The organism is Ruegeria sp. TM1040 (assembly GCF_000014065.1).
Classification (GTDB): domain Bacteria; phylum Pseudomonadota; class Alphaproteobacteria; order Rhodobacterales; family Rhodobacteraceae; genus Epibacterium.
Genome location: NC_008044.1, coordinates 2,695,994 through 2,749,078 on the forward strand (window position 1 = coordinate 2,695,994; position 53,085 = coordinate 2,749,078).

Sequence of the window (53,085 nt, forward strand, 5' to 3'; positions counted from 1 at the left end):
GACAGGTCGATTTCCTCGATCACATAGGGACCAGAGCCCGGAGGCCCCTCGATCCAGTTCTCGTTGAGCTTCTGTCCCGTTTCATCGAACCACTTCTTCGACCAGGCCGGTACGCCGCCCACCTGCTCGATCAGGCTCCGGCGTGAGACGCCATCAGCAAAATAGAACTTGATGGTGTGATCGTCGATCACCTCAACTTTTGGGATCAGCCGGCGAATGAAGTCTGCGTAGGACTTCAAACCTTGATCCAGCAGCAGGTTGTGGCTGAAGGCGATGTCATGTGCGGTGACCGGTGTGCCGTCGGAGAACCGCGCCTCGGGACGCATGCGAAAGATCACCCAGCTCTTGTCTTCGGGATATTCCACGGTTTCGCAGAGCAGGCAGTAGGACTGACCATATTTATCCGCAGGTGCCGCATCCGAGAGGAGGCTCTCGTAAGGGTAGACAGAAAACGCATGCGCCCGACCCTTGCCAGAATAGGGGTTCATGCTGTCGAGAGTCCCGATGAAGGGAATCGCAAGCTCCCCTCCCTTCGGCGCGTCCGGGTTTACATAGTCGAAGTGTTCAAAATCAGCCGGATAATCCAGATCGCCGTAAAACGAATAGCCATGGCTGACGGTGATCGCCTCGCTCTCTGTGCTCTTTACCGCAAGCGCCGAGGTCATCAGGGCCGCGGTGGACATGAGGACCGCCCCCGCGAAAGGTTTTAACCACGATCGAGTGCGGGCTTTTGCAGTTCCTGTTGCGGTCGCTGTCGCACGTCTGATCGTCATCTGCCTAACCCTTCTTATGTGGCGCCATTGCCCGATCGCACCGGTGCTGGCGTTTTATCTGCTTTCTTCAAAGCTAAAGGTCAGAGCGCATCGTTTTCAAGCCGAGATTGCGGCCTCGCACGGAATTGAAAACAAACTGCGTACCTTGGTTGACCCTTGGTCGATTTCAATCAACGGTTTAGGGCGCAAGCGTCAAAAGAAAAGGCCGCAGCAGTGCTGCGGCCTTTTCACGTTAACCCTGTGCGCGTCGCACTTAGTTTGCAGTGGTCTGCAGATAGGCGATCAGGTTCACCCGGTCCTCAACCTTTTTCAAACCTGCAAAGGACATGGTGGTCCCGGAGGCATAGTCGGACGGCTTGAGGAGGAATTCGTTCAGCGCTTCTGGTGTCCAAGCGCCCTCAAGCGCGGTCAGCGCACCGGAGTAGCCAAAGCCTGCGCTGGCTGCGATATCGCGGCCAACAACACCGTCGAGGTGCGGGCCGGTTGCATCAGTGCCGTCAAGCTTGTGGCATGCGGAGCACTTGCGGAAGACTTTAGCACCCTTGTCGACATCCGCCGAGGCCATCAGCGTCGCAAAGTCCACCTCAGGCTCGTCGCTTGCACCACCTGCATCAGCCACCTCGATGACGTAGGACGCCTCTCCGTGTGCCTCAACGTGATAGAGCTCCTCGGCAACCCATTTGCCCAAGAGGAACACAAGGAACGCGCCACAGAAACCTGCGGTCGCTTTGGTGAGTGTCATTGTGTCAAACATGATAGCGTGTCCATTTCAGCTGTCTAACAGGGTGTCTAAGGCTTCCCCTATCAACTGGCAAGGTATAGACACCGCGACTAAACGACCAAATTCCCAAGTTTTTGCAAAGATGACGCAGCTATGACCCAGAAAATCGCAATTCAGGGCGAACTCGGCTCCTACAGCCACGAGGCCTGCCGCAACAAACGGCCCGATATGGAGGTGCTGCCCTGCCGGGGATTTGAGGATGCCATCAACGCCGTGCGCTCCGGCGAGGCCGAGCTCGCGATGCTGCCGGTGGAAAACACCACCTATGGCCGGGTCGCAGATATTCACCGCCTGCTGCCCCATTCCGGCCTCAAGATCATCGATGAGGCTTTTGTGCGCGTCCACATCAACCTCCTGGGGGTGCCCGGAGCCACCCTTGATGACATCAAGGAAGCGCATTCGCATCTGGTGCTGTTGCCACAATGCGCAACTTTCCTGCGCCAACACCAGATCCAGGGCCGCGTCAGCCCTGACAACGCGCGCGCCGCCCGCGAGGTGGCCGAGCGCGGGGAGATCACCCACGCTGCGCTCGCGTCGGAACTGGCCGGTGAGATCTACGGTCTCAATGTACTGGCCCGCCACATTGAGGATCAGGGCAACAACACCACGCGGTTCCTGACCATGGCACGCGAGGCCGATACAAGCCGCCGCGGCGATAACGGCATGATCACCAGTTTTGTCTTTCAGGTACGCAACATTCCCGCCGCGCTTTATAAGGCGATGGGCGGGTTTGCCACCAATGGCGTCAACATGACCAAGCTCGAGAGCTACATGGTCAATGGCTCTTTTACGGCGACCCAGTTCTATGCCGACATCGACGGCCACCCGGAGGATGAGAACGTCCGCCTCGCCATGGATGAGCTGAGCTATTTCACAACCGATGTGGAAATCCTCGGCGTCTATCCCGCAGATCGCAAACGCTGAGGGCGCAAACTGGCCCCGTTGATTGGGGCCAGCCACAGATACACGGATCGGCCTTAGCCGATCATCGCACCATCTTCGCGCCAGACCGCCACGATCGACGACCGCGGCTTGCCCGCACCATCAGGCCACGCACCACCCGGATGCTGCACGCCCACAAAGGCCACTGTCTTGTCGAGCGACCAGCACAGGCCTGTCACCTCAGCCCCGTTGGGCACGGTCATGAAACGCGCAATCTCACCCGACTCGGGGTCACCAACCAACATCTGGTTGTTGCCCTGCCCGGCAAAGTCACCCTCGTTGTCATCATCGCCATCGGTTTGAATCCAAAGCATCCCGTCGGATGAGAAGGCCATCCCGTCCGGCGAGTTGAACATATTGCCCGCGTTGACATTGGCAGACCCGGCGTAGGCATTGTCGTAGACGGTTGGATTTCCCGCCATCACATAGAGATCCCATGTGAAGCCTTCGGCGGCGTGATTGTCCTCCGAGGGGGCCCAGCGCACGATCTGGCCATACTTGTTGGTTTCGCGCGGGTTTGGACCATTCACAGATGCGTCGTCGCCACCGGCATTGGGCTTCACACCGCGATTCTTGTTGTTGGTCAACGCGCAATAGCCTTCGGCCTTGAGCGGGTTGCAAGCGACCCATTCGGGGCGATCCATGGTGGTCGCTCCCACCGCAGAGGCTGCCATACGGGTGAAACACAGGATCTCTGCCTCCGACATACCTGTGGCCTCAGGCGTCAGTGCCAACCACTCACCGGTCTGGTCATCGTTGAACTTGGCGGCATAGAGCTGACCATCGTCCAAAAGTCCCTCCGTCGGCGCGCCCTCGGTCCAAGTGTTCGTGGAGACGTATTTATAGAGATACTCACCCCGCTCATCGTCACCCATATAGACAACGATCCGACCATCCGCCGCATGCACCATCTCGGCGTTTTCATGTTTGAAACGGCCAAGGGCGGTGCGCTTCACCGGCACGGACGTCGCATCCGACGGGTTGATCTCCGTCACAAAGCCATGACGGTGCGGCTCTTTGGGCTCCTTGGAGATGTCATAGCGATCATCGTACTTCTCGTAGGCGTAACGGCCTTCACCACCGATGCCATAGCGAATGTAGCCCTCGCCCTCCGGCATCTCGCCGGTGGCGCCAAAGTAGCCGTTGAAGTTCTCTTCACACGTCAGATAGGTGCCCCAGAGCGTTTTGCCGGAACCGCAGTTGTTCATCGTACCTTTGACCCGGCGCCCCGAAGGATCGGCATCGGTCTTGACCAGTTCATCCCCGGCGAGCGGACCGGCAAGGGTCATCTCGGTCTCATGCGTGATACGGCGATTGTAGGGGCTGTCTTTGACGACTTGATACCCTGTCGCGCCGCGCGCGATTTCCATCACCGTGACGCCCTGCAAATTCTTCAGAAGTTGCACCTCATCTGCATCCTGCGGCACCCCTTCAGAGGACGCGGGCAGGTTGATCTTGGGGTTCACATATTCTGAGTTCACGACGAGAATCTCGCGACCGTCTACCTCAAAAAGCTCCATCCCATCGGTGTTTTCACCAAAGACCTTGTCGGACATCGCAAGCGAAATGCCCGTATCGGCGGAATAGGCGCCCTCAGCGTCAGACCAGAGCGCATCCCCCCAGCGCACAAGAACCTGTGATTTGTATCCTTCGGGAACATGAACCGCATGATCCGTGGCAATGCCGATGGGCGTGAAGGCAAATTTTGCGTGCGCGTGTGCCCGCGATGCAGTCGTGGACGATATCAGGCCCGTGCCAAAAACAGCAGCCCCAGATCCAAAGGCCAATGCACCCCCGAGAAAACCCCGGCGGGAGACGGCGCGCTCTACCACGGCATCAAACTGATTCTGGTCGGGACGCGGGCTGCGATGCTCGTCAAAATCGTCCCACGAAAGGTCAATCAGGCTCTTCTCAACCATATTCCTATGCTCCTTGCGATCACACTGGCTGGGGCGTGGCCACATTCAACTGGCCGCGCTTCAAGAGCGTTCTCAAGGTCCGATGTATCATGCTTATGACGCGGGTGAAGAATGGTCTGATTGCGCGGGACGTTGGAGTGCATATCGCTAAACGCGACGGGCCAGCGCATCCAGAAACCGGCCGCGCGCCTCCGGGATGGGACGATTTCCCAAAGCAGGCGCAAGCTTTGATTCAAGGAAAAATCCCGTGGTTCTGAGTGCGGTCAGGATCTCGATGTCTTCGGCTGCCCCCTCGCCCCGCATCACGGGGGGCAAGGGCAGCAGCCGGTCGGCCCATTCGCCAGCTGCCGCGCCGGAGACCGCGCGCCCGGTTTTGGGCGAGACATATCTCAGATCCTGTGTCACGCCCGTAGCGGCGCAGGCGGAAAGATCGAGCCCGTAGCCCAGATCTTCGAGCAGCGAGAGTTCCCATCTCAGATAGGCCAAAGGCCAGAGGTCTTCGCTGTCCAGAAGGTCCAGAAGCGCGGAGCTGCGATGATAGAGCGCGGGATAAGGTGCGCGATCCGGCAGGGCAAAGGCCAACAGCGCACAAACCGCATTGAGGCCTGCAAGCGCAAGACGTCCCGACAGCGCCATGCCCGCGCGGCTGCGCAACGGTTCGGCCTTGTAGGTGCCCAAGTGGTCTTCGAGACGCGCTGACCATGTGAGGTCCAGCTGCGCGCCGGGTTGCAGATGCGGCGCCATCTTGCGGCTGGCGCCTCCACGCACGAGACCCGCATGCAACCCATGATCTTCAGTGAAGACTTCGATCAACGCCGAGGATTCGCCATGGCGGCGCACCGTGAGCAATATGCCTTGATCGCGCCAGTCCATTCTCTAATCCAGCCCCGGCTCGTCCAACAGGTGCCGCCCCTGGCGGTCCTCCACCTCGATCACCCAGAGATCGCTGTCGAATTGGCGTTGCTTGGCAATGGAGGCCTCGACATCGCCGTCTGCGCCCGCGACCAGTTCGACCCATTTGCGATCGCCGGTCATCAGATCAAAGCTGCGCTGGTAGGCGCGCGCCTGCCCGTCCAGCGTGTTGAGCTTCACCAGAACTGCGCCCGCAGTATCGTCCCCATGGGCTGTGACAAAGGCCGGTATGTCCTGAAACCGCAGACGGGCCAGATAGGCATCGACCCAAAAACGCGCTGTGAGACGGGACATGGAAGCTCCTTGGCGATTGCACGGCCCTCCGGATGCGGGAGAGTTCTTTGCTTCAGGGATAGATGCAGCGCGCGTGCAAGAAAAGCAAACCTTTGCTCCAGAGGCACGGGCGGGTGCCTCCAGCGGGGGTATTTACAAGAAGGGAAAGAGAGCGGCTCGACGGGTTAGTTGCCGTCTTTGAACTCAAGGCCCATTTCCGAGTACCGCTCGGATTCTTCAAGCCAGTTGGGGCGCACCTTAACCTGCAGGAAAAGATGGATCTTGCGATCCAGGAATTCCTCAAGCTCGGCGCGTGCCGCCTGACCAACAGCCTTGATGGTCTCGCCACGTTTGCCGAGCACGATGCCCTTGTGGCCATCGCGCACCACATAGACCACCTGGTCAATGCGTGCGGAGCCATCCTTGCGCTCTTCCCATTTCTCGGTCTCCACCGTGAGCTGGTAGGGCAGTTCCTGGTGGAGACGCAGGGTGAGCTTTTCGCGGGTCATTTCGGCAGCGATCATGCGCAGCGGCAGATCGGCGATCTGGTCTTCGGGATAGAGCCACGGGCCTTCCGGCACTTCGGCAGCAAGCCACTGCCGCAGATCCTCGGTCCCATAGCCTTTTTCGGCCGAGATCATGAAGGTCTCTGCGAAGGGGAAGCGGTCGTTGAGATCCTTGGTCAGACCGAGCAGCACATCGGATTGCACCTTGTCGATCTTGTTGATCGCCAGCGCCACGCGCCGTCCCTCGGCTACCTCTCCAAGGTTTTCCAGGATGCGCTCGACGCCCTCGGTCACGCCGCGGTGGGCTTCGATGAGCATCACGATCACATCTGCATCCGCAGCCCCGCCCCAGGCTGCTGCCACCATCGCACGGTCGAGCCGGCGGCGCGGCTGAAACAGGCCCGGCGTGTCGACAAAAACAAGCTGGCTGTCGCCTTCCATGGCAACACCGCGAATGCGCGCCCGGGTGGTTTGAACCTTGTGGGTCACGATCGAGACTTTGGCGCCGACCATCCGGTTGAGCAGCGTGGATTTCCCGGCGTTTGGCTCGCCTATGAGGGCGATAAAGCCTGCGCGTGTGGTCATGTCTGTTGCTCCAGTTTGGCCAGGAGGGCCTTGGCGGCCGCCTGTTCGGCGAGGCGTTTGGAGCCTGCGGTGGCCTGCTCCTCGGTGCCGTCCTCAAGGCGGGCGGCGATGGTAAAGATAGGTTCGTGATCTGGCCCCTTGCGGGCAACCAATACATAGGCAGGCGGCGGTTGACGTCGCGCCTGCACAAATTCCTGAAGGGCGGTTTTGGGGTCGCGGGCGTCTTCTTCGACGGTGCCCACACGTTTCCCCCAGAGGCGAAGGATCACGCTTTGAGCGGCCTCGAAGCCTGCATCGCGGTAAACTGCGGCGATCACCGCCTCCATCGCGTCGCCCAACAGAGCCTGCTTGCGCCGCCCGCCAGAGAGCATTTCCGAACGCCCCAGTTTCAGCACCGCACCCAGATCGATTTGCCGGGCTACATCGGCGCAGGTTTCCTTGCGCACCAGCGCATTGAAACGCGGAGCCAGCTGGCCTTCGGTGGCATCCTTGTCGTGTTCCAAAAGCGCCGTCGCCATGACAAGACCCAACACACGATCCCCGAGAAACTCCAGCCGCTGATTATCCTGCCGATTGGGAGACGACACCGACGGATGCGTCAGCGCGCGGATCAACAGCTCCGGGCTGGAAAATTCATGCCCCAGCCTTGCCTGAAAGGCGAGGATATCCCGAGATAGCTTCACGTGTGGTCCTTTGAACAGCTTGAGGGCACAATTTGAGGGCACAATCGCCCCGGTGGCTTCGTTCCATATCCCAGCACGGCGCCAGAGGAAAGCACTCTGCGCGACCATCGGCCTTGCGCCAATCGCAACTCTTGATATTGCGCGCAGCAAAACGGCCGCAGATGCAAAAGACCTACGGCCGACATGGATGATCCCGATAGGGTCCGTTGTCAGGTGATGCCCTTAAAGAAGCGATCCCCGCGCCAGGTCCAGAAGAACAGCATCGAGCGCCCCGCCGAAGAGAACATGATGCGATCTGCACGCCCGATCAGATTCTCGAAGGGGACGTAGCCAACACCGCCCACTGCCTTGGACACCCGGCTGTCGGTGGAGTTGTCACGGTTATCCCCCATAAAGAAGAAATGACCGTCTGGCACATGATAGACCTTGGTGTGGTCGCTGGCCTGATTGCCGATGTTGATGATCGCATGCGAGGTGCCGCCCGGAAGCGTCTCGATCTGACGCGATTTCTTGCAGACGCCGCCCTGACCAACGGGGTCGTTTTCACAGCGCGGGAACCTGCCCTGAGGCCCCTGGCGCTCCATTGCTTCTTCGAACTCGCCATCATCCATCAGACCAACTGCCGCGCCATTGATGTGCAGCACGCCATCTCTCATCTGCAATTTGTCACCCGGGAGCCCCACAAGGCGCTTGATGTAGTCGGTTCCATTTACGGGATGACGGAATACGACAACGTCGCCGCGCTCTGGCTCACCCCCGAAAATACGGGTGTTGTCCCCGTCTACAAAGCCGCAGATGTCCTTGGCGTCGATATTGATCCCGATGGAGTTCAGGCGGATATTCGGGCAGGAGGCGTAGGAATAGCCATAGACCATCTTGTTGACGAAGAGGAAATCTCCGATCAGCAGCGTCTCCTTCATCGAGCCAGACGGAATCCAGAACGGTTGAAAGAACAGGGTGCGGAAGACACCGGCAATCAACAGGGCGTAGACAATGGTCTTGATCGTCTCGACGATTGAGTTCCCGCTTTTGGTTTTCGACGCCATCAGGCTCTCCGGTCATTAGTGGACTGCTCCGGGGCTACATGCGGGGCTGTCCGCCGCAAGTCAAGCGGTGGCGATCAGAGCGCGCGTTTGTGGCGCGATGCAGGCACGCTGTTCCCTGCAGCCGGGAGGCCGTGCTCAGAAGGCTTATGTCGTCTGTGCTGTCTGGACGTCGGGCAAGATCGGACGTGCTTCGATCATCACGACCGCCTGTGCCCAGGGGTGATCATCGGTGAGGGTCACATGGATCACCGCCTCATGCCCCGGCGGCGTCAATTCATCCAGCCGCGCCTTGGCCCAACCGGTTACGTGCATCACCGGCTGCCCGGTCGAGAGGTTGGAAACCGACATGTCCTTCCACGCGATCCCCATGCGCAGGCCGGTCCCAAGCGCCTTGGAGCAGGCCTCCTTGGCCGCCCAGCGCTTTGCGTAGGTGCCTGCCACATCGAGGCGACGCTCGGATTTCGCCTGTTCGACATCGGTAAAAACCCGATTGCGAAACCGATCGCCAAACCGATCCAACACGCCTTGGATGCGTTCGATATTTGCCAGATCCGTACCGATGCCGAGAATCATTTGGTCTTTCCCTCAGATCGCTCTGCTCATGGGCGTTTCTGTGCCCGCAGCATGGACTTTGCGCCGGTCGCCAAGAAGAACCGGACCAGCAGAAAGGAGATCATCGCCTGAAACAGCACCGCAACCAGCAAGAACATGGTGCCCTGAGGTTGGGAAAGAATGTGTTTGATCTCTGGCACCGCAATACTGAAGGCGGCGGTGGACAGCAGCGTCAGACCCAGGATCACAATCCCTGCGCGCCGGGCAAAGCCCCACATCTCGGCAGGCTCGGGCATGCGCTCCTGCGCCTTGGCAAAGGCTTGCCCCTCGACCATCGCGGCCCCCATGGCCGGAATGATCGCCATCCCGGCATTCGAGATGTCAAAGCGAAAAATCGCCTGCACCAACAAGATCAGCACCATCAGGGCAACCATGATCCCGAGGTAGACAATGGCAAACCGACCCAGTTTCACGCGTCAGCTCCAGAGCGTGCCGCATCCATCAGGCGGCGCATTTCACCAATCGCGGGAGAAAGGCCGCGAAAAATCGCCTCGCCGATCAGAAAATGCCCGATATTGAGCTCCCGCACCTCGGGAAAGGCGGCGATAGGGGCAACCGTCTCGTAGGTGAGGCCATGCCCCGCGTGAACTTCAAGCCCCAAGGAATGTGCGTAGGTGGCCATCTCGCCAAGCGCTGCCAACTCAGCGTCGCGGGCAGCAAAATCGCCCTCGGCGTGGTGGTCGCAATAGGCTCCGGTGTGCAGCTCGATCACCTCGGCACCGATGCGATGGGCGGCTTCGATCTGTTTCTGATCCGCAGCGATGAAAATAGAAACCCGGCTTCCGGCCTCTCGCAGCGGCGCAATACAGGCAGCCAGCCGGCTTTCGTCGCGCACCACATCAAGCCCGCCTTCGGTTGTGCGTTCCTCGCGCTTTTCCGGCACGATGCAGACCGCATGTGGTTTGTGACGCAGGGCAATCTTTTGCATTTCCTCGGTTGCGGCCATCTCAAAATTGAGCGGCACCGTCAGCGCAGCCATAAGGCCGTCGATGTCCGCATCAACGATGTGGCGGCGGTCTTCGCGCAGATGCGCCGTGATGCCATCGGCTCCGGCCTCTTCGGCCAATTTCGCCGCGCGGATCGGGTCTGGATAGGCACCGCCACGCGCGTTTCTCACGGTCGCGACATGGTCGATATTGACGCCAAGGCGCAGAGTGTTGGTAGACATGAGAGGGTCTCTTTGGTGGGTGTCTGTTGCAGCAGACCCTAGCGGTGAAGGCCAAAGAGGCAAGGCACAAGGGGCGAAGTGATACAATTCTCCGCCATCTCGGCCTCGGTATCGGGGGGGCTACTCCGTGCGCCCGATCTTGGGGGTGCGGTTTGGAGGTTGGGTGCCGCGCGGCGGGTGCGGACTGTTCACAGCCTCCAGCTCGGCCCGCTTCTTGATGGCGTCGAACTTCGCCTTGATCTTGCGACGGCGGCGCTGCTGATAGGTGCGGATCACCGGCACCGAGAGCATATACCCCACCGTGGCCACAATTATCCCCGGAATGATGCCGCCGATCATGTAGGGATAAAAGACCTCGTCATAAAAGACCTTGAGCCCGGTCCAGTCCACCGGTGTCCCGGTCGCCACCGCATAGACGTTGTACCAAAGATCCCACCCTGCCGCGAGAAACTTGTCCGCAAGCGTGTCATCGACCTCTGCCACCGGTTGGCTGCCCAACAACCAATGCCCGGTCTGAAGCGAGATCACCCCAATGGGCACATAGGTCAGCGGATTGCCAAAAAACGTCGCCGAGAGTGCGGCAAGCATATTGCCGTTCATCACCCGCGCAATGGTGGCCGCAACGATGAAGTGAACCCCGTAAAAGGGCGTAAAAGTGGTGAAAAGCCCGGCCCAGATGCCGCGCGCGATGCGTTCTGGATGGTCAGGCAAGCGCCGGATCCGATGCTTGACGTACAAAAACGCCCTTCCCCAGCCCCCGCGAGGCCAGAGAAACTCCGCAGCCGCCCGTAGCGGCGGGCGTCTGTCTCGGCGCCTGAATACCAAAGAATCGTCCCTATTCTTCGTCTAACGAGGCTAGATCGTGCGGGCTTGCGTTCCAGGCGTTTCCCGGTAGCGCGCGACCGCGGCGACGTCGCTTTCAGCTTCCAACATCAGTATCAGCGAATGCAGCTGTTCCACATCGCGCAGCTCCACATTGATCATCAAGCGGTAAAAGTCAGGTTTCCGATCCTTGAATTCAAGGTTCGAAATGTTGGCTTTCTTTTCGCCGATCAACGTACAGATGCGCCCCAGAACGCCTGCGTCGTTCCCGATCGTCAATTCAAGTGTGACGCCATAGACAGCGGGATGGGTGCCCGAGTGCCAATGCACATCGACCCACCGGTCCATCTGGTCCTCGAACTCTCCGAGCCGGTCACAGTCCGCCGAGTGTACCACGACACCCTGCCCACGCGAAGTGATCCCGATGATGCGCTCTCCCGGCAGCGGCTCGCAGCAGGAAGCGCGTTCGAACTTCTGGCCCGGTTCCAGGCCGATCACGGCGCGCCGGGGCGAGACTTCCTCGCCGTCCTTATCGGTAAGCTCGGGGTAGACGGCCTGCACCACGTCATGCGCGGTGATCACCGCAGCCCCGAGGCGCGCCAGCAATTCGGTCACATCACTGACCCGCAACGCGCGGGCCGCAGTTTCCAGCGCCTTGTCGGTGGCCTTCTTGTTCATGTGCTCAAACGCGGAACGCGCCAGCTCGTGGCCGAGTTTTACAAACCGTTCCCGGTCCGCCTCCCGTAGGGCCCGGCGAATAGCCGTGCGCGCCTTGCCAGTGGTGGCAATTTCCAGCCAGCTGACCTGCGGAGTCTGGCCTTCGGCGGTGATCACTTCCACCGACTGACCATTTCTGAGCCGGGTCCAGAGCGGCACCCGGATGCCGTCTACCTTGGCGCCGACACAGGCGTGGCCGATACGCGTGTGGATCGCATAGGCAAAATCAATCGGTGTGGCACCCTTGGGCAGCTTGATCACGTCGCCCTTGGGCGTGAAGCAGAACACCTGATCCGAATACATCTCGAGCTTCACCGCTTCGAGGAATTCGTCGTGATCGTCTTCACCATCAAACTGTTCAGTGAGCGAGGCGATCCACTTGGCGGGATCAACGGCAAAGGGGTTCTCGGTGCGCACACCATCGCGATAGGACCAATGCGCCGCCACACCCGATTCCGCAACATCATGCATCTGCCGGGTGCGGATCTGCACCTCGACCCGCTTGCCGTCGCGTCCCGACACCGTGGTGTGGATCGAGCGATAGCCGTTGGATTTGGGCTGGCTGATATAATCCTTGAACCGCCCCGGCACCGCCCGCCAGCGCTGGTGGATCGTGCCAAGCGTGCGATAGCAGTCCTCTTCGGAGCGCGTGATCACGCGAAAGCCGTAAATGTCCGAGAGACGCGAGAACCCCTGATCCTTTTCCTGCATCTTGCGCCAGATCGAATAGGGTTTCTTTGCACGGCCAAAGACTTCGGCCTCAACGCCCGCCTTCTCCAACTCCAGCCTCATGTCGCCGGTAATCCGATGGATCACGTCCCCGGTCTCGCGCTGCAGGGTCACAAAGCGGCGGATAATCGACTGGCGACCTTCGGGGTTCAGCACCTTGAAGGCCAGGTCTTCCAGTTCCTCGCGCATCCACTGCATCCCCATCCGCCCCGCGAGGGGGGCGTAGATGTCCATGGTTTCGCGGGCTTTTTGCGCCTGTTTTTCCGGGCGCATGGCACGAATGGTGCGCATGTTGTGCAGTCGGTCGGCCAGCTTGACGAGAATGACCCGAAGATCCTTCGACATCGCCATAAACAGCTTGCGAAAGTTCTCCGCCTGTTTGGTTTCGCGCGACGAGAGCTGCAGGTTCGTCAGCTTCGTGACACCATCGACCAGCATCGCCACTTCTTCGCCAAAACGCAACGACACTTCCTCGTAAGAGGCCTTGGTGTCCTCGATCGTGTCGTGCAGCAGGGCCGTGATGATGGTTGCATCATCGAGCCGCTGTTCGGTCAGGATTGCGGCGACTGCGACAGGGTGTGTGAAATAGGGTTCCCCGGAATGGCGAAACTGCCCGTCATGCATTTCCTCGCCAAAGGCGTAGGCGTCGCGCAGGCGCTGCTCATTCGTTTTGGGGTTGTAGTCGCGGACCAGGGAAATCAGGTCATCAGCAGATGTCATTGCCGGTCCGCAACCTCTCTTGTTTCAAGCAGCCCGGATCAGCCCTGACCCTGGGCCTCCATCAAGGCGCGCAGGAGCTTTTCTTCGCTCATGTCGTCTTCTTGTGGCTTGTCCGCTTCGCCACCCATCAAGAGAGCCATGGAATCTTCTTCCGGCTCGTCCACCTCGATCTGAGACTGGTTGCTCTCGATCAGGCGCTCGCGCAGGGCATCGGCGCTTTGCGTTTCCTCGGCAATCTCGCGCAGGGAGACGACCGGGTTTTTGTCGTTGTCACGGTCCACGGTGAGTTCGGCACCGGCAGAGATCTCACGCGCACGATGTGCGGCCAGCATCACCAGCTCAAATCGGTTGGGAACCTTGTCAACGCAGTCTTCGACCGTCACGCGGGCCATGGGCGACTCTCCAATACAGTTCTGGGTCCAGAGGGAGTGCTTCTAGGATGAATCACGGGACTTGACAAGTCGGAGACGATCACAATTGCACGAATGCTACAAAACGCCCCTCTCTCAGAGGGCGCGCACCTCGGCCACATCAGAGGCCGGACATCGTTTCAGCATCTCCCGGACGCTCAGCTCGAGAACCGGATGCACCCAGTCTGGGGCAATATCCCGAAGCGGCACAAGCACAAACGCACGGTCCTGCACACGCGGGTGCGGCAGAATCAAATGCTCGGGTGCTTTCGTCCTCTGCTCGCTTTGAGGCAGCGAGTGCCAATGGCTAAACGTCTGAATATCGGGCGCAATTTCCTGATCCACAGCCAAAAGATCTAGATCAAGTGTCCGCATGCCCCAGCGCTGTTGCCTTCTGCGGTGAAACTTGGTCTCGATTTTGTGAAGTCTGCGCAATGTCTCGTCCGCAGAAAAAGCGCCGCGCAATACAATTGCCGCATTCACATAATCAGGCCCGGCGCCCGCTGGAAAGCAAGGCGTTGCATAGAAACGAGAAACAGCCACTAGGTCGAAACCTTCGCCCGATAACTCCGCAAGGCACATTTGCAGGATTTCTAATGGTATAGTACCCTCATCCTCGAGGTTACTTCCCATAGCCACAAGATAAGTTGACCGGTTTTCGGCCATGATTGTCCCCAATTCCATAAGACCTGACCCTTGCGGGGAGTGCCAAATAACCTAAATTAAGTCCACCCGCGGCGCCGGAGATTTATTTAACTCACTCACGGAACTTTGGCCCGCGACACCAGAAGGACACATTTAATGTTTTACAAAGACGAACGGCTTGCGCTGTTCATAGATGGCTCGAATTTATATGCCTCCGCCAAGGCATTGGGATTTGACATCGACTACAAGCTTCTGCGTCAGGAATTCATGCGTCGCGGCAAACTTGTACGGGCTTTCTATTACACGGCGCTGCTTGAAAACGACGAATACTCTCCGATTCGCCCCCTTGTAGATTGGTTGCATTACAATGGATTTTCCATGGTGACCAAACCTGCCAAGGAATACACCGACAGCATGGGCCGTCGGAAGGTGAAGGGCAACATGGACATCGAACTCACGGTTGATGCTATGGAGCTTGCGCCGCGCGTCGATCATATCGTGCTGTTCTCGGGCGACGGTGACTTCCGTCCGCTGATCGCCAGCCTGCAGCGTCAGGGTGTGCGCGTGTCGGTCGTTTCGACGATCCGCAGCCAGCCACCAATGATTTCGGACGAGTTGCGCCGACAGGCCGACAATTTCATCGAGCTTGAAGAGCTGCGCGATGTCATTGGCCGCCCCCCTCGCGAAGTCCCGAGCGAACCCCGCGCGGTTCCGGCCGAGGATTGATCGCTGCGCTGCTGCGCGGCGTTCGCCTGATCATCGAGAAACCCCCGGTGCAGATACTGCGGCGGGGGTTTTCTTTTGCAGCCCTGCCCGACCGGCACTGGACCTTGAACGGTGCAAGGCTTACCTCTGATCCAAGACGCTCACATCTGATTTGCGGAGACCCGCGCCCATGGCCGCCAAACCACCCCTCACCCTCTATCTTGCAGCTCCGCGTGGCTTTTGCGCAGGTGTCGACCGGGCCATCAAGATCGTGGAGATGGCGCTCGAGAAATGGGGCGCTCCGGTCTATGTGCGCCATGAGATCGTTCACAACAAGTTTGTGGTCGACGGGCTGCGGGACAAGGGCGCGGTCTTTGTCGAGGAACTGGAGGAATGCCCGGACGACCGGCCGGTGATTTTCTCTGCCCATGGCGTGCCGAAATCCGTGCCGGCCGCCGCCGAGGCGCGCCAGATGGTCTATGTCGACGCCACCTGCCCGCTTGTCTCAAAGGTTCATATCGAGGCCCAGCGCCACGCCGAAGCCGGGCTTCAAATGATCATGATCGGTCACAAAGGGCACCCGGAGACGGTTGGCACCATGGGTCAACTGCCCGAAGGAGAGGTCTTGCTGGTCGAAACCGTCGAGGATGTGGCCCAGGTGGAGGTCCGCGACCCGGAGCGGCTCGCCTTTGTCACTCAGACCACCCTCTCGGTGGATGACACCAAAGACATCGTGGCGGCGCTGCAAGCGCGTTTCCCGGCCATCGTCGGCCCCCACAAGGAAGACATCTGCTACGCCACCACCAATCGGCAAGAAGCCGTGAAAGAAGTGGCCCCCAAAGCAGACGCACTCTTGGTGGTCGGTGCGCCGAACTCGTCGAACTCGCGCCGACTGGTCGAGGTCGGGGCCAAGAATGGCTGCAGCTATGCGCAGCTGGTACAGCGGGCCGAAAACATCGACTGGCGCGCGCTGGAGGGCATCCAGAGCATCGCCATCACTGCGGGCGCCTCTGCGCCCGAGCTATTGGTGAACGAGGTGATCGACGCCTTTCGCGACCGCTATGAGGTGACGGTGGAGCTGGTTGAGACCGCCGTGGAGCGGGTGGAGTTCAAAGTGCCGCGTGTCCTGCGCACGGCCTGAGGCCACCTCAAGCTCCAAGCAAGACCTACCTCAGACCCCCATGAGACCAGACTGGCAATGCGCCACTCTCGGGGCGCGAAGGGTGCTTGCAACTTCACCACGCGTGGCTACCTTGAAAGACACGCACCTAGGGCGTCACACGTCGTTTTCAGAGGAACAGCTGCTTTGATTTCCCTGCAATTTCTCCTGACCGCATTTGTCGTGGTCCTCGCGCCGGGTACCGGTGTGATCTACACTCTGGCTTTGGGTCTGGGGCGCGGACGCCGGGCCGCCCTCTGGGCCGCAGTAGGCTGTACTTTCGGTATCCTGCCGCATCTGATGGCCGCCACACTGGGGCTTGCGGCGGTGCTGCATTCCTCGGCCGTGCTGTTCCAAGGCATCAAGATCGCAGGTGTTCTCTACTTGCTCTACCTCGCTTGGCAGATGCTGAAATCCGATGGCGCGCTCTCGGTCTCTGCGGCACAGCCTGCCTCACAGCCGGGGATTACGATCGCCAAACGTGGCGCCCTGATCAACATTCTGAATCCCAAGCTCTCGATCTTCTTTCTGGCACTGCTGCCGCCGTTCCTCTCCGGCAATACAGCCACCGCCACGCAGGAAATGGTCGCACTTGGTGGGATCTTCATGGCGATGACCTTTGCCGTCTTTGCGCTCTACGGTCTTTTTGCCGCGCAGGCCCGCAGCCTCATTCTTGGCTCCGAGCGCGTAGTGACATGGCTCAATCGCAGCTTTGCCGCCATCTTTGCAGCTCTCGCGCTGCGCTTGGCAATGGAGCGCAGCTGATGTTTCGCGGCATTCCCGCAGCGCCGCTCGCGCTTGGCCTCGCTGGCCTCATTCCTTTTGTGTGGGGCGCCCTGACGCTGCTGGTGCCTGCATTGCAGTCGTGGGGGATCAGCGCGCTTGGCCCACGCTTTGTCGGTCCCTATGTGCAGCTGTTTTACGGCTCGGTGATCCTAAGCTTCATGTCCGGTGTGCTCTGGGGGTATGCCACGCGTGCCTCTGGCCGCCTGCAATCGGCGGCCTGCTACGCGCTTTCGGTGATCCCGGCGCTCTGGGCCTTCTTTATGACCGGCGGCGGCCCCGTCAGCGCGGGACTCAACCTGATCTGGGGCTTCCTCGGCCTGTTGCTCTTGGACATGATGTTCAGCCTGTGGCGCCTGACGCCCGCGTGGTGGGTTCGACTGCGCGTGCTGCTCACCGCTATTGTGGTCCTGAGCCTCAGCATCGGCGTCTTCCTATGAGCGACAAGCAAACCATGGCGGTCTATGCAAAGGCCGCAGAAGACTACGCCAAGGGATTTGCCCGCACCAAGGACACCGTTCACGATCGCGATTATGCGACCTTTGTGGCCGGTCTGCCCGATGGTGGCACGGTGCTAGACCTTGGATGTGGGCCCGGGCATTGGGCGGCGCGGTTTCGCGATGAAGGCCTCCACGTCACGGCCATGGATGCCTCGCCCGAAATGGCCAGATATGCAAAGGACACCTATGGCATCGACGTGACTGTCGCCACGTTCGAGGACATTGATACAACCGCCCACTATGACGGGATCTGGGCCTTCTTCAGCCTGCTCCACGCCCCGCGTACGGATTTCCCCGGGCATCTCTTGCGGCTGCATCGTGCGCTCAAACCGGGCGGCATGCTGGCGCTTGGGATGAAACTTGGCACTGGTGAGAGACGCGACACATTGGGGCGGTTTTACACCTACTACAGCGAAGACGCGCTGCGCGCCCTGCTCGCCGAGGCAGGCTTTGAGGTTCTTGGCGCCCGCTGTGCCAATAGCAAAGGATTGGCTGGCGCCCGCGAGACCTTTGTCGTACTGACCGCCCATGCCTGATTTGTTTGCCTATACCGACGGAGCCTGCTCCGGTAATCCCGGCCCCGGTGGCTGGGGCGCCCTCTTGCGTGCCATGGACGGGGAGACCGTCCTGAAGGAGCGCGAACTCAAGGGCGGCGAAAAAGAGACGACCAACAACCGGATGGAGCTTCTGGCCGCGATTCATGCGCTCGAGAGCCTTGCACGCCCCTCAAAGATCACCGTGGTGACGGACTCCGCCTATGTGAAGAACGGCGTCACAGGCTGGATCTTTGGCTGGAAAAAGAACGGCTGGAAGACATCGGCGAAAAAGCCCGTCAAGAACGTAGAGCTTTGGCAACGTCTGGACGCCGCACAATCTCGCCATGACGTCACCTGGGAGTGGGTCAAGGGCCATGCGGGCCATCCGGAAAACGAGCGCGCGGACGAGCTGGCACGCGCAGGAATGGCGCCGTTCAAATCCTCTGGAAAATCTTCCAAAGGCTGAGATCGAGCCCCGCGCAGACATACCTGCGCTGTGCGCCGTGCGTGTCCGGCGCCCTTGGTTATACGCCGCCACCCAGCTAGGATCGGGGCAACTCTAAGCGACGAGACCAGCGCATGACCATTCTGACCCTTCTCGATTACGCCTCGGTCATCGTGTTTGCTGCCTCTGGCGCTATGGTCGCAAGCCGCGCTCAGCTTGATATTGTTGGCTTTGCCTTTATCGCCTGCCTTACGGCAGTGGGGGGTGGCACCGTGCGCGATCTGCTTTTGGACCGCCACCCGATCTTTTGGGTGGGCGATCCCATGCCTATCCTGCTAGCATCCGGTGTTGCCGTCCTGGTGTTCTTCACTGCGCATCTTGTCGAGAGCCGCCTGCGCTGGGTGATCTGGCTCGATACCTTTGCGCTGGCCATCGCTGTCCCTGCCGGAACCGGTGCGGCGCTGGAGCTAGGGTATGGCCCGGTCATCATCGTCTTGATGGGCATGGCAACGGGCAGTCTCGGCGGCTTGATGCGGGACGTAGTGTGCAACGAGGTGCCTTTGGTCCTGAAACAGGGCGAGCTCTATATTTCCTGCGCCATGGCGGGCGCAAGCACCGCCGCAATCCTGGTCTGGCTGGGTCTGCCGTCAGGAACCGCCCTGCTCGCCTGCGCCGGCACCACATGGGTAACCCGCGCGGGGTCACTGGCCTTTGGCTGGCACCTCCCGGTCTACAAGCCGCGCCCGCCGCGCCAGTAGAATCTCCGCGCACCATTCAAGGGAACTTTTGCCTGATCGCAGGCCGCCTGTGGCTATCGGTTCTGAAGTTTTTGCCACAAGAAAATCAAGGCGACCGCCCCCAAGATGGCCCCAACAAGCCCCGCAAAGAGCCCCATCACAGCAAGGAGTGTACGAAGAACCAGCCCGCCGATCAGCGCGCCAGCGATGCCAATAACAATCGTCGTAATGAGATCTGCCTCAATCCGCATGAGACGCGTGGCAATGAAACCTGCGGCTGCGCCCACGATGATCAAAAAGACAACCGACATCCTGTCTCACTTTCTGCCCCAAGAGAGCCTTTGGTTTTGGCCTGTGCAGCTGCGCGTGTCGCAACCCTTTGCGGCCATAGGCTATCGCCGCCAGTGGAACGGCACAATGATGAGTGCGCCGATAGAGGAGACCACCGCGTTCCACCCCGGGGCGTTGAAACCGATGCCGAACATCAGGCGCAAAAAGAAAAACAGGAACGCACCGCCAACGCAGATGATGATCGATTGGATCACACCATTTTGCGTGAAACCGCTCCGCTCTGCAGCGTAGCCGATGATCCCGGCGATCACCACCGTGCCAAACAGAGCCAGCATCATTCGGCGTCCTGCGCGGTCAGCAGATTTGTGCCCTTGGCGAGCGTGAAGCCGCGCAGGAAGACCTCGCGGTCCTGCGCAGCTTTGCCAGCGCGTTGCAGCCGCAAGAGCTCCACTGCGCCGCTGCCACATGCCACGGTCAGCTTGTCATCAAGCACTGTGCCCACTGCGCCCGTGCCCTCGGCAAGACGCGAGGCGAGCACCTTCAGGCGCTGGCCGTCGACCTCAAACCACGCGCCCGGAAACGGGGACAGGCCGCGAATCTTGCGGTCGACCTCCTCTGCCGCGACGCTCCAGTCGATCTGGGCCTCGGCCTTGTCGATTTTGCTGGCGTAGGTCACGCCCGCCTCCGGCTGCGGCTCGGCCTTCAGATCCGGTAGCGTGGCCAATGCGTCCACAATCATCCGCGCGCCCATGAGCGAGAGACGATCATGAAGCGCCGCTGTGGTTTCCTCGCCCCCGATCTCGGTCTCCTTGCGCAGCAGCACCGGGCCAGTATCAAGCCCTGCTTCCATCTGCATGATGCAAATGCCGGTGTGGGTGTCCCCGGCCATGATCGCACGATGGATCGGCGCAGCGCCGCGCCAGCGCGGCAGCAGGCTGGCATGGATGTTGAGGCATCCCGCGCGCGGAGCGTCCAGAACCGCCTGCGGCAGGATCAGCCCATAGGCAACCACTACGGCAACATCGGCGTTGAGCGCGGCAAAGGCTTGTTGTTCCTCGCTCCCCTTGAGTGAGACCGGATGGCGCACCTCGAGCCCCAGAGCCTCGGCCCTGGCGTGGACCGGGGTTGGACGGTCTTTTTTGCCGCGACCTGCGGGGCGCGGAGGTTGGCAGTAGACGGCCGCAATCTCGTGCCCGGCCTCGACAAGAGCATCCAGTACCGGCACCGAAAACTCCGGCGTTCCCATAAAGATAACCCGCATATCGCTGTCCTTGTGCCGCAATCCGTTCCTGCGCAGACTTAGCGCAGGATGGACGCCACGACCAGAGCGGACGCGCTTGCGCGCCACATGATATGCCTGCCCCTCAACGGGTCAGGCGGTGCTTCCGGCGGAGGTATTTAAGAAAAGATGAAGTCGTCAGCGCGCGAGCTTACGGGCCTTTTTGACCAGCATGTCGCGTTTGACCTTGGACAGATGGTCGAAATACATCTTGCCGTTCAGATGGTCGATCTGGTGCTGCACCGACGTGGCCTCGATCCCAACAAAATCGCGCCGATCGATGACCCCATCCTCGTTGAGGAAGCGCACAGTCACCGCACGGGGGCGTTTGATCTTGGCCGAGACGCCGGGAAGGTTCGGGCTCGCCTCTTCGTGTTCACGCAGTTCGATCGAGGCGTGCAGGATTTCCGGATTGGCCAGCCGCACGGCCCGTCCACGCTCGCTGGAGCCGTCCACGACGGCGAGGCGCAGCATCACCCCGATCTGAGGCGCTGCGAGCCCAACACCGGGCATGGCTTCCATCGTATCGATCATGTCGACCCAGATGGCACGGATCTCATCGGTGATCTCGGTCACCTCTGCAGCCTTGGTGCGCAGTCGTTTATCGGGCCAGGGCAAGCAAGTGCGGGTCGTCATGCGGTCGCCTCGTTTTGAGAGAGATACTGCGCCTCAAGAAGTCGGCGTTCCTCGGAGGAAAAGTGATCGAATGTAACGCGTCCATCAAGGTGGTCATATTCATGCTGGATACAGCGGGCAGCAAAGCCATCAAAGGTTTGTTCCTGCGCAGCACGATCAGCGTCCTGCCAGCGTATGCGGATCTTTGTGGGGCGGGTGATCCGCGTGGAAAGTCCCGGGATTGAAAGGCAGGCCTCCTTGGCCAGTGTGGTGTCGTCGCTGCGCCACAGGACTTCGGGGTATATCATCACCACAGGGTTGCGCGGGCCCTCTTTCCAATCGACGTCCATCACGAACACCCGCTTCAGCACCCCCACCTGAGGCGCTGCAAGGCCGCGCCCGGGTGCGGCATACATGGTCTCCAACACATCGTCGATCAGCGTGCCAAGGTCTTCGGCAGCCCCCACCGGAGCACAGGCCGTCGACAGGCGCGGATCCGGCCATTGGACGATAGGCAACAGGCTCATGCGGTGCCGCGCGCGCGTTCGCGTTTGAGCTTTTGCATCTTGCGGGTGATCATCTGGCGCTTGAGCGGCTTCAGGTAATCGATGAAAAGTTTACCGTCGAGGTGGTCGATTTCATGCTGAACGCAGGTGGCCCAGAGGCCGTCGAATGTCTCGGTCTGCAGGTTGCCGTCCCGATCCATCCATTCGACATCCACCACTTTGGGGCGGGTCACTTCGGCATATTGCTCAGGGATGGAGAGGCAGCCTTCCTCGTAGACGTTGGTTTCATCCGAGGACGCAATGACCCGCGGATTGAACATCACCAGCGGGCGGGCGTCACCCTCGCCTTCCTTGACGCAGTCCATGACGATCAGCCGATCCAGAACGCCGATTTGCGGCGCAGCAAGACCGATGCCGGGCGCGGCATACATGGTTTCCAGCATGTCGTCGGCAAGCGCGCGCAAGTCGTCGGAAAGGTCCGGCACATCGGTGGCGATCTTCTTCAGACGCGGGTCGGGGTGGATCAGGATCGAGCGTTTCATGGGCAAAGGCTTTAGGCCAATCCCCGCAGGGCCGCAACGCTTCTTCGCGGCGCAGCCTACGGGAGTGGCCGAGCGTGTTTGTACCAGCACATTGGCGGGGCTTTGCAGCGCTCGCACAATCCCCTAGCTTCTGGCGCAATCACCACGGAGACAGATTTATGGATTTTGACAAGATCATCGACCGCCGCGGCACCCATTGCGCCAAATGGGACATGATGGAGCCTCTCTATGGCGTCACGCCCGAGGATGGGTTGGCGATGTGGGTTGCAGATACGGATTTTCCAGTACCGGAAGCTGTCTCGGCCAAGATGCGCGAAATGGCCGATCACGGCATCTATGGTTATGTGAACTGCGAGGCGCAGTACAAGAGCGCGATTCAGTGGTGGATGGAAAGCCGCCACGGATGGAGCGTGGATGCAGATGCGATCTTTACCACCACGGGTCTCGTGAACGGTGTCGGCATGTGCCTTGACACCTTCACCCAGCCCGGGGACGGCATCGTGCTGTTCACCCCGGTCTATCACGCTTTTGCCAAGGTGATCCGTCTTGCGGGACGTGAGGTGGTCGAATGCCCGATGGTGCAGGAAGACGGCGCCTACAAGATGGATTTCGACGCCTACGATGCGCAGATGACCGGCAAGGAAAAGATGGTCATCCTGTGTTCGCCGCACAACCCCGGTGGCCGCGTCTGGACCCAAGACGAGCTCACGCAAGTTGCCGCCTTCTGCAAGCGCCATGACCTGATGCTGATTTCGGACGAAATCCACCACGACCTGGTCTTTGGGGGGCGCAAGCATCTCCCCATGGCGGTGGCCGCACCCGAAATCAGCGAGCGCCTGATCATGCTGACAGCCCCCTCCAAGACCTTCAACTTTGCCGGGCTGCACACGGGGCAGGTCATCATCCCTGATGAGACGCTGCGCGAGCAGTTCCGTCGCCGCATGATGGCCATCTATCTGCAGGGCAATACGGCAGGGGAATTTGCAACCATCGCCGCCTACTCCCCGGATGGCGCGGCCTATGTCGAAGAGCTGGTGCCCTATATCGAGGCCAACAAGCGCCTGTTTGACGAAGCAGTGAATGCAATCCCAGGCCTACAATCGATGGAGCTGCAATCCACATATCTGGCGTGGGTCGACTTCTCCGGTACAGGCATGGAGCGCGAGGAGTTCACCCGCCGCGTTGAACAGGGTGCACGGATCGCGGCCAACCACGGCACCACATTTGGCACCGGCGGTGAGAGCTTCTTGCGGTTCAACCTCGGCACACAGCGTGCACGGGTCGAAGAAGCCTGCGAGCGGCTGGCAAAGGCGTTCTCTGACTTGCAGTGACACGCACATAAAGAAGGCGCGCGACGGGAAAACTGTCGCGCGCAACTTTGGGAGGGTCGCGATATTCTGGGTGCGGCTTAGGGCCAATGACGCGGCTGATGCGACGATGCCCTCAGTTGTCGCCGATATGCTGCTCGTGTCCCAAAAGACCCATCGGCGCATCCGGAGCGCGATAAAAATCAAGTGGCGCGCTGTCAGCGGCAGCGGTTGCGCGCTTGAACTCATAGCGCATTTCGCCTGCTTCGGCGTCTGCGGCAACGATCAGGCACTGCGACAGGTGCCGCGTTCCTTCGTAGAGGTCGACCAGACCACGCAGCTGAGGGATTGCGCCTTCTTCAACGGCGAACCCGCGGTCCCACAAGCGCAACACCGGATAGATTTCCTCACCCACATGAACCCGCAGTCGGTTCTTCTTTTTCATGCCCTGAATACGCGCCTTATCAAGCGCCTCTTGAACAGATTTTGGAACATAGGTGGTCATGGTCTCTACCTCCGACATGCGCGGGCCGATTTCTAGGGTGGCGTCAAATTGACTAAAATCAAGTGAAGAGACCGATCATTTCCTTTCACATTCACAACTGTGGTGTTCGCGCCGCGTCCAGACCATAGCGCCCTGCGGCGGACCTGTGCATCGGCGCAGGGAAACTGCGCAGCAGTGGAGGTGGCCCGAAAGCGCCGCAGCGCCTATTTCATGGGCAGGCGAATATGGAAGGACTGAAAGATGGGACTGCTGGTCGACGGCAAATGGGAAGATGTCTGGTATGACACCAAGTCACACGGTGGCGCATTCAAACGCTCCGAGGCACAGTTTCGCAACTGGCTGACCGCAGACGGGAGCCCCGGTCCTGATGGCCAGACCGGCTTTAAAGCCGAAAACGGCCGCTATCATCTCTATGTGTCCTACGCCTGCCCCTGGGCGCATCGCACACTAATCTTTCGCAAGCTCAAAGGGCTGGAAGACCACATCAGCGTCTCGGTCGTGCATCCGGACATGCTCGACAAAGGCTGGGAATTCAAAACCGACGCGGACGGCGCCACTGGTGATGCGCTCTTTGGCTTTGACTATATGCACCAGATCTACACCAAGGCTGATCCGTCCTACTCGGGTCGGGTCACGGTGCCAGTCCTCTGGGACAAGCAGGAAAACACCATTGTCTCGAACGAGAGCGCCGAGATCATCCGCATGTTCAACTCCGCCTTTGACGAGATCACAGGCAATACGCTCGATTTCTGGCCCGAAGAGCTGCGCGAGCCGATCGAGACCGTGAACAAGCGTATTTATGACACCGTAAATAATGGCGTCTACAAATCCGGCTTTGCCACCTCGCAAGAGGCCTATGACGCCGCTGTGGTGCCACTCTTTGACAGCCTCGACTGGCTCGAAGACATCCTGAGCCAGCATCGCTACCTGATGGGCGAGCACCTGACCGAGGCCGACTGGCGTCTGTTCACGACGCTCGTGCGCTTTGATCCGGTTTATCACCTGCATTTCAAATGCAATCGCCGCCGGATCATCGACTATCCGAACCTCTGGGCCTACACCCGCGAGCTCTATCAGATGCCCGGCGTGGCAGAGACCGTGGTGATGCCGCATATCGTGCGCCATTATCACTACAGCCATGACACCATTAACCCCAACCGCATTCTGCCGATCAATCCGGTGCTCGATTGGGAGGCCCCGCACGGACGCGGCTGAACATCGACGCTGGAAAGTGGCGCTGCGCTTGCTTTATCACGGGTGCAAAGGCATATCGTGCCAAGACCCTGACGTGACAAAGGCCGCCTCGCCATGGCAGAACGCTCTTCCTTTGCGGCAACGCAAGACCCGGCGCAGGCCTCGGTCTCCGGTTCCCCCCGCGATCATGGCGGCAATCTCGCCGCCGCGATCGCACAGTATGGCGGCAGCCGCGAAGACTGGATTGATCTCTCCACAGGGATCAACCCTGCACCCTACCCTCTGCCGCCATTGCTGGCCGAAGACTGGACCGCTCTGCCCGATCAAGATGCCCAGCAGGCTCTGACGGATGCAGCGCGCCGGTTCTGGCAGGTACCCGACAGCGCAGAGATCCTTGCCGCCCCCGGCGCTTCGGCGCTGATTGCACGGCTCCCTGTCCTGCGCCCGGCACGCAGCGTGCAAATCACGACGCCCACCTACAACGAACACGCCGCTGCATTTGACAATTGTGGCTGGCAGGTGCTTGAGGTGGGTCCAACGGACGCGCAAGTTGTGGTTCACCCCAACAATCCCGACGGCCGCCTGTGGCTGCCCGAGGAACTCAAGGCACCTTTCTGCATCATTGACGAGAGTTTCTGTGACATCTGCCCGGAGCGGAGTCTGATCAACCGCGCAGCACAGCCGGGCACCGTGGTCCTCAAGAGCTTTGGCAAGTTCTGGGGGCTCGCGGGGCTGCGGCTCGGGTTTGCCATCGGCGATCCGGAGCTCATCGCCGGACTGCGCGCAGCCATGGGGCCGTGGGCGGTGTCCGGCCCGGCGCTGCGCGTGGGAACGCACGCTCTGAACGATCAGAACTGGGCCGAGGCCAGCCGCCTTGAGCTTGCGGATGGAGCCTCGCGCCTTGACCAGCTGATGCAGCACGCCGGCGCACAGACCGTAGGCGGCACCGATCTCTTCCGGCTTTATGACGTTGAAGATGCCCGCGCCTGGCAGGAGCGCCTCGCGCGTGCGCACATCTGGAGCCGCATCTTTCCCTATTCAACCCGTTTCCTGCGCCTTGGCCTGCCTCCCGCAGACCGCTGGAGCCAACTGGAGACCGCCCTCACATGAGCACCGCCGCCCTGTTGATCCCCGCCATGATCCTCGACGCCGCATTTGGCGAGCCCAAATGGCTCTGGTCGCGGCTGCCGCATCCCGCTGTGCTGATGGGCAAGCTGGTGCAAGCGCTGGATGATCGGCTGAACGAAGGTGACGGGCGCCAGGTCAAAGGTGTTATCGCGGTCGCGGTGCTGGTATTCGTCGGTTTGCTCCTCGGCTGGATCCTGTCCTGGTTTGGCAGCCTCGTAAGCGTTCTGATCGCCGCCATCCTGATCGCTCAACGGTCTCTTATTGACCATGTGCGCGCAGTCGCCACCGGGCTTCAGAATGACCTCGACGCGGGGCGCTCTGCGGTCGCGATGATCGTCAGCCGCGACACCGCGACCATGACCGGCCCGCAGATCGCGCGCTCCGCCATCGAGAGCGGTGCGGAGAATTTCTCCGACGGGGTTATCGCGCCTGCATTCTGGTTTCTGGTCGCGGGCCTGCCGGGGCTGCTGATCTACAAGCTCATCAACACCGCCGACAGCATGATTGGCTATCGGACCGAGGCGTACGAGGACTTCGGCTGGGCAGCGGCGCGGCTCGACGATGTGCTCAACATCCTGCCGGCGCGCCTCAGCGCACTCCTGATCGCGCTTGTGACCGGCCGCGCAGGTGATTGGGGCGAGATCAGCGCGGATGCACGCAAGCATCGCTCTCCCAATGCAGGCTGGCCCGAGGCAGCGATGGCGCGCGCACTTGGTGTCGCTCTGGCCGGGCCGCGCTCTTATGATGGCGAAATGCGTCCCTTTGCCTGGGTAAACGCGAGCGGATCAAAAAGCGCCAGCGCTCATAGCATCACCCGCTGTTGCGAGGTGCTTTGGAAATCCTGGGGTCTCGCGCTGGTTCTGGTGGTTGCATTGGGTCTGCTCTTCTAGCTAACGTAGCCGCGACATCATCCGATCAAAGGACCTTCGGCCATGCGCGTGCTGCCCAGCCCCAACGCGGTCTTGCACCGTATTGCCCTCATCACCCTCCTGAGCGCGCCCAGCCTCGCCGCGGCGCAATGTGGCGGAAATTTTCAAAACTTTGTGCGCGGCCTCAAGGACGAAGCGGTCTCTGCGGGCTATGCAATCAACACCGTCAACGAGTTTTTCAACGGTGTATCGCAGGACCAAAAGGTGCTGCGTGCAGATCGCTCACAAGGTGTATTCCAAAAACCATTCATTGAATTTTCGCGCCGCCTTATTTCGCAGGATCGCCTCAATCGAGGTCGCCGCAAAGGCGAGGAATTCGACAAGATCTTCGAGCGGATCGAAACCACCTATGGCATCAATCGCGGTGTTCTGCTGGCGTTCTGGGCGTTTGAAACCGATTACGGCGCCTTTCAGGGAGATTTCAACACGCGTAACGCGCTGGTGACCCTGGCCCATGACTGCCGCCGCCCCGAGCTCTTTCGCCCACAGATTTTCTCGGCGCTGGAGCTATACCGTAAAGGCGATTTCGACCCTGAGCGCACCACGGGTGCCTGGGCCGGTGAGATCGGCATGGTGCAGATGCTGCCAGGCGACATCCTGGAACACGGGGTCGATGCGGATGGCGACGGCCATGTGACGCTCAAGACCTCTGCCGCCGATGCGCTGATGTCGGCCGCTCGCATGCTCTCGCATCTGGGTTGGCGCGCCAATGAGCCATGGCTGCAGGAGGTTGAAATCCCGGCGGGCATGGATGTCTCTGCCTCAGGCCCGGCCTATAAGCAATCCGTCGCCGAATGGAGCGCGATGGGCGTGGCCCCCCGGAGTGGGGGATTTGCGATGAAAGAGGCACAGGCCTCCTTGCTGCTGCCGCAGGGCCACAATGGCCCCGCGTTTCTCGCCTACCCCAATTTTGACATTTATTTCGAATGGAATCAAAGCTTTACCTACGTACTGACAGCCGCGTATTTCGCCACCCGGCTTGAGGGCGCACAGGTGTATGACGCCGGAAATCCCGATCAGGGACTGTCGGGTGATCAGATGAAAGAGCTGCAACGTCGCTTGCAAGCGCGCGGGCATGACGTCGGTGACGTGGACGGCATCCTCGGCGCCAACACCCGGCTTGCGGTTCAAAAGGAGCAGTTGCGTCTCGGCATGCCCGCGGATGCATGGCCCACGCCAGCCCTCCTGAACGCGCTTTGACCGCTGCGACTGCTTGATTGGACGGTAGCGTGGTGGCGCTGAGACGGTCTTAGGCCCGCCTCAGGCCACCATTGCCTCGGCTTTCTTCAGATCAACAGAGACCAGCTGGCTGACGCCTTTTTCCTGCATGGTCACGCCAAACAACCGGTCCATCCGCGCCATCGTCACCGCATGGTGGGTGATGATCAGGAACCGCGTGTCTGTCTGGCGGCACATCTCGTCCAGAAGGTCGCAGAAACGGGTGACATTGGCGTCATCGAGGGGCGCATCCACCTCGTCGAGCACACAGATCGGCGCCGGGTTGGACAGGAACACCGCAAAGATCAGCGCCATCGCCGTCAGGGTCTGCTCTCCCCCCGACAAGAGCGAAAGCGTCGAAAGCTTCTTGCCCGGCGGCTGACACATGATCTCAAGGCCCGCATCCAATGGGTCGTCGCTCTCGACCATCAAGAGGTTCGCCTCACCACCGCCAAAGAGGTGGGTAAACAGCATCGCAAACGAGCTGTTCACTTGTTCAAACGCCGTGAGCAGGCGTTCACGTCCTTCCCGGTTCAGCGACGCAATACCCGAACGCAGGGTTTTTACAGCCTCTTCGAGATCCTGTTTTTCCGTCACCAGCGCGTCATGCTCGCTTTGAACCTCGCGCGCATCCTCTTCGGCGCGCAGGTTCACCGCCCCCAGCGCATCGCGCTGGCGTTTGTGGCGGGCGACTTCGACCTCCAGCGTCTCGGCGTCGGGCATGTCCTCGGGCGCCACCTGGAGCTGCTCCAACAGCTCGGCAGGCTGCAGATGCATAACTTCGTCGATGCGTTCGGCAGTGGCGTCCACGGTTTCGCGGGCGGCCTCGCTGCGGGCCTCGGAGCGGGCACGAGCCTCGCGGGCCTCTGACGCAAGGCGCTCGGATTCGCGTTCGTGATGCACCGCTTCGCGCAGGACTGCCTCCGCCGCCACAAGGGCATCGGTGGCTTCGGCTTTGCGCGCCTCCGCATCTGAGATCTGCTCGTTCAGCTCCTCACGGGTCTCAGCAATCTCGCCGGGCACCGCCATTGCATCCTCGAGCTCCTCCTGGCTGGTCTCGCGGCGCTCTTCGAGCTCCGCAATCCGCTTGCCCGCAGATTCCAGTCGCAGGCGCCAGCCGGAGAGCTCCTTGGCGACAGTCTGCGCGCGTTTGGTGCGGGCCTCGCCTTCGCGGCGCAGCTCGTCGAGTGCCGAGCGATGCGTCAACATGGTGATCCGCGCGGCCTCAACCCGGTGCTTGATGTCTTCGACCTTGGCGCGGGCCTCGGCAAGATCCTCAAGCGCCGTCTGCGCGTTTTCCGCCTCTTTCAATTGCAGCGAGGCCGTCAGCGCATCTTCTTCATGACGCGCCACCGCGATACCGAAATTCTCAAGCTTGCCTTCTGCGAGGTTCCTCTCCGCCTCCGCCCGGCTTAGGGCGCGGGCGCTGTCGGCAACGCGCTGGTCAGCCACACGACGGGCCTGCCGTGCGGCTTGATCAGCGCGGGTCACTTCTTCGAGCTTGCGCACCAAGGCCTCATGCGCGGCCTGCGCCCCTTCCGTGCGAGCGGTGGCGTGAGCCATGTCCTGCTTCAGCGCCTCCAGGCGGTTCATCTGTTCGAGCCGCATCGCCGCAGCAGAAGGCGCATCCTCGGCCCAGGAGCGAAACCCATCCCAGCGCCACAGGTCGCCCTCAAGCGTCACCAGACGCTGGCCGGGTTGCAAGAGCGGTTGCAGGCGTGCGGCTTCATCCGCGTCCACCACGCCGATCTGTGCAATCCGCCGCCAGAGCGCATCCGGGCCGTCGACATATTTGCCCAGCGGCTCGACACCATCGGGCAGTGGGGCATCGCGTTGATAGGACGGCAGTGTCAGCCAGCCCGTCGGGCCATCCTGATCGGCGAGCGGGGCGCGCAGATCATCCGCAAGCGCCGCGCCGAGCGCCTTCTCGTAGCCGGGCGTCACACGCAGATCATCCATGACCTGACCACCCTCGGCGGTATCGCGCTCCACCAATTTTGCGAGCGCGGTGACTTCGGCGCGCAGCGCGCCCAACTCGCCCTCGGCCTCGGATCTCTTGGCGCGCGCGTCGGTCTCATGTGCCTGTGTCTCGGTGCGCAGTTCATCTGCCTCGGCAAGCGCCTCTTCCGCCATTTCGGCGGCTTCGCGCGCCTCTTCCTCGGCCTCGACGGCGGCCTCATATGCCGCTTCGGAGGCCGCGAGGGCTTCTTGTGCCGCACTTTGGGCGCTGCGCGATTTCGCCCCTTCGCCTTGTGCGCGCTCCAAGGCGCGGCGGCAATCTTCGACGAGGCGTTGCGCCGACTGATGGCGCGCCGCAAGCCGGGCGACATCCTCTGTCACCTGCGAGAGATGTTCTTCGCCATTGTGCAGGATCGACGTCGACTCTTGCGCAATTTCAGCCGCCTCGGCCATGCGGTCGTCATGCCCCTCGCCCGCCTTGGCCAATTCTCGTTTTTCCCACTCAAGACGGTCGATGGTCTCGCCTGCATCACGGTTCAGGCCTGACTCGCGTTCGATGTCCTTGCCGAGCTGCAGGATACGGTTGTTGAGATGCTCGATGTTCTGCCGCGCCTGCGCGTCCTGATCCCAAAGCGCGTCGCGTTGCACCATGAGGCGCTGCAACACCGCGGCGGCAATCGCCTCCTCCTCGCGCAGGGGAGGCAGGCCTTCTTCGGCCTCGGCACGTTTCTCGGCAGCCAGACGCGCCGATCCTTCGGCTTTGGCGGCCTGGGTCACGCGGGTGCGCAGCTCCTCTTCGGCCAAAAGCCTGGCTTCATCCGCTTCGCGCCAGCGGCGATAGAGCAGCATGCCCTCAGCCAGCCGCAGTTTCTCGCCAATCTCACGGTAACGCTGCGCCTGTTTTGCTTGTCGGCTCAACTGGCCCAACTGGGTTGCCAACTGCTCGATCACGTCATCGACCCGCAGGAGGTTTTGCTCGGTGTTCTTGAGCTTCAGCTCCGCCTCATGTCGGCGTTGATAGAGACCAGAGATCCCCGCCGCCTCTTCCAGCACCCGGCGGCGTGCCTTGGGTTTGGCGTTGATCAGTTCCGAAATCTGCCCCTGCCGCACCAATGCAGGTGAATGCGCCCCGGTTGAAGCATCGGCAAAGAGCATCTGCACATCCCGCGCCCGCACGTCCTTTGCATTGGCCTTGTAGGCAGAGCCCACGTCGCGGGTGATCCGACGCACGATGTCGAGCTGATCGGAGTCGTTAAAGCCCGAAGGCGCAAGCCGCTCGGAGTTGTCGATCTGCAGGCTCACCTCGGCGAAGTTGCGCGCAGGTCGCGTGGCGGTCCCGGCAAAGATCACGTCTTCCATGCCGCCGCCGCGCATCGCCTTGGCGCGGGTCTCCCCCATCACCCAGCGCAGCGCTTCCAAGAGGTTCGACTTGCCACAGCCATTTGGCCCCACAACGCCCGTCAGACCATCTGCGATGATCAAGTCGGTAGGGTCCACAAAGCTTTTGAAGCCATTGAGCCTGAGTTTGGAAAAGCGCAAATTCGCCCCTTCTGGTGATTCCGTTGCCGGAAATCACAGCAGCCTTGCGCACTCCGAGTCAACGGGCCGAGCCTCAAAATCAGGAGTAATGGGCTCTGGAACCCACCATATCTTGTGGATAACCCGATTTCAGACCATGCTCCGGATGACCCGACCAAGCCGCGCCACACCCTCTTCGATTGTGGCCTCATTGCTGTTTGAAAAACTGAGCCGCAGCGTATTGCGGCCTGTCGCGTCCGCATAGAAGGCCTGACCGGGGACAAAGGCCACCTTTTCCCGGCTCAGCGCGTATTCAAGAAGCTCGGCCCCGCTCATCCCCTCGGGCAGGGTAACCCAGATGAACATGCCGCCTTCGGGTTTGGTCCAGATCACGCCCTCCGGCATATGTGCCTCAAGGGCGGCCAGCATAGCATCCCGTCGCCGACCATAGACCGACCGCAGCGTGTCGACATGGGCGTCAAACAGCTGCTCGGCCACCTGACAGGTTGCGATCTGATTGATCGTCGGTGAGTGGAGATCAGAGGCCTGCTTCATCAGCACGAGTTGCTGAACAACAGGCGTTGCCGCCACCAGCCATCCGACTCGCAGTCCGGGGGACAGGGTCTTGGAAAACGTTCCGCAATAGATGGTCCGGCACGACTCGATGTCGCCTCCGTTGCGCTCAAGTTCCAGCGTGAGGATCGGCGGCACCGCCGCGCCATCAAACCGCAGATCCTGATAGGCCGCATCCTCGATGACGGCCGCGTCCAGCGCCTCTGCCGTCGCGAGCACCTGCAGACGCTCCGCACGCGTCATCGTCTCGCCAGTGGGGTTTGCAAAATCGGGGCTGAGATAGGCAAACTTGACCCGCCCCCCTGCTGCCTTGGCAGCCTCAGCGTAATGCGCAGTGGGTTGGTTCTCGCCAGCCCGCAGCCGGTCATAGCGCGGCTCATACGCGTTGAACGCCGCCAATGCGCCCAGATAGGTGGGCCAGCCGACAAGCGCCGTATCCCCCGGGCTGAGAAAGAGTTTCCCAAGGTAGTCGAGCGCCTGCTGAGACCCCGAGGTGATCAGGATATGCTCTGGTCCACAGGTCACACCAAGTTTGGACATATAGGTCGCAAGCCACTCGCGCAGCGGCAGATAGCCCTCAGAGACCGAGTATTGCAGCGATTGCGCCTGATGCGCGGGCGAAAGGGCATTCTGAAATGCCTCGGCAAAGGCTTCGGCTGGAAACAGCGCGGGATCAGGAATACCCCCGGCAAACGACAGCATCCCCGGCTGATCCAACAGCTTCAGAAGCTCGCGAATTTCCGATGCTTTCATCCGTCCAATTCGTGATGCAAATTGCGCAGAGAGTGCCATTTCGATCATTTCCTTTCGCCACTTCAGCGCAACCGACAGCAAACCCGAAAACAAGTCAATGATTCTGACCTATTATTTCAACCTTCGTGATCTTGCAGCGGCCGGGCGTTGGTGGTCATATGAGTTGACCAATCTTTGTTTTTCGAGGCCAGTGATGCCGTTTCAGAAAGTTCAGCCGGAGAAACTCTCTTCTGCCGTTGTACGACAGATCGAAAAACTCATCCTGCGGGGAATCCTGCGCCCAGGTGAGCGCCTGCCCTCTGAACGCGAATTGTCTGAGCGGCTTGGCGTATCGCGCCCCTCGCTGCGAGAAGCGCTCGGAGAGCTTCAGGAACAGGGATTACTCTGCAGCCGTGCTGGCTCGGGCGTGTTTGTCGCGGATGTCCTTGGCTCGGCTTTCTCGCCTGCGCTGATCCAGCTGTTTGCCAGCGACGATGAGGCGGTGTTCGACTATCTCTCGTTTCGCCGCGACCTCGAAGGCATGGCCGCAGAGCGCGCAGCCAAGTTCGGATCAGACGCAGACCTCGGTGTCATCCAGACGATCTTTGACAAGATGGAAGCCGCAGGCGACCCCAGCGTCTCGGAGGCTGCGGCAGAACTCGACGCACAGTTTCACTCGGCGATTCTCGAAGCGAGCCATAACGTCGTGCTTCTGCATATGATGCGCTCCATGTTCGACATGTTGCGCAAGGGCGTGTTTTACAATCGTCGCATCATGTTTGGCCAGCACACCACCTATGAGGCGCTGCTGGAACAACATCGCGCCATCAACTCCGCGCTTCAATCCCGCGACGCCAAAGCAGCACGCGCCGCAGTCGAGACCCATATGGATTACGTAAAACAGTCCCTCGAGGAGCAAATTCGCGCAGAACGCAACGCCGAGATCGCAGCGCAGCGTCTCGAGCACGAAAGCAAGCGCTAGGCCGAAGTGCTCTCGAGGAAGGCCCGCGTCTGCGGCGCGAGTGCCGCGGTCAGGATCATTTCAGCGCTATCGATTTCCACCAGCGCACCCTCTTCCAGATAAGCCACGCGATCCGCAAGCCGCGCAGTATCGGCAAGACTCGCGGTTGCAAAGACAACCGCATGATCTGTTTTCAGATCCATTGCGATGTCGTGCAGGCTCTCGTTTTCTTGCTGGTCAATCGACCCCGTTGGTTGGTCCAGCATCACCACATCGGGATTGAGCGCGAGACTGCGGGCAAGGCATAGCAAACGCTGCTGGTAAGGCGGCAAGGCGGTTGCGCGCTGTGTATGCAGCACATCCTTCAGCTCGTCCCACAGGCGGCAACGACGCAGCGCAGCCTCGACGTGATCGGCCATCTCCCGACGGCGAGTCGCAATCCGGTTGAGTTTCACCCCGTAGGCAATGTTGTCCCAGACCGACATCGGAAAAGGGTTTGCAACCTCGGGAATATAGACCACCTTTGCCCGCATCTCCGGGGTGTCAAAACCGCGCCCAAAGATTTCTTGCCCCCGGTGTTGCAGGCTCCCTCGAGTCACCACTTGGCGCTCCTGCTCCAAAAGCCTGCATATGGCCCGCATCAGCAGCGACTTCCCCGCCCCGGCTCGGCCGATCAACCCCAGCGCCTCGCCAATGCGCAGATCAAAGGTCACGCCACTCAACAGCTGCACGCCCCCCGCCTCAAGACCAAAATCCTGCAGGCGCAAGACCGTAGGGCCCGGCGTCACGTCCTCCGCGATCTGCGAAGGTTTTCGAAGGAGCGGAAGCGAGTGGAACATGAAGGCCCTGCAAGTCTGGGGAGACAAGGCCCTCATCGCATGGCAGCGTTAAAGGATCATAATACCAATTGGCGTTGTCACAAAAAATTCATGCGACAGCCGGCCTTCGGCAATGGGCTCTCTGATGCGCAGTGCCCGCCCCAGAGAGAGGCAAACTCAGGATCGACAGTCCCACCCCTCAGCACGCAAAAGCCCCAGCCATAAGGCCGGGGCTTTCGCAAACTCGGTCGAAGATCTGCTTAGTGCAGTTTCGCTTCCACGTCCTGGATGGCCGCGTCGATCAGCTTGTTGGCATCAGCTGCGGTCATCTGCTTGGAGATCACCTGGTCAGCGACCTCAACAGCGATCGTGATGGCGCGGTCACGCACTTCTTTCACGGCAGAGGCTTCGGCAGACGCGATCTGCTCCTCTGCCGCCGTAAGACGGCGTGCGATGGAAGCTGCAAGATCCGCCTTCGCCTGCTCAGCCGCAGCAGCGGCCTCGTCACGGGCGTTTGCGACAATACGCTCGGCCTGCGCCTGAACGTCCTGCTGCTTGCGCTCGTAGGAGGCCAGAAGGGTCTGGGCCTCTTCGCGCAGCGCGCGCGCTTCTTCCAGTTCGGACTTGATGCTGTCCGCGCGGTTGTCGAGCTGTTTGCCGATCAAAGACGGCACTTTGGCAGCGAGCAGGATGCCAATGAACAGCAGGAACGCGAGGATAACAACAAAGTCGGTGTTGCCGAGGTTCCAGCCACCACCCGCAGCGAATGCAGGCGAGGTGGTTGCGAGGGTCAGAGCAATTGCAAGAGTTGCACGCATGATCAGCCCTCCGTCCGTTCAGCGACGGCTGCTTTGACAGCGTCTGCGTCGTCTTTGCCACCCAGCGCCGCAACCAGTGCAGATGCGGTATCGGCGGCGACAACCTTGACACTCTCGAGCGCGCCAGCGCGGATTTCAGCAATGGCTTTCTCGGACTCTGCTGCTTTTGCAGAGATTTCCGCATCCGCCTTTGCGATTGCCTCGTCCACCTCGGCCTGAATTTCGGCGCGGGTTTCGGCGGCGATGCGCTGCGCTTCCGCGCGGGCGTCGGCCAGTGCCTTGTTATAAGCGTTTTCCGCCTCGACAGCTTTGGCCTTCAGGTCTTCGGCTGCGGCGAGGTCGTTTGTGATAGTGCCCTGACGCTCGTTCAGAATGGCTGCAATACGGGGCAGCGCAATGCGCGACAGGATCAGATAGATCACGACAAGCGTGACCAGAAGCCAGAAGATCTGGTTTCCGTAGGTCGAGAAGTCCAGCTGCGGCATGCCGGAAGACCCGTGCGCCGCTTCGGCAGCTCCATGACCTGCGTCATGCGTAGTAGTTGCCATGTCGTCCTCCTATGGAACTTGCCGTTACACCGGGCGGGGCGCGGTTGGCACTCCGCCCGGCCGTAAGGAAAAAGTGTTCCGGAGTCTTAGACGGCGAACATCAGCAGCAGAGCGACCAGGAACGAGAAGATGCCCAGAGCTTCTGCAAATGCGATGCCGATGAAGAGGGTTGCGGTCTGGGAAGCAGCCGCGGAGGGGTTGCGCAGAGCGCCCGCCAGGAAGTTAGCAGCAACGTTGCCAACACCCAGAGCAGCAATACCAGTACCCATGCCAGCCAGGCCAGCGCCGATGTATGCGAGATCGCCTTCCATTTGATATCTCCTTACGATTGGAAGTTGAGGTAGTAGTTCAGACCAGCAGCCTGCCCTTAGTGGGACGGGTGCAGCGCGTCTTTCAGATAGACACAGGTCAGAATGGTGAACACGTATGCCTGGATGAAGGCCACGAGAACTTCGAGTGCGTAGACCGCGGTGATGGCAAAGATCGGCAGGAATGCCCCGGCGCCCAGAGCGCCAGCAAAACCTGCGAACACCTTCAGAACCGCGTGGCCCGCCATCACGTTCCCTGCAAGACGGATGCAGTGGCTGACTGGGCGTACGAAGTAGGAAATCAGTTCGATAATGGCCAAGATCGGACGCAGCGCCAGCGGAGCGGAGCTGACCCAGAACAGGCCGAGGAATTTTGCACCATGCAGCACAAAGCCAGTGATGGTCACGGTCACGAAAACCAGCATCGCGAGGATCGCGGTTACGGCAAAATGCGATGTCGTAGTGAAGGACATCGGGATGAGGCCAAGGAAGTTGGCCGTCACGATGAACATGAAGAGCGTCATGATGTAGGGGAAGAACTTTACCGCGTCTTTGCCGGTCACGTCTTCGACCATCTTGTAGATGAACCCATAAGCCAGTTCCGCAACCGACTGAGCGCGAGAAGGAACGATGCCGCGGTTGGAAGAGCCGAACACCAGAAGGCCGATGATGGCCGCCACGGCGAGGAACATCCAGAGCGTCACGTTGGTGGGCGTGTACCACGCGATGTGGTCACCACCGAACAGCGGCGTCACGGTGAACTGGTCCATCGGGTGAATCGCAAGCTCTGCCTTTTCCGGTGCGAACACCAGGCCCGATACGAGCACCAAAGCCAAAGCTACGTAAAAGAACAGTTTGCCCATCGTTCCGCTTCTCCTGTCGCTTAGGCCGTCGCCCAGCATTCATGCATCTTTGTCAGCGTCGGCGCGTTGTTCCGCCTCAGCCATTTGTTTGTCCTGAATCTCGCGTGCGCTGCGGAGCATCACGTTCACCCCGGCGGCCAGACCCAGCAATATGAACAGCACCATGAAAATGGGGGTCGTTCCCAAAAGAACATCCAGCCCGTATCCGATGCCGAGGCCGATCACGAGACCGGCCACCAATTCCGTCACCATCCGCCAGGCCTGATTGGCCATGGAATAGTGTTCATCCGCGCGAGGTTCCGGCTCTTCATGCGCCTTCTTGGCGGCTGCCAGTTTCTCCTCCAGCTGCGCCATGCGCTGCTTTTGGTCGTCGTCGATCAAGGTGACGCATCCTCTTGCGAAATCTGAGGGTTTGCTAAGCGGTGCTGCGCTCAGAGTCAATTGCGCATTGCGCGCCTCATGGCTCGAATAAGACTTTATAATATCAATGCCTTAGTAATTTCTTGGTTTCGACACCGAGAGTCTCGGCACCGAAAGATGCGGCGCAAGAGCCGCCTTGGGCATATTCAACCGATTGGTTGATCTTGAAATCACACCGCAGGAACCCGGCTTTTAAACAATCGTCCGTCGATCAACAGAAGGCCAAAGAGGATCGCAGAGAGCCCGGTCAGGTGACTGATCTCAAGCGGCTCGCCCAGAACCAGAACACCCAGCGTGAGCGCCGAGGCCGGCGCGATCAGCGTGGGCAGGGTGACGTTGGTTGGCCCCACCTTGGGCAGCACCCAATACATGGCGATGAAGGCCGCCGAGGTGAGTGCAAAACCAATCACCAGCAAAGCGCCCCAGGCCTGCGCCGTCAGAGCCTGTGGCGCGCCCTCCACCCAGAACGCAACCGGCAGGATAAAGGCCGTTGCACCGCTCAGCGCCCAGGCCACCAGCACCACCGGCTCCATATCGCGGAACTGGCGCGCGACATTGACCGAGAACGCATAGCACAGCGGTGCACCAAGAGTGACAAACACGGCCCAGATGGCACTGCTCTGCCCGCTTTGCAGGATCGGCAGCGACAGGATCACGATGCCTGCGAGCCCTGCGCCAACGCCGAGGCTCTTGCGCCAGTTGGCGCGTTCGCCGCCCGGCCAGAAATGGGTCACCACCACCGCAAGCGCCGGGGTGCAGGCGTTGACGATCCCGGCCACGCCACTGGCAATATGCTGTTGTCCGATGGCGTAAAAGGAAAACGGGATCGCATAGCTCAGCGCGCCAAACCCGGCCAGCGCCAGCGCGCGCGCTGGCGAGATGCGCCAATCACGCCCGCGCGCCAGCAGGAACATCCAGCAGCCCAGCGCCCCAAGCCCAACACGCCCGACCGAAACCCATAACGGCGCCAGCTCGCGCAAAAGCACCGCGTTGAACATGAAGGACATTCCCCAACCGATGCCGAGAATTACGATGACCGCCCAATACCGCAACGCCATCTGCGCGCTCCTTAAATACGTCCGCAAACAATAGAGCGCCTTTGTGCGCACACGCTTCGGGATTGTCGACCCGCCTCTTGCGCTTTAGGAGGTATCGGTATGAACGACACTCTTGATACAGTCTTTGCGGCCCTGGCAGATCCGACCCGGCGGGCGATCCTGTCGATGCTGCTCGAAGACGATATGGCCGTCACCGATGTGGCCGAGCCTTTCGAGATGTCCTTGGCGGCGATTTCAAAGCATCTCACCATCCTCACCCGCGCGGGCCTCATTCAGCAGGAAAAACGCGGACGGGTGAAGTGGTGCAAGCTACAACCGGACGCCTTGCGGGCAGCCTCGGTCTGGATGCAGGGTTTTGGTCAGTTCGAGCCGGTGAACCTCGATGCATTCGAGCGCTTTCTCGAGGAAGAACTTCGCGACGGCGAGTGAGGGCCCGCAAACACCCTTCAGCCGAGCGAAGTCACACGTCGCCTATCCGTGCTCATCCTTCAACAGCAGCCAGAGCGCCACGATGGTGAGGCCAATGCCACCAAAGATGAGCGCCGGAGGCCAACCCTTGCCCAGCGCAATCTCCCAAAGGATCACCCAGGACGGCACCAGATAGGTATAGGCCATCACCTTGGCCGACGGCAGACGCAGCGTGGCAACCTGCAGCAAGACAAAGGTGCAGGCCGACGCAAAGACCGACACATAAAGAAGTCCAATCCAGACAATCGGTTTGAGGCCTGCCCAATCCGTCGCGGCCAGATCGCGCCAGGCCAGCGCGACCAGCAGGATTGCCCCCGCGACCAACACCCCAAAGGTAAAGACCAGCGCCGGCTCGCCCCGGTTCAGCTTGCGCACCATCGGCGTATAAAGCGCATGCGCCACGCAGCCGACAAAATAGATCATCTCGCCCTGGCCGATCTCGAATTTCAGAACCGCCTCCATGTCGGCGCGAAAGATCACCCAGAGCGCGCCTGCCCCCCCGATCACCAGAGCCAGCGCCATACGCGGGGTGGTGATCTGGCGTAAAAGCAGCCAGCCAAAGACGCCGCTCATGGCTGGGGTCAGCGTGAACACCGCAGCGGCGCTCACCGGATCTGCAGTCTGCAGCCCATAGAACATCAGGACAAAATAGGTCGCAAACACCCCGCCCAGCAGCACATAGCGCCACGGCGCCTCGAATTGCTGCGGTTTCAGCCCCGGACCAAGCGCTGCCGCCGCCCCGATCAGGATACCCGCCAGTACAAAACGCACCGCATTGAGCGCCGCGGGTGTTACCTCATTGGCGATCAGTGCCCCGAGCGAAAACGACCCGGCCACCAAGGCTGAGAATGCGAGCATCGCAAGATGCCCCTTGTGACTGTCGCGCAGACCGCGCGGCCGCGTGGCCAATTCCATGCTCTGTCTCACTGCGGCCAGGATTTGGCGTGCTCTTTCAAGAAGCGCACAAAACTCTGCACCTTGTTGGTGCGGTGGAGATCCACATGGGTCACGAGCCAGATCTTGCCCGACCACTCATCGTGGGGATCCATCATCATCACCAGATCAGGACTGCTTGCCGCCTCCCAGAGGGAGACAAACCCGATCCCAGCCCCTGCCCGAATGGCCTGATGCCCAGCCACGGCGTCAGAGCAGCGAAAGACGATATTCTCGGCCGGGATCGTGGAACGCAACCAGCGCTCGAAGGGCGCGCGCGTATTCTCATTGTCGCTGGCAATAAAACGATGGTTCACCATGTCATCTTGCCCCTTCAGCATGCCATGGCGCTCGACGTACTCGCGCGAGGCATAGAGCGCGAGCCGCTGGGCCACGAAGGGCTGCACAACATTGTCGGGCTGCTCGGGGGCAGCGCCCGCGCGCAACGCCACATGCGCCTCGCCATATTCCAGCCGGAACAGGCGATCCCCGGTCAGATAGCGGATCACAAGATCAGGATGCAGCTGCTGAAACTCTGCAAGCGCCGGCGCCAACATTGGCGCCATGGACGACAGGGATGTCACCACCAGCTCCCCAGAGACCTCATCGCCCTGCCCCTTGAGGCGCCCGACCAGTTGGCTGAACTGATCGTCCGTGGCCTGCGCCACCCGCAACAGGTCAAGACCGGCCTCGGTGGCCGTATACCCACGGGCATGTCGCTGGAACAGCTTCACGCCCAGTCGGGCTTCGATCGCGTCGATATGCCGGATCACCGTGGCGTGATGCACGCCCAGAACATCTGCTGCACCACTCACAGTGCCCAAGCGCGCCACCTGATAGGCGGTGCGTACCTCATCCCAATTTTCCACCTGATCCCCCTGCCGATGCTTTTCTGTCTCAATCTGCGCGCAAACGCACAACTTTTGTTGAATATCACAAATTGTGTTCGAATGTGCAAATGCGCATCTTCCACGTCAAGTGATTTGATCTCTTTCAATGGAGCAAGACCATGACCCAGACCGTACTTCACATCGACAGCTCTGCCCGCAAAACCGGCTCGATCTCGCGCGACCTGACTGCGCAAGTTGTGGCCCGCCTCGGTGCCGAGACCGTTCTGCACCGTGACCTGTCAACCCCGCTGCCGCTCTTGGACGAGACCTGGATCGGCGCGAATTTCACCGCCCCCGAGGAGCGCACGGAGTCCCAAAAAGACGTATTGGCCCTGTCGGACCAATTGATCCAAGAGATCAAACAGGCCGACACGCTTGTGATCGGCGTTCCGATCTACAACTTTGCCATTCCAACTACGCTGAAGGCGTGGATCGACCAGATTGCCCGTGCGGGCGTGACCTTCCGCTATACCGAGAACGGACCGGAAGGGCTGCTGACCGGCAAACGTGCGATCCTCGTGGTGGCCTCGGGCGGCACCGAAGCGGGGTCGGACATCGATTATGCCAGCCGCTACCTGCGTCACATGCTGGGCTTTATCGGTATCACCGAAGTAGAAGTTGTCGCCGCCGACCAGCAGGCGATCGATGCCGAAGCTTCGGTCCAGAAAGCCAAAGACGCAATCGCGCAACTGGCGGCGTAAGCCTCTGCATGCAATGGGGCGGGCGCTCCCGCCCGTCCGTCGGTCCGCCACAGGCTGACCACGTCCCGTTGGGCCGGGCAGGCCGCGCCGCAGGCGCGGCCTGCCCCCGGCGATCCGCAAAGCGGAGCGCAACCCCTCAGCCCGTTGGGCAATCAAACCACGCCTCTCGTGCTGATCCTCTGCGGTCAGATCCACTCGGGCGTGACGCCGATCCGTTCAAAGAACACCATCAGGTCTGCACGCGGCATCGCCAAGGTGCGCGTGTTTACAAGCGGATGCATATAGATACTGTCGGCATGCTGCGCTTGTGCATCCATAAAGAAACGCACCCCCTTGGGCGCGCCGTTGATCATCGCCAGCGGTGTCACGGCTCCGGGCCGCACCCCGAGAAACTCCATTAGCCGATCCGCGGAGCCAAACGACAGCCCGCCACCACCCAGTGTTGCACCGAGCGCCTTGAGGTCCACGTCCCGGTCCTGTTCCAGCGACACCAGGTAATTGCGCTTCTTGCGGTCACGCAGGTAGAGGTTCTTCAATCGCAACGCCTGCTCTCCCGGGCGCAGCAGCGCCCCCTCGACGGCCTTTGCATCCTCTACGGTGCGCAACGGCGCGTGTTCGTGCAGAACATAGGAAATCCCCCACGAATTGAGCTGGCTCAACAGGTCCTCGCAAGAAATCGGCAAGCCTTCTTCTGATGCAGCATGTGTCGCGTCCATAAGAGATCCTTTGCAAAACAGCGCGCGTAAGTCTTGCGGCTGTTTGGCAGATGTCTCAGGGGCTCGGCAATATCAAACCCGCGCCCCTCAGGCCACGGCCGCATCCCGCAGTGTGAAACACCTGCGCCAGGCCGCGTCGATTTCGGCCATACCTTGGGCGCAGGGGTATTGCGCGTTCGGGCTGGCAGGGTCGCCGTATTGCTGCTCAAGCTGGCGTGCCACCATAGACGCCTCCTCGGACGGATAGGCTGGCCGCACCTGGTCCAAGCCATCAAATGTCGCCCGTTGAAAGGGCAGAACGCTGCTCTCGGAGCTGAGGTTGGCAATGGCACAGCCACAGAGCGAGGCAAAATACTCCAGTCGACGCGCCTTCGCTGTCAGGTCGCGCGCGCCATTTGACCGGGAGGCGCCGGCTCTTGCGTCCCCTTCGATGGGGGCTCCGGGGGAGTCAAACTCGCATCCCATACAGAACACCTGCGCAGGTTCTAGCGCCGCCAACGCCCAATAGCTCGCCGCCAAGACCAAATCACTGCCGGTATAGGCCGCCCCACCGAAATGGGTCAGCACCGGCTCATAGTCCGCCTCGGTGACGACTTGCTGTCCCGCCTCAAGCAGCACGGGCCGGTCGTCGGGGGCAAGACTGTCACTGTGAAGCATATGGGTCCAATCGGGCCGCAGGTGCCAGGCCTCCTCGATGGCAAGGATGTAATCAAAAAGCCCCCCATCCCAATCGACAGCCCTCATCGCGTCCTGCGCGACACCAAGAATAAGAACCTTCACCACAACGACCCTCGCCTCCAAACAGGCACCTTCGCGCTCCACGCGACACGGACAAATAAAACAGTATGGCACCAAGAGGTAGCAGGCCGGCATCGCACTGACGACCTGCCAGAAATGGTGGGGTCGGATGACACGCGCTTGCTGGTAGGGGAGGTGATCTCTACCAGTCGCCCTTTTTCTTGACTCTTGGGTGCCTGCACAGTAGGGCAGAGCCAATTCCGGGAGTCGTTGTGTCTTCCGGTCCTTGGCGTTTGCCAGGGATCGCCCTCCACCAGCGCGTTGCGCCCGTGGGGGCAAACCTTGTTGGTTTGCACCCACACTCTTGCGCAGCGGGGTCAGGCCAGATTGGTTTGTACCCAGGCTTGCGATCTGGTGGCGAGTGATTGAGGTTCGTTTCACCGCTCCTTACATGAGGGGCACGCGTCATAAACCGGCAAAGGAGGCCGAAGGCATGTTTGAAAATCTATCCGAACGCCTATCCGGTGTCTTCGACCGGCTGACAAAACAGGGCGCCCTCTCCGAGGACGACGTCAAAACCGCCCTGCGCGAAGTGCGCGTCGCCCTCTTGGAGGCCGACGTCTCGCTGCCCGTGGCCCGCGATTTCGTCAAGAAGGTTCAGGAGCAGGCCACCGGTCAGGCCGTCACCAAATCGGTGACACCGGGCCAGCAGGTCGTGAAGATCGTTCATGATGCGCTTGTCGAGACCCTGCGAGGCGACGAGGACCCCGGGGCGCTCAAGATCGACAACCCGCCCGCACCGATCCTGATGGTCGGCCTGCAGGGCTCCGGCAAGACCACCACCACCGGTAAGCTTGCAAAGCGCCTCAAGGAAAAAGAGGGCAAGAAAGTGCTTCTTGCCTCGCTCGACGTCTATCGCCCGGCAGCGATGGATCAGCTGGCGGTGCTTGGTACCCAGATCGGCGTCGACACCCTGCCCATCGTCAAAGGCCAAAGCCCGGTCGACATCGCCAAACGCGCCAAACAGCAGGCCGCGCTTGGGGGCTATGACGTCTATATGCTCGACACGGCCGGTCGTCTGCAAATCGACGAGACCCTCATGAAAGAGGTCGAAGACGTCCGCGACGTGGTCTCCCCGCGCGAGACGCTTCTGGTGGTAGATGGTCTGACCGGTCAGGTTGCGGTCGAGGTCGCGGAAGAATTCGACAACAAGATCGGCATCTCCGGCGTCGTGCTGACCCGGATGGACGGCGACGGGCGCGGCGGTGCGGCGCTCTCGATGCGCGCCGTGACCGGCAAGCCCATCCGCTTTGTCGGCCTTGGCGAGAAGATGGACGCCATCGAGACCTTCGAGCCGGACCGGATCGCAGGCCGCATCCTTGGCATGGGCGACATTGTGGCCCTCGTCGAGAAGGCGCAGGAAACCATCGAGGCTGAGCAGGCCGAGCGCATGATGAAGCGCATGATGAAAGGTCAGTTCAATATGAACGACCTGCGCATGCAGTTGGAGCAGATGCAGCAGATGGGCGGCATGCAGGGCATGATGCAGATGATGCCGGGCATGGGCAAAATGGCCAAACAGGTCGAAGAGTCCGGCTTTGACGACAAGATGGTCAAGCGCCAGATCGCGATGATCCAGTCCATGACCAAGAAAGAGCGCGCAAACCCCGCGCTGCTGCAGGCCAGCCGCAAGAAACGCATTGCAGCAGGCTCCGGCATGGAGGTCTCGGACCTCAACAAGCTCTTGAAGATGCACCGCCAGATGGCGGACGTCATGAAGAAGATGGGCAAAATGGGCAAAGGCAAGATGCTGAAACAGGCCATGAAAGGCATGTTCGGCAAAGGCGGCATGCCCGAGATGCCCGGTGGCATGCCCGGCGGTATGGATCCCTCGCAGATGGACCCCAAGGCGCTCGAGGCCGCAGCCAAGGCCATGGGCGGCAAGGGTGGTTTGCCCGGCGGTCTCGGCGGGCTGGGTGGCCTCGGTGGCGGCATGGGCCTGCCCGGTGGCCTCTCTGGATTTGGCAAGAAGAAGTAACCCCCTCAGATGAGCTCAGCCCCCACCATAGAAACCGACCGACTGATCCTACGCCCGCATGTTGCGGCGGATCTCGAAGCGTTCTGGTCCTTCTACCAGAGCGACCGGTCGCGCTATATGGATGTGCCCACCAGCCGCTCGCAACTCTGGGCCGGGATGCTGGCCGAGGTCGGCTCCTGGGAGATCTTCGGCTGGGGCGGGCTTGCGATTGAAACCAAGGACGGACAGCTGGCCGGTCAGGTTTGCATCAGCCAGCCTCCGCATTTCCCGGAACTGGAACTGGGCTGGATCGTCTTTGACGGGTTCGAGGGCTTTGGCTACGCCTTTGAAGCAGCCTCCGCGATGCGCGACTACGCCTTTGAAATCCTCGAAGTGCCAACTCTGGTGAGCTACATCGACGGCAACAACCAGCGCTCGGTCGCCCTGGCCAAGCGCATGGGCGCCGTCGAGGATCTCAATGCGCGCACCTATGACGCGGCAGATCAGGTCTATCGTCACAGCCCCGACAGCAGCGGGCCCGGACTGGAGGCCTACGCATGAGCACCCCCTCCATTCCCGTGATCGAAACCAAACGCCTGATCCTGCGTGGCCCCGAGGCAGAGGACTACCCGAATTTCAAGGCCACCTTCACCTCGTATCGCGCGCGCTTCATGGGCGGGCCGCTGAACACATACGAGGCATGGATGCTCTATGCCGCCGAGATCGGCCACTGGCAGGTGCGCGGCTTTGGCATGTGGATGATCCACGACAAGATCACCGATGAAACCTACGGTATGGCCGGTGGCTGGCAGCCCGCCGGCTGGCCAGAGCGCGAAATTGCCTGGATCATCTGGCCCGAGAAGGCCGGCAAGGGCTATGCTCTCGAAGCCACCCACGCGGCGCGCAACTACTTTTACACCCAGGCCGGATGGGACGGCGCGGTCAGCTATATCGACCCCAAGAACCTCGATTCGATCCGTCTCGCCGAACGTCTCGGTGCCAAGAAGGACCACGAGGCCCAGACCATCGACGGCAACGATGCCGTCTACCGGCACCCGACCCCGGCGCAGCTGCGCGACAGCCAGCTGACCCATGGCATCGAGATGGAAATCGGCCATTACGCCGACCCGCTGTTCAAACCGAAAGGATGGGCCATTGACTGAGACGACGACCGATCCTGTTGCCCGTGCGGCCGCGCTTTTGAAAGAGCACCGCGAGAGCATCGATCGCCTCGACGCGATCATCGTCTATACGCTGGGCGAGCGTTTCAAGCGCACGCAGGCGGTCGGCAAGCTCAAGGCGACACACGACCTTCCCCCGTCCGATCCCGCGCGCGAAGCGAAGCAGATCGAACGGCTCGAAGACTTGGCGAGAGAGGCCGATCTGGACCCGGAATTCGCCAAGGCGTTCTTGAACTTCATCATCGATGAGGTCATCCGCCACCACAAGAAACACCAGGAATAAGCGGGGTTCGACCTGATCTCAGGACACCTCGTTCAACGCCATCAAAGGAGAATGAAACCATGGCAATGAAAATCCGTTTGGCCCGCGGCGGCTCCAAAAAACGCCCCTTCTACCGCATCGTTGCAGCGGACTCCCGCATGCCGCGTGACGGCCGCTTCATCGAGAAGCTGGGCACCTATAACCCGCTCCTGCCGAAAGACAGCGAAGAGCGCGTGAAAATGGACATCGAAAAGATCCAGGCATGGCTCGACAAAGGCGCACAGCCCACCGACCGTGTGGCTCGTATGCTCGAGGCGGCTGGCGTGCGCGAGAAAACCGAGCGCAACAACCCCAACAAAGCGAAGCCGGGCAAGAAAGCTCAGGAGCGCGCTGAAGAGAAAGCCGCCAAGGCAGCAGAAGCCGCCGAAGCAGCAGACGCGGAATAATCACATGACGGGCCCGGTGCAGGAGGCAAAGGGATGTTTCCCGCAGGCGTTCCGCGCCGAGCTCGATCTGTTGATGAAATTGCGCCGGGACGTCCGGCGCTTTCGCACCGATCCGGTGGACGAGGCAGTGCTGACGCGCTGCCTCTCTGCCATTTCGCTGGCGCCTTCCGTGGGTCTCAGCGAGCCTTGGCGCATCATCCGCGTCGAAAGCGAGACCGCCCGCGCGGCGGCTCTACAGAATTTCGAGACCGCCAATGCCGAGGCGCTGGCGGACTACAGCGAGGATCGCGCTGCCACCTATGCGCGCCTCAAACTCTCCGGCATGCGCGAAGCCCCGGTCCAGATCGCCTTCTTTTGCGATGACGAGACCGGCAAGGGGCACGGCCTTGGCGCGCGCAGCATGCCGGAAATGCGCCGCTATTCGGTGGTGACGGCGGTCACGCTCTTCTGGCTCGCGCTGCGCGCCGAAGGGCTGGGGCTCGGCTGGGTTTCGGTGCTTGATCCCGCCCGAATGGCGCGCGATCTGGATGTGCCTCAAAGCTGGAGCCTCATCGGGTATTTCTGCATCGGCCACCCGGAGCGCCTGTCGGACACGCCGGAACTGGAGCAGGAAGGCTGGGAACAGCGCTTTGCCGCACTCCCGATCGAGACCCGCTGAGGCGGTGGTGCAGACGTGGGACTGACATCGGGGCGAACATGGGGCTGATCCGCATGGTGATCTTCACCCTTGTCGCCTTTGGCGCCGGGGTTCTTTATGAACGCAGCGGCGCGCGCGAGCGATGCGCTGCCGCAGGCGGTGATTGGACAAGAACAGAGACGGGGACCGGCATGATCTGCCGGATGTGACATGAGCGATGTGAGTGAAGATCTGATTTGCGTGGGCGCTCTGGCGGGGTCCTTTGGCGTGCGCGGCGAGGTCCGCCTCAAGAGCTTTTGCGCCAACGCGGAAGAGATCGAAGACTATTCCCCCCTCCTGGGCGCGGACGGTCAGACCCGCTACACGCTGGCGATCACCCGCGCGATCAAAGGCGGCTTTGCCGCCCGCATCGTGGATGTCGAAACCAAGGAGCAGGCCGATGCGCTGAAAGGCGTGCAGCTCTATGCGCCGCGCGACCGTTTGCCCTCGCTGCCCGATGATGAGTTCTACCACGCCGATCTGATCGGGCTTGAGGTCTACGACACCGGCGGCACGCTCCTGGGGCGCGTGAAGGCGGTGCAGAACTACGGCGCGGATGATCTCTTGGAACTGCATGGTCCGGGGCTCTCGGCCACGGTGCTTCTGCCCTTTACCAAGGCGGCGGTGCCGACGGTGGACCTCTCTCAGGGCCGCATCATCGCAGACCCACCAGCGGGCGTGTTTTAATCACGTCTGAAGCTGCTGCCTCAGCACTTCAAACATCGAGACTATCCGCTCAATTCGGCGCTGCTGCGACGCGCTGCGGTGTTCCTTTTCTACTGGCATCTGCAACCAGTCATTAAAGAGCTGGTGGCACAAAAGAAAATGCACCACAGGGTCGTCCTGACACGGATGACCATATCCCGCGCTGAGCGCGACCCAATCCGCCGCTGGGAGTCCCGCCAATCCGCGCGTTTGCGTTCGCGCCAGGCCAAAGGAATACCCGAGCCGGGTCATGAAACGCGCCACATCAAAAGCCACGGGACCGGTATCGCGCGGCGCCGGATCCAAAGCATAAAGCGGCCCATCGCGCCCAAAGACGACGTTCCGGCTATGGAAATCTCCGTGGCGCGTCCCGTGCCGGCAGGGCCTGCCCTGTGCGCCGCGCGTCACATGGTGCATGAAGGCACAGATGCCAAGGAATTTCTTGGGATAGGCAACCTCTTGCGACCCGCTTCGAATGGTCTTCGCAACGCGGCGTACGCGTTTCAGCATCCCCTCTCCGTCAAAGGGCTGCGGGGTGTCTGAAGCGCTCTGATGCAGCTGCCTCAACCATGCGCCACAGTGGCGCAATACATCGGCGCGGCTGTCGAAATCTATTTCGGCGGCCTCCAGCCGGGCATATGCTGTGAGCCCCGGAACATACTTCAGCGCAAGAACGCGGTTTTCGGCATCAGCCCAGACCAGAGGCACCATTCGAAAGGCGCCATCGCGTCCCATGACACGCTCCAAAGAGCGATAGCACGACAGCAATTCGCCAAAGCGCACCTGCGAGACGTCATCGTCATATTTCACCACCAAGGGATCGCAGTCTGTCCCCTCCAGCAAAAAGACCTCGCGCGCGGCTGTGGATTTGATCAGGCGCCATCGCGCGCGATCTGTCGCAATCCCCAGTGCCTGCGCGACCCGCTCGCGATCCAGATCCGGTCCGGACTGATTGGACGTATCGCTCATGTGCCCCCCGGGACGCTGCTCCATATGAGTAATCCCCCACAAATCCCTATTGCAAACCTTACTGAAGGGCGGCATGCACTTTTGCCATGAGCAAACCAACAAAATCCCATGGGCGCCTCTCGATCGGGGCCAGCCTCAAGCCTCGCGAGTTGATGAGCGACACGCCGGATCTTGCGGGCGTCTGGAAAGCAAAGATCCTTACGCTCTTTCCCGAAGCCTTCCCGGGCGTTCTGGGCGAGAGCCTCACGGGCAAGGCATTGCAGCAAGGGCTTTGGCAGCTGGAAACCGTCGATCTGCGCCCCTTTGGGATTGGCAAGCACAAGAACGTCGATGACACCCCCGCCGGGGGCGGTGCGGGCATGGTGCTGCGCGCCGACGTACTGGGCGACGCCATCGAACACGCCATGCAGGGCACTGCCGGCAACTGGCCTCTGATTTACCTTTCCCCGCGCGGGCGGCGGATGGACCAGCAGATGATGCAAACCTTTGCCCGGTGCGATGGGCTGACACTCCTGTGTGGACGCTTTGAGGGGGTCGATGAACGGGTGCTCGAACACTACGGCATCCAGGAGGTCTCGCTTGGGGATTTTGTGATGACCGGTGGCGAGCTTGCGGCGCAGGCGCTCATTGATGCCACCGTACGGCTCATTCCCGGCGTGCTGGGCAACCAGGCCTCCACCGAAGAGGAGAGCTTCTCCTCGGGTCTTCTCGAACATCCCCAATACACGCGTCCTGCCGACTGGAAAGGCCGCGCGATCCCCGATGTTCTGATGTCCGGCCACCATGGCAAAATCGCCGAGTGGCGGCAGGACATGAGCGAAAAGATCACCCAAGAACGCCGCCCGGATCTGTGGGCGGCGTATCAGGCGCGCAAGTCCAAGACCTGATCAGCAGTCCAGCTTGAGCTGCCAGCGGTTGAAACTGTCGAGCTGCTCTTGCGTGCTGCGCAGGTTGGTTGTCTCGCTGTAGCCTTTCAGCAGATCCAGAATACCGTCCTGGAACACTGCTTTGCATTCCGTCTGCGCAGCGGTGATGCGCTCGAGATCTGCAACCGTATAGGCAAAGCCCGCTGCCGCCGGAGCGATCAGCGCCACGCCACGCGCCCGATCGGCGCTAAAGGCATAGGGCTTGGCGCCATCGCGCACCGTGACCCGCTCCGCCCAGAGCGCATCATTTTGCGCGCGTTTCTGAACAGCCGCATCCGAAGTCGGACCCGCGTAGTCGCATCCCGCGACCACAAGTGCTGAAAACCCCAATACAAAACAGTGCCTTAAAATCATTTACCCATCTCCTGTGGTTCCGCGCCAGTGTGGCTTGTGATGCCGGTAGGGTCAATCTGCGAACACCGGCCCTGACGCACATCTGTCCGTTGCCCGAGGGGGGCTGGCGTGCTTTAGTCGCCTTGGTAAGTAAACGTAAGAACCGGGAGATCTCCGATGGCAGCAAAGTTTGAACTCTACACCGACAACGCAGGCGAATTTCGCTTCCGCCTCAAGGCGGGCAATGGCGAGAACATCCTGGCCAGCGAAGGCTACAAGCAAAAGGCCAGCGCCGAAAACGGAATCGAGTCGGTCAAGAAGAACGCCGCTGACGAGGCCCGTTTCGAGCGCAAGGAAACCGCAGCTGGCAAGCATATGTTCAACCTCAAGGCCAGCAACGGTCAGGTGATCGGCACCTCGCAGAGCTACGCAAGCGCCTCCGGTCGTGATGGCGGCATCGAGTCGGTGATGCGCAACGCCCCCGAGGCCCGCATCGAAGACCTGACCTGATCTCCCCTTCGGCACTCTGATCTGACCTCAGAACAGAGCAGCTCCGGATCGCCTGAGCCCTGCGCGAACGCGGGGCTCAACTCTTTCCTTTGGGGGTGCCGCCGCGCCTCTGAATACGCGTCGCCAGCCGCAGCAGCCGTTGGAACTTGTCGCACTCCATGTGGTTGGAGGCCGGACAGGTGGCAACATGGCGCATCATATCGGACAAAGCCTCCAAGCGCTGCGCCTGTCTCTGGATCTCGTCCGCGCGCGCATCAAGCTCTGTGCGTGCAATCTCTGGCTGGCCTTCCGGGCCAAACATCGCGCCGATTTCATCCAGCGAAAATCCGCCCTGCTTGCCAAGCGCGATCAGCGCCAGCTGCTCCAGCACCATAGGTCCATATTGCCGTCGCAGCCCATTGCGCGACAGCGACTGGATCAGGCCCTTATCCTCGTAATAGCGCAGCGTCGACGGCTTTGTGCCGCTTTGTTTTGCGACTTCTCCGATGTCGAGCAATTTCATTATTGACCTCAAGTTGACTTGAATTCGTAGCCTGCCCTTCGAAATTGATTTTGGCAAGGAGATCTCAATGACTGCCGCCCCTTCCACCCTGCCTGCGCTGGACCGTCGCGCGGTTGCGCTGTTGCTCGCCGCGACGCTAACGACCATGGCCAATGCCGCCATCAGCCCCGCCCTGCCCGGCCTGGAGGCCCGGTTTGCCGACCACCCGCAGGCGGCCCTTCTGACACGTTTCCTGGTGCCCGCGCCCTCGGTGGCGGTGGTGCTGATCGCGGGGTGGGCCGGTGTACTGGCGGATCGACTGGGTCGTCGTCCGATGTTGATTGGTGGAGTGCTGCTCTTTGCGCTGGCCGGTAGCCTCGGCATGGTCCTGGGCAGCCTTGAGGCGATCCTCTTGAGCCGCCTCGCCCTTGGGGTGGCAGTGGCCCTCATCATGACAGCGCAGACCGCTCTTATTGCGGACTACTTCGACGGCGCGGCCCGCAGTCGCGTTCTGGGGCTGCAAATCTCGGCCCGAAACCTCGGCGGGCTGGTGTCGATCACCCTTGCGGGCGTGCTCGCCCTGATGTCGCCCATGCATGCGTTTGCGATCCACGGACTCGCGCTCTTGATCCTCCCGATCCTCTGGTGTGCGATTTCAGAGCCCAAACGCCCCAGCCCAGCGACCACCGCGCGCGGTGCTCCCCCTGCGACAACACAGAGGCTGGGGCTTGGTCTTTGGGCCATCGCGGGGCTGCAAATGCTGACCACGATCTGCTTTTTCACCATGCCCACGCAGGTGCCGTTCTTTGTCGCCAGTCACGGCATCAAAAACACGGCAATCATCGGCTCCGTGATGGGGGCGCTGACGCTCGCGGGGATGCTGGCGGCCACCCGCTACAGCACGCTCAAACCCCGGCTTGGGCACGCGCGGCTCT

General features: G+C 61.0%; 65 protein-coding genes (2 of these 65 only partly in view). 27 read left to right on the forward strand and 38 right to left on the reverse strand.

All coding sequences use genetic code 11. From position 1 onward, the window contains the following. Both TM1040_RS17190 and TM1040_RS17195 read right to left on the reverse strand, forming a co-directional pair. Positions 1 to 773 carry the 5' portion of an extracellular solute-binding protein gene (locus TM1040_RS17190; RefSeq protein WP_044026907.1) on the reverse strand. The gene continues 1,168 nt to the left of window position 1, outside the view, so the window shows 773 of its 1,941 coding nt (coding positions 1-773); it begins with the start codon at positions 771 to 773; the stop codon falls past the left edge of the window. Positions 774 to 1,026: 253 nt separating this feature from the next. Continuing rightward, positions 1,027 to 1,527 carry a c-type cytochrome gene (locus tag TM1040_RS17195; RefSeq protein ID WP_011539869.1) on the reverse strand — a complete coding sequence of 167 codons (501 nt, stop codon included), beginning with the start codon at positions 1,525 to 1,527 and terminating at the stop codon, positions 1,027 to 1,029. Between the two features lie 120 nt (positions 1,528 to 1,647). Here TM1040_RS17195 and TM1040_RS17200 point away from each other — a divergent pair, with 120 nt between their 5' ends. Continuing rightward, positions 1,648 to 2,478, forward strand: a complete 831-nt coding sequence (locus TM1040_RS17200; RefSeq protein ID WP_011539870.1) for a prephenate dehydratase — start codon at positions 1,648 to 1,650, stop codon at positions 2,476 to 2,478. Between the two features lie 53 nt (positions 2,479 to 2,531). Here TM1040_RS17200 and TM1040_RS17205 read toward each other — a convergent pair whose 3' ends face one another. The 13 genes from TM1040_RS17205 to folK all read right to left on the reverse strand — a co-directional run bounded on the left by TM1040_RS17205 (position 2,532) and on the right by folK (position 14,282). Next, positions 2,532 to 4,415, reverse strand: a complete 1,884-nt coding sequence (locus TM1040_RS17205; RefSeq protein WP_011539871.1) for a PhoX family protein — start codon at positions 4,413 to 4,415, stop codon at positions 2,532 to 2,534. Between the two features lie 147 nt (positions 4,416 to 4,562). After that, the gene (gene recO / locus TM1040_RS17210) at positions 4,563 to 5,288 is read right to left on the reverse strand and encodes a DNA repair protein RecO (protein WP_011539872.1); all 726 of its coding nucleotides are present in this window, start codon (positions 5,286 to 5,288) and stop codon (positions 4,563 to 4,565) included. A 3-nt stretch (positions 5,289 to 5,291) separates the two neighbouring features. Beyond that, entirely contained in the window at positions 5,292 to 5,621 is a 330-nt protein-coding gene (locus TM1040_RS17215; protein ID WP_011539873.1) for a DUF1491 family protein, read from the reverse strand. Between the two features lie 164 nt (positions 5,622 to 5,785). Next, on the reverse strand, positions 5,786 to 6,691 hold the full coding sequence (gene era / locus TM1040_RS17220) for a GTPase Era (RefSeq protein ID WP_011539874.1): 906 nt from the start codon (positions 6,689 to 6,691) through the stop codon (positions 5,786 to 5,788). Further along, positions 6,688 to 7,374 (reverse strand): ribonuclease III, encoded by a 687-nt coding sequence (gene rnc / locus TM1040_RS17225; protein ID WP_044027273.1) that lies wholly within the window; start codon positions 7,372 to 7,374, stop codon positions 6,688 to 6,690. Before rnc ends, era begins: the two co-directional genes overlap by 4 nt. Before the next feature lie 209 nt (positions 7,375 to 7,583). Then, the gene (lepB, locus tag TM1040_RS17230) at positions 7,584 to 8,420 is read right to left on the reverse strand and encodes a signal peptidase I (RefSeq protein ID WP_011539876.1); all 837 of its coding nucleotides are present in this window, start codon (positions 8,418 to 8,420) and stop codon (positions 7,584 to 7,586) included. 144 nt (positions 8,421 to 8,564) lie between these two features. Then, positions 8,565 to 8,993 carry a holo-ACP synthase gene (gene acpS, locus TM1040_RS17235; RefSeq protein WP_011539877.1) on the reverse strand — a complete coding sequence of 143 codons (429 nt, stop codon included), beginning with the start codon at positions 8,991 to 8,993 and terminating at the stop codon, positions 8,565 to 8,567. Between the two features lie 26 nt (positions 8,994 to 9,019). Then, the gene (locus TM1040_RS17240) at positions 9,020 to 9,445 is read right to left on the reverse strand and encodes an ABZJ_00895 family protein (RefSeq protein WP_011539878.1); all 426 of its coding nucleotides are present in this window, start codon (positions 9,443 to 9,445) and stop codon (positions 9,020 to 9,022) included. Continuing rightward, positions 9,442 to 10,200: a pyridoxine 5'-phosphate synthase gene (locus TM1040_RS17245; protein WP_011539879.1), complete on the reverse strand. Its 759-nt coding sequence runs from the start codon at positions 10,198 to 10,200 to the stop codon at positions 9,442 to 9,444. Before TM1040_RS17245 ends, TM1040_RS17240 begins: the two co-directional genes overlap by 4 nt. Before the next feature lie 120 nt (positions 10,201 to 10,320). Then, complete coding sequence (locus tag TM1040_RS17250) at positions 10,321 to 11,025, reverse strand: DUF2062 domain-containing protein (protein ID WP_011539880.1); 705 nt, start codon at positions 11,023 to 11,025, stop codon at positions 10,321 to 10,323. Positions 11,026 to 11,055: 30 nt separating this feature from the next. Then, positions 11,056 to 13,188 carry a RelA/SpoT family protein gene (locus tag TM1040_RS17255; RefSeq protein WP_011539881.1) on the reverse strand — a complete coding sequence of 711 codons (2,133 nt, stop codon included), beginning with the start codon at positions 13,186 to 13,188 and terminating at the stop codon, positions 11,056 to 11,058. A 38-nt stretch (positions 13,189 to 13,226) separates the two neighbouring features. Next, positions 13,227 to 13,580 (reverse strand): DNA-directed RNA polymerase subunit omega, encoded by a 354-nt coding sequence (rpoZ, locus tag TM1040_RS17260; protein ID WP_005615037.1) that lies wholly within the window; start codon positions 13,578 to 13,580, stop codon positions 13,227 to 13,229. A gap of 114 nt (positions 13,581 to 13,694) precedes the next feature. Further along, positions 13,695 to 14,282 (reverse strand): 2-amino-4-hydroxy-6-hydroxymethyldihydropteridine diphosphokinase, encoded by a 588-nt coding sequence (gene folK / locus TM1040_RS17265; RefSeq protein WP_044026908.1) that lies wholly within the window; start codon positions 14,280 to 14,282, stop codon positions 13,695 to 13,697. A gap of 117 nt (positions 14,283 to 14,399) precedes the next feature. On the opposite strand from folK, the gene TM1040_RS17270 reads away from it, so the two are divergent. The 7 genes from TM1040_RS17270 (at position 14,400) to TM1040_RS17300 (ending at position 19,129) form a co-directional block, all read left to right on the forward strand. Continuing rightward, entirely contained in the window at positions 14,400 to 14,969 is a 570-nt protein-coding gene (locus TM1040_RS17270; protein WP_011539883.1) for an NYN domain-containing protein, read from the forward strand. 169 nt (positions 14,970 to 15,138) lie between these two features. Beyond that, entirely contained in the window at positions 15,139 to 16,089 is a 951-nt protein-coding gene (ispH, locus tag TM1040_RS17275; protein WP_011539884.1) for a 4-hydroxy-3-methylbut-2-enyl diphosphate reductase, read from the forward strand. Between the two features lie 165 nt (positions 16,090 to 16,254). Further along, complete coding sequence (locus TM1040_RS17280) at positions 16,255 to 16,872, forward strand: LysE family translocator (RefSeq protein ID WP_011539885.1); 618 nt, start codon at positions 16,255 to 16,257, stop codon at positions 16,870 to 16,872. After that, on the forward strand, positions 16,872 to 17,330 hold the full coding sequence (locus TM1040_RS17285; RefSeq protein ID WP_011539886.1) for a DUF3429 domain-containing protein: 459 nt from the start codon (positions 16,872 to 16,874) through the stop codon (positions 17,328 to 17,330). Before TM1040_RS17280 ends, TM1040_RS17285 begins: the two co-directional genes overlap by 1 nt. Further along, on the forward strand, positions 17,327 to 17,926 hold the full coding sequence (locus TM1040_RS17290) for a class I SAM-dependent DNA methyltransferase (RefSeq protein WP_011539887.1): 600 nt from the start codon (positions 17,327 to 17,329) through the stop codon (positions 17,924 to 17,926). The genes TM1040_RS17285 and TM1040_RS17290 overlap by 4 nt, the downstream gene beginning before the upstream one ends. Further along, positions 17,919 to 18,392: a ribonuclease HI gene (gene rnhA, locus TM1040_RS17295; protein WP_011539888.1), complete on the forward strand. Its 474-nt coding sequence runs from the start codon at positions 17,919 to 17,921 to the stop codon at positions 18,390 to 18,392. Before TM1040_RS17290 ends, rnhA begins: the two co-directional genes overlap by 8 nt. A gap of 113 nt (positions 18,393 to 18,505) precedes the next feature. Then, positions 18,506 to 19,129, forward strand: a complete 624-nt coding sequence (locus tag TM1040_RS17300) for a trimeric intracellular cation channel family protein (protein ID WP_011539889.1) — start codon at positions 18,506 to 18,508, stop codon at positions 19,127 to 19,129. A 53-nt stretch (positions 19,130 to 19,182) separates the two neighbouring features. Here the strand turns inward: TM1040_RS17300 and TM1040_RS17305 are convergent, their stop codons facing one another. From TM1040_RS17305 to def (TM1040_RS17330), 6 genes are all read right to left on the reverse strand, one after another. Then, positions 19,183 to 19,419: a GlsB/YeaQ/YmgE family stress response membrane protein gene (locus tag TM1040_RS17305; protein WP_011539890.1), complete on the reverse strand. Its 237-nt coding sequence runs from the start codon at positions 19,417 to 19,419 to the stop codon at positions 19,183 to 19,185. 81 nt (positions 19,420 to 19,500) lie between these two features. Continuing rightward, complete coding sequence (locus TM1040_RS17310; RefSeq protein WP_011539891.1) at positions 19,501 to 19,737, reverse strand: hypothetical protein; 237 nt, start codon at positions 19,735 to 19,737, stop codon at positions 19,501 to 19,503. Further along, positions 19,734 to 20,660: a methionyl-tRNA formyltransferase gene (gene fmt / locus TM1040_RS17315; protein ID WP_011539892.1), complete on the reverse strand. Its 927-nt coding sequence runs from the start codon at positions 20,658 to 20,660 to the stop codon at positions 19,734 to 19,736. Before fmt ends, TM1040_RS17310 begins: the two co-directional genes overlap by 4 nt. 156 nt (positions 20,661 to 20,816) lie before the next feature. Then, the gene (def, locus tag TM1040_RS17320; protein WP_011539893.1) at positions 20,817 to 21,314 is read right to left on the reverse strand and encodes a peptide deformylase; all 498 of its coding nucleotides are present in this window, start codon (positions 21,312 to 21,314) and stop codon (positions 20,817 to 20,819) included. Further along, a complete protein-coding gene (gene def, locus TM1040_RS17325; RefSeq protein ID WP_011539894.1) occupies positions 21,311 to 21,820 on the reverse strand; it encodes a peptide deformylase in 510 nt (169 codons plus the stop codon). Before def (TM1040_RS17325) ends, def (TM1040_RS17320) begins: the two co-directional genes overlap by 4 nt. After that, positions 21,817 to 22,341 carry a peptide deformylase gene (gene def, locus TM1040_RS17330; protein WP_011539895.1) on the reverse strand — a complete coding sequence of 175 codons (525 nt, stop codon included), beginning with the start codon at positions 22,339 to 22,341 and terminating at the stop codon, positions 21,817 to 21,819. The genes def (TM1040_RS17325) and def (TM1040_RS17330) overlap by 4 nt, the downstream gene beginning before the upstream one ends. Before the next feature lie 158 nt (positions 22,342 to 22,499). Here def (TM1040_RS17330) and TM1040_RS17335 point away from each other — a divergent pair, with 158 nt between their 5' ends. Then, positions 22,500 to 23,672 (forward strand): MalY/PatB family protein, encoded by a 1,173-nt coding sequence (locus tag TM1040_RS17335; protein ID WP_011539896.1) that lies wholly within the window; start codon positions 22,500 to 22,502, stop codon positions 23,670 to 23,672. 112 nt (positions 23,673 to 23,784) lie between these two features. Here the strand turns inward: TM1040_RS17335 and TM1040_RS17340 are convergent, their stop codons facing one another. Then, on the reverse strand, positions 23,785 to 24,153 hold the full coding sequence (locus TM1040_RS17340) for a hypothetical protein (RefSeq protein WP_011539897.1): 369 nt from the start codon (positions 24,151 to 24,153) through the stop codon (positions 23,785 to 23,787). 240 nt (positions 24,154 to 24,393) lie between these two features. On the opposite strand from TM1040_RS17340, the gene TM1040_RS17345 reads away from it, so the two are divergent. The 4 genes from TM1040_RS17345 (at position 24,394) to TM1040_RS17360 (ending at position 28,604) form a co-directional block, all read left to right on the forward strand. Continuing rightward, positions 24,394 to 25,368, forward strand: coding sequence for a glutathione S-transferase family protein (locus TM1040_RS17345; RefSeq protein ID WP_011539898.1), 975 nt, complete (start codon positions 24,394 to 24,396; stop codon positions 25,366 to 25,368). Between the two features lie 93 nt (positions 25,369 to 25,461). After that, positions 25,462 to 26,457 (forward strand): threonine-phosphate decarboxylase CobD, encoded by a 996-nt coding sequence (cobD, locus tag TM1040_RS17350; protein WP_011539899.1) that lies wholly within the window; start codon positions 25,462 to 25,464, stop codon positions 26,455 to 26,457. Beyond that, positions 26,454 to 27,365, forward strand: a complete 912-nt coding sequence (cbiB, locus tag TM1040_RS17355; protein WP_011539900.1) for an adenosylcobinamide-phosphate synthase CbiB — start codon at positions 26,454 to 26,456, stop codon at positions 27,363 to 27,365. The genes cobD and cbiB overlap by 4 nt, the downstream gene beginning before the upstream one ends. A gap of 42 nt (positions 27,366 to 27,407) precedes the next feature. Continuing rightward, entirely contained in the window at positions 27,408 to 28,604 is a 1,197-nt protein-coding gene (locus tag TM1040_RS17360) for a lytic murein transglycosylase (RefSeq protein ID WP_011539901.1), read from the forward strand. A 60-nt stretch (positions 28,605 to 28,664) separates the two neighbouring features. Here the strand turns inward: TM1040_RS17360 and TM1040_RS17365 are convergent, their stop codons facing one another. Then, the gene (locus TM1040_RS17365) at positions 28,665 to 32,120 is read right to left on the reverse strand and encodes a chromosome segregation SMC family protein (protein WP_011539902.1); all 3,456 of its coding nucleotides are present in this window, start codon (positions 32,118 to 32,120) and stop codon (positions 28,665 to 28,667) included. Positions 32,121 to 32,249: 129 nt separating this feature from the next. Next, positions 32,250 to 33,464, reverse strand: a complete 1,215-nt coding sequence (locus TM1040_RS17370; protein WP_011539903.1) for a PLP-dependent aminotransferase family protein — start codon at positions 33,462 to 33,464, stop codon at positions 32,250 to 32,252. A 154-nt stretch (positions 33,465 to 33,618) separates the two neighbouring features. On the opposite strand from TM1040_RS17370, the gene TM1040_RS17375 reads away from it, so the two are divergent. Continuing rightward, positions 33,619 to 34,386, forward strand: coding sequence for a FadR/GntR family transcriptional regulator (locus tag TM1040_RS17375; RefSeq protein WP_011539904.1), 768 nt, complete (start codon positions 33,619 to 33,621; stop codon positions 34,384 to 34,386). On the opposite strand, the gene TM1040_RS17380 is transcribed toward TM1040_RS17375, so the two are convergent. The 7 genes from TM1040_RS17380 to TM1040_RS17410 all read right to left on the reverse strand — a co-directional run bounded on the left by TM1040_RS17380 (position 34,383) and on the right by TM1040_RS17410 (position 39,198). Beyond that, entirely contained in the window at positions 34,383 to 35,204 is an 822-nt protein-coding gene (locus TM1040_RS17380) for a phosphate ABC transporter ATP-binding protein (RefSeq protein WP_011539905.1), read from the reverse strand. The genes TM1040_RS17375 and TM1040_RS17380 overlap by 4 nt on opposite strands. Before the next feature lie 239 nt (positions 35,205 to 35,443). Then, positions 35,444 to 36,001 carry a F0F1 ATP synthase subunit B gene (locus TM1040_RS17385; protein ID WP_011539906.1) on the reverse strand — a complete coding sequence of 186 codons (558 nt, stop codon included), beginning with the start codon at positions 35,999 to 36,001 and terminating at the stop codon, positions 35,444 to 35,446. 2 nt (positions 36,002 to 36,003) lie between these two features. Further along, positions 36,004 to 36,549: a F0F1 ATP synthase subunit B' gene (locus TM1040_RS17390; protein ID WP_011539907.1), complete on the reverse strand. Its 546-nt coding sequence runs from the start codon at positions 36,547 to 36,549 to the stop codon at positions 36,004 to 36,006. Positions 36,550 to 36,635: 86 nt separating this feature from the next. After that, positions 36,636 to 36,860: a F0F1 ATP synthase subunit C gene (locus TM1040_RS17395; protein ID WP_005636439.1), complete on the reverse strand. Its 225-nt coding sequence runs from the start codon at positions 36,858 to 36,860 to the stop codon at positions 36,636 to 36,638. 56 nt (positions 36,861 to 36,916) lie between these two features. Then, on the reverse strand, positions 36,917 to 37,720 hold the full coding sequence (locus TM1040_RS17400) for a F0F1 ATP synthase subunit A (protein WP_011539908.1): 804 nt from the start codon (positions 37,718 to 37,720) through the stop codon (positions 36,917 to 36,919). Between the two features lie 39 nt (positions 37,721 to 37,759). Beyond that, positions 37,760 to 38,101 carry an AtpZ/AtpI family protein gene (locus tag TM1040_RS17405; RefSeq protein WP_011539909.1) on the reverse strand — a complete coding sequence of 114 codons (342 nt, stop codon included), beginning with the start codon at positions 38,099 to 38,101 and terminating at the stop codon, positions 37,760 to 37,762. Between the two features lie 209 nt (positions 38,102 to 38,310). Next, positions 38,311 to 39,198, reverse strand: coding sequence for a DMT family transporter (locus tag TM1040_RS17410; protein ID WP_011539910.1), 888 nt, complete (start codon positions 39,196 to 39,198; stop codon positions 38,311 to 38,313). A gap of 99 nt (positions 39,199 to 39,297) precedes the next feature. Between TM1040_RS17410 and TM1040_RS17415 the strand changes: the two genes are divergently transcribed. After that, the gene (locus tag TM1040_RS17415) at positions 39,298 to 39,627 is read left to right on the forward strand and encodes an ArsR/SmtB family transcription factor (RefSeq protein ID WP_011539911.1); all 330 of its coding nucleotides are present in this window, start codon (positions 39,298 to 39,300) and stop codon (positions 39,625 to 39,627) included. A gap of 42 nt (positions 39,628 to 39,669) precedes the next feature. On the opposite strand, the gene TM1040_RS17420 is transcribed toward TM1040_RS17415, so the two are convergent. Together TM1040_RS17420 and TM1040_RS17425 are read right to left on the reverse strand one after the other, a co-directional pair. After that, positions 39,670 to 40,581 (reverse strand): DMT family transporter, encoded by a 912-nt coding sequence (locus TM1040_RS17420; protein ID WP_011539912.1) that lies wholly within the window; start codon positions 40,579 to 40,581, stop codon positions 39,670 to 39,672. An 8-nt stretch (positions 40,582 to 40,589) separates the two neighbouring features. Beyond that, positions 40,590 to 41,468: a LysR family transcriptional regulator gene (locus TM1040_RS17425; RefSeq protein WP_011539913.1), complete on the reverse strand. Its 879-nt coding sequence runs from the start codon at positions 41,466 to 41,468 to the stop codon at positions 40,590 to 40,592. A gap of 140 nt (positions 41,469 to 41,608) precedes the next feature. Here TM1040_RS17425 and TM1040_RS17430 point away from each other — a divergent pair, with 140 nt between their 5' ends. After that, the gene (locus TM1040_RS17430; RefSeq protein ID WP_011539914.1) at positions 41,609 to 42,190 is read left to right on the forward strand and encodes an FMN-dependent NADH-azoreductase; all 582 of its coding nucleotides are present in this window, start codon (positions 41,609 to 41,611) and stop codon (positions 42,188 to 42,190) included. A 185-nt stretch (positions 42,191 to 42,375) separates the two neighbouring features. Here the strand turns inward: TM1040_RS17430 and TM1040_RS17435 are convergent, their stop codons facing one another. Then, positions 42,376 to 42,906, reverse strand: coding sequence for a prolyl-tRNA synthetase associated domain-containing protein (locus TM1040_RS17435; RefSeq protein ID WP_011539915.1), 531 nt, complete (start codon positions 42,904 to 42,906; stop codon positions 42,376 to 42,378). Between the two features lie 87 nt (positions 42,907 to 42,993). Next, complete coding sequence (locus TM1040_RS17440) at positions 42,994 to 43,686, reverse strand: hypothetical protein (protein WP_254658841.1); 693 nt, start codon at positions 43,684 to 43,686, stop codon at positions 42,994 to 42,996. A gap of 451 nt (positions 43,687 to 44,137) precedes the next feature. On the opposite strand from TM1040_RS17440, the gene ffh reads away from it, so the two are divergent. Genes ffh through rimM form a run of 8 tightly spaced genes read left to right on the forward strand, consistent with a single transcriptional unit; the run spans position 44,138 to position 48,913 of the window. Beyond that, on the forward strand, positions 44,138 to 45,682 hold the full coding sequence (gene ffh, locus TM1040_RS17445; protein ID WP_011539917.1) for a signal recognition particle protein: 1,545 nt from the start codon (positions 44,138 to 44,140) through the stop codon (positions 45,680 to 45,682). A gap of 9 nt (positions 45,683 to 45,691) precedes the next feature. Next, positions 45,692 to 46,222: a GNAT family N-acetyltransferase gene (locus tag TM1040_RS17450; protein WP_011539918.1), complete on the forward strand. Its 531-nt coding sequence runs from the start codon at positions 45,692 to 45,694 to the stop codon at positions 46,220 to 46,222. Beyond that, positions 46,219 to 46,824 (forward strand): GNAT family N-acetyltransferase, encoded by a 606-nt coding sequence (locus TM1040_RS17455; RefSeq protein ID WP_011539919.1) that lies wholly within the window; start codon positions 46,219 to 46,221, stop codon positions 46,822 to 46,824. Before TM1040_RS17450 ends, TM1040_RS17455 begins: the two co-directional genes overlap by 4 nt. Next, positions 46,817 to 47,125, forward strand: a complete 309-nt coding sequence (locus tag TM1040_RS17460; RefSeq protein WP_011539920.1) for a chorismate mutase — start codon at positions 46,817 to 46,819, stop codon at positions 47,123 to 47,125. The genes TM1040_RS17455 and TM1040_RS17460 overlap by 8 nt, the downstream gene beginning before the upstream one ends. Before the next feature lie 59 nt (positions 47,126 to 47,184). Then, a complete protein-coding gene (gene rpsP / locus TM1040_RS17465) occupies positions 47,185 to 47,550 on the forward strand; it encodes a 30S ribosomal protein S16 (protein ID WP_011539921.1) in 366 nt (121 codons plus the stop codon). 4 nt (positions 47,551 to 47,554) lie between these two features. After that, positions 47,555 to 48,208, forward strand: coding sequence for a 5,6-dimethylbenzimidazole synthase (bluB, locus tag TM1040_RS17470; RefSeq protein WP_011539922.1), 654 nt, complete (start codon positions 47,555 to 47,557; stop codon positions 48,206 to 48,208). Positions 48,209 to 48,246: 38 nt separating this feature from the next. Further along, positions 48,247 to 48,396 (forward strand): hypothetical protein, encoded by a 150-nt coding sequence (locus tag TM1040_RS20385; protein WP_166485563.1) that lies wholly within the window; start codon positions 48,247 to 48,249, stop codon positions 48,394 to 48,396. Position 48,397: 1 nt separating this feature from the next. Beyond that, complete coding sequence (gene rimM / locus TM1040_RS17475; RefSeq protein ID WP_011539923.1) at positions 48,398 to 48,913, forward strand: ribosome maturation factor RimM; 516 nt, start codon at positions 48,398 to 48,400, stop codon at positions 48,911 to 48,913. On the opposite strand, the gene TM1040_RS17480 is transcribed toward rimM, so the two are convergent. After that, positions 48,914 to 49,900: a phosphotransferase gene (locus TM1040_RS17480; protein ID WP_166485564.1), complete on the reverse strand. Its 987-nt coding sequence runs from the start codon at positions 49,898 to 49,900 to the stop codon at positions 48,914 to 48,916. It lies immediately after the preceding gene. An 86-nt stretch (positions 49,901 to 49,986) separates the two neighbouring features. On the opposite strand from TM1040_RS17480, the gene trmD reads away from it, so the two are divergent. Further along, on the forward strand, positions 49,987 to 50,787 hold the full coding sequence (gene trmD / locus TM1040_RS17485) for a tRNA (guanosine(37)-N1)-methyltransferase TrmD (protein WP_011539925.1): 801 nt from the start codon (positions 49,987 to 49,989) through the stop codon (positions 50,785 to 50,787). Here the strand turns inward: trmD and TM1040_RS17490 are convergent, their stop codons facing one another. After that, positions 50,788 to 51,180, reverse strand: coding sequence for a hypothetical protein (locus TM1040_RS17490; protein ID WP_011539926.1), 393 nt, complete (start codon positions 51,178 to 51,180; stop codon positions 50,788 to 50,790). 156 nt (positions 51,181 to 51,336) lie between these two features. Here TM1040_RS17490 and TM1040_RS17495 point away from each other — a divergent pair, with 156 nt between their 5' ends. Further along, positions 51,337 to 51,669 carry a YegP family protein gene (locus tag TM1040_RS17495; protein WP_011539927.1) on the forward strand — a complete coding sequence of 111 codons (333 nt, stop codon included), beginning with the start codon at positions 51,337 to 51,339 and terminating at the stop codon, positions 51,667 to 51,669. 76 nt (positions 51,670 to 51,745) lie between these two features. Here TM1040_RS17495 and TM1040_RS17500 read toward each other — a convergent pair whose 3' ends face one another. Next, complete coding sequence (locus TM1040_RS17500; RefSeq protein WP_011539928.1) at positions 51,746 to 52,171, reverse strand: helix-turn-helix domain-containing protein; 426 nt, start codon at positions 52,169 to 52,171, stop codon at positions 51,746 to 51,748. Positions 52,172 to 52,238: 67 nt separating this feature from the next. Between TM1040_RS17500 and TM1040_RS17505 the strand changes: the two genes are divergently transcribed. Next, positions 52,239 to 53,085, forward strand: the 5' portion of a protein-coding gene (locus TM1040_RS17505; protein WP_011539929.1) for an MFS transporter. Its footprint extends 368 nt past the window's final position; the window shows 847 of its 1,215 coding nt (coding positions 1-847); its start codon is at positions 52,239 to 52,241; its stop codon lies beyond the right edge, outside the window.

What these genes read in the sequence shown, in the direction of transcription:
- TM1040_RS17360 (WP_011539901.1), top strand. Translation starts at nt 27,408, where the DNA reads ATGCGCGTGCTGCCCAGCCCCAACGCGGTCTTGCACCGTATTGCCCTC.
- recO (WP_011539872.1), bottom strand. Translation starts at nt 5,288, where the DNA reads ATGGACTGGCGCGATCAAGGCATATTGCTCACGGTGCGCCGCCATGGC.
- TM1040_RS17300 (WP_011539889.1), top strand. Translation starts at nt 18,506, where the DNA reads ATGACCATTCTGACCCTTCTCGATTACGCCTCGGTCATCGTGTTTGCT.
- TM1040_RS17400 (WP_011539908.1), bottom strand. Translation starts at nt 37,720, where the DNA reads ATGGGCAAACTGTTCTTTTACGTAGCTTTGGCTTTGGTGCTCGTATCG.
- rimM (WP_011539923.1), top strand. Translation starts at nt 48,398, where the DNA reads ATGAGCGATGTGAGTGAAGATCTGATTTGCGTGGGCGCTCTGGCGGGG.
- TM1040_RS17420 (WP_011539912.1), bottom strand. Translation starts at nt 40,581, where the DNA reads ATGGAATTGGCCACGCGGCCGCGCGGTCTGCGCGACAGTCACAAGGGG.
- TM1040_RS17435 (WP_011539915.1), bottom strand. Translation starts at nt 42,906, where the DNA reads ATGGACGCGACACATGCTGCATCAGAAGAAGGCTTGCCGATTTCTTGC.
- fmt (WP_011539892.1), bottom strand. Translation starts at nt 20,660, where the DNA reads ATGCGGGTTATCTTTATGGGAACGCCGGAGTTTTCGGTGCCGGTACTG.
- TM1040_RS17395 (WP_005636439.1), bottom strand. Translation starts at nt 36,860, where the DNA reads ATGGAAGGCGATCTCGCATACATCGGCGCTGGCCTGGCTGGCATGGGT.
- lepB (WP_011539876.1), bottom strand. Translation starts at nt 8,420, where the DNA reads ATGGCGTCGAAAACCAAAAGCGGGAACTCAATCGTCGAGACGATCAAG.
- rpsP (WP_011539921.1), top strand. Translation starts at nt 47,185, where the DNA reads ATGGCAATGAAAATCCGTTTGGCCCGCGGCGGCTCCAAAAAACGCCCC.
- TM1040_RS17500 (WP_011539928.1), bottom strand. Translation starts at nt 52,171, where the DNA reads ATGAAATTGCTCGACATCGGAGAAGTCGCAAAACAAAGCGGCACAAAG.
- TM1040_RS17430 (WP_011539914.1), top strand. Translation starts at nt 41,609, where the DNA reads ATGACCCAGACCGTACTTCACATCGACAGCTCTGCCCGCAAAACCGGC.
- TM1040_RS17380 (WP_011539905.1), bottom strand. Translation starts at nt 35,204, where the DNA reads ATGTTCCACTCGCTTCCGCTCCTTCGAAAACCTTCGCAGATCGCGGAG.
- TM1040_RS17270 (WP_011539883.1), top strand. Translation starts at nt 14,400, where the DNA reads ATGTTTTACAAAGACGAACGGCTTGCGCTGTTCATAGATGGCTCGAAT.
- folK (WP_044026908.1), bottom strand. Translation starts at nt 14,282, where the DNA reads ATGGAATTGGGGACAATCATGGCCGAAAACCGGTCAACTTATCTTGTG.
- TM1040_RS17200 (WP_011539870.1), top strand. Translation starts at nt 1,648, where the DNA reads ATGACCCAGAAAATCGCAATTCAGGGCGAACTCGGCTCCTACAGCCAC.
- ffh (WP_011539917.1), top strand. Translation starts at nt 44,138, where the DNA reads ATGTTTGAAAATCTATCCGAACGCCTATCCGGTGTCTTCGACCGGCTG.
- TM1040_RS17385 (WP_011539906.1), bottom strand. Translation starts at nt 36,001, where the DNA reads ATGCGTGCAACTCTTGCAATTGCTCTGACCCTCGCAACCACCTCGCCT.
- rnhA (WP_011539888.1), top strand. Translation starts at nt 17,919, where the DNA reads ATGCCTGATTTGTTTGCCTATACCGACGGAGCCTGCTCCGGTAATCCC.
- trmD (WP_011539925.1), top strand. Translation starts at nt 49,987, where the DNA reads ATGAGCAAACCAACAAAATCCCATGGGCGCCTCTCGATCGGGGCCAGC.
- TM1040_RS17305 (WP_011539890.1), bottom strand. Translation starts at nt 19,419, where the DNA reads ATGTCGGTTGTCTTTTTGATCATCGTGGGCGCAGCCGCAGGTTTCATT.
- TM1040_RS17490 (WP_011539926.1), bottom strand. Translation starts at nt 51,180, where the DNA reads ATGATTTTAAGGCACTGTTTTGTATTGGGGTTTTCAGCACTTGTGGTC.
- TM1040_RS17310 (WP_011539891.1), bottom strand. Translation starts at nt 19,737, where the DNA reads ATGATGCTGGCTCTGTTTGGCACGGTGGTGATCGCCGGGATCATCGGC.
- def (WP_011539894.1), bottom strand. Translation starts at nt 21,820, where the DNA reads ATGAGCCTGTTGCCTATCGTCCAATGGCCGGATCCGCGCCTGTCGACG.
- TM1040_RS17205 (WP_011539871.1), bottom strand. Translation starts at nt 4,415, where the DNA reads ATGGTTGAGAAGAGCCTGATTGACCTTTCGTGGGACGATTTTGACGAG.
- TM1040_RS17340 (WP_011539897.1), bottom strand. Translation starts at nt 24,153, where the DNA reads ATGACCACCTATGTTCCAAAATCTGTTCAAGAGGCGCTTGATAAGGCG.
- TM1040_RS17255 (WP_011539881.1), bottom strand. Translation starts at nt 13,188, where the DNA reads ATGACATCTGCTGATGACCTGATTTCCCTGGTCCGCGACTACAACCCC.
- cbiB (WP_011539900.1), top strand. Translation starts at nt 26,454, where the DNA reads ATGAGCACCGCCGCCCTGTTGATCCCCGCCATGATCCTCGACGCCGCA.
- era (WP_011539874.1), bottom strand. Translation starts at nt 6,691, where the DNA reads ATGACCACACGCGCAGGCTTTATCGCCCTCATAGGCGAGCCAAACGCC.
- TM1040_RS17195 (WP_011539869.1), bottom strand. Translation starts at nt 1,527, where the DNA reads ATGTTTGACACAATGACACTCACCAAAGCGACCGCAGGTTTCTGTGGC.
- def (WP_011539893.1), bottom strand. Translation starts at nt 21,314, where the DNA reads ATGACGACCCGCACTTGCTTGCCCTGGCCCGATAAACGACTGCGCACC.
- TM1040_RS17495 (WP_011539927.1), top strand. Translation starts at nt 51,337, where the DNA reads ATGGCAGCAAAGTTTGAACTCTACACCGACAACGCAGGCGAATTTCGC.
- TM1040_RS17390 (WP_011539907.1), bottom strand. Translation starts at nt 36,549, where the DNA reads ATGGCAACTACTACGCATGACGCAGGTCATGGAGCTGCCGAAGCGGCG.
- def (WP_011539895.1), bottom strand. Translation starts at nt 22,341, where the DNA reads ATGAAACGCTCGATCCTGATCCACCCCGACCCGCGTCTGAAGAAGATC.
- TM1040_RS17335 (WP_011539896.1), top strand. Translation starts at nt 22,500, where the DNA reads ATGGATTTTGACAAGATCATCGACCGCCGCGGCACCCATTGCGCCAAA.
- TM1040_RS17215 (WP_011539873.1), bottom strand. Translation starts at nt 5,621, where the DNA reads ATGTCCCGTCTCACAGCGCGTTTTTGGGTCGATGCCTATCTGGCCCGT.
- TM1040_RS17455 (WP_011539919.1), top strand. Translation starts at nt 46,219, where the DNA reads ATGAGCACCCCCTCCATTCCCGTGATCGAAACCAAACGCCTGATCCTG.
- TM1040_RS17370 (WP_011539903.1), bottom strand. Translation starts at nt 33,464, where the DNA reads ATGGCACTCTCTGCGCAATTTGCATCACGAATTGGACGGATGAAAGCA.
- TM1040_RS17245 (WP_011539879.1), bottom strand. Translation starts at nt 10,200, where the DNA reads ATGTCTACCAACACTCTGCGCCTTGGCGTCAATATCGACCATGTCGCG.
- bluB (WP_011539922.1), top strand. Translation starts at nt 47,555, where the DNA reads ATGACGGGCCCGGTGCAGGAGGCAAAGGGATGTTTCCCGCAGGCGTTC.
- TM1040_RS17290 (WP_011539887.1), top strand. Translation starts at nt 17,327, where the DNA reads ATGAGCGACAAGCAAACCATGGCGGTCTATGCAAAGGCCGCAGAAGAC.
- acpS (WP_011539877.1), bottom strand. Translation starts at nt 8,993, where the DNA reads ATGATTCTCGGCATCGGTACGGATCTGGCAAATATCGAACGCATCCAA.
- TM1040_RS17285 (WP_011539886.1), top strand. Translation starts at nt 16,872, where the DNA reads ATGTTTCGCGGCATTCCCGCAGCGCCGCTCGCGCTTGGCCTCGCTGGC.
- TM1040_RS17375 (WP_011539904.1), top strand. Translation starts at nt 33,619, where the DNA reads ATGCCGTTTCAGAAAGTTCAGCCGGAGAAACTCTCTTCTGCCGTTGTA.
- cobD (WP_011539899.1), top strand. Translation starts at nt 25,462, where the DNA reads ATGGCAGAACGCTCTTCCTTTGCGGCAACGCAAGACCCGGCGCAGGCC.
- TM1040_RS17345 (WP_011539898.1), top strand. Translation starts at nt 24,394, where the DNA reads ATGGGACTGCTGGTCGACGGCAAATGGGAAGATGTCTGGTATGACACC.
- TM1040_RS17415 (WP_011539911.1), top strand. Translation starts at nt 39,298, where the DNA reads ATGAACGACACTCTTGATACAGTCTTTGCGGCCCTGGCAGATCCGACC.
- ispH (WP_011539884.1), top strand. Translation starts at nt 15,139, where the DNA reads ATGGCCGCCAAACCACCCCTCACCCTCTATCTTGCAGCTCCGCGTGGC.
- TM1040_RS20385 (WP_166485563.1), top strand. Translation starts at nt 48,247, where the DNA reads ATGGGGCTGATCCGCATGGTGATCTTCACCCTTGTCGCCTTTGGCGCC.
- TM1040_RS17480 (WP_166485564.1), bottom strand. Translation starts at nt 49,900, where the DNA reads ATGAGCGATACGTCCAATCAGTCCGGACCGGATCTGGATCGCGAGCGG.
- rpoZ (WP_005615037.1), bottom strand. Translation starts at nt 13,580, where the DNA reads ATGGCCCGCGTGACGGTCGAAGACTGCGTTGACAAGGTTCCCAACCGA.
- TM1040_RS17450 (WP_011539918.1), top strand. Translation starts at nt 45,692, where the DNA reads ATGAGCTCAGCCCCCACCATAGAAACCGACCGACTGATCCTACGCCCG.
- TM1040_RS17410 (WP_011539910.1), bottom strand. Translation starts at nt 39,198, where the DNA reads ATGGCGTTGCGGTATTGGGCGGTCATCGTAATTCTCGGCATCGGTTGG.